Consider the following 56,160-nt stretch of genomic DNA (forward strand, 5'->3'; position numbering starts at 1 on the left):
GGGTCCGTGCATGAATCAGGTCAATCGTCTGGCAAAGGGTGGGCGTATTGATCGTGGTCGTCCACTGACGTTTTCGTTCAACGGTCAGACCTGTCACGGCTACATCGGTGACACGCTGGCTTCCGCCTTGCTCGCCAATGGCGTAGACATCGTCAACCGCAGTTTCAAGTACTCGCGCCCGCGCGGCATTGTCGCCGCCGGCGCCGAAGAGCCCAATGCGATCATGCAATTAGGGGCTACGGAGGCGACTCAGGTTCCCAACGTACGGGCCACCCAGCAGGCTCTGTTCGATGGCCTGTATGCCCGCAGCACCAACCCTCACAACAACTTGCTAAGCACCATCGGGGAACTGTTCAGCCCGATGATCCCTCCCGGTTTCTACTACAAGACATTCATGGCGCCGGCGTCGATGTGGATGACCTATGAAAAGCTGATTCGCAAGGCGGCTGGTCTGGGGCGTAGCCCACGCGAAATAGACCCGGACCATTATGAACACAGCAAGCAACACTGCGACGTGCTGGTGATCGGCGCGGGTCCTGCTGGATTGGCCGCCGCCCTCGCGGCCGGCAGGAGTGGCGCGCGCGTTATTTTGTGCGATGAACAGGAAGAGCTGGGCGGATCCCTGCTCTGTTCGCGGGAAATGCTCGACGGCAAACAGGCCTCTGTATGGGTGGCCGCCGTGGTGGCCGAACTGGCAGGCATGGACAACGTCCTCCTGTTGCCGCGCACCACGGCCAACGGCTTGCACGACCATCAGTTTGTAACACTGTACGAACGCCGCACCGAACACCTGGGCGATCGCGCACCGAAGGTCAACGGCAACCGGCTGGCGCGCGCCTGCATGTATCACGTTCGCGCCGCGCAGATCGTTCTGGCTACAGGCGCTCACGAAAGGCCGCTGGTCTACGCGAAAAACGATGTGCCGGGCAACCTGCTGGCTGGCGCCGTATCCACCTACATCCGCAGATACGGCGTTGTACCAGGCAAGCGCCTCGTTGTCTCGACCTGCCACGACGACGGCTACCGCGCCGCACTCGACTGGGCGGAAGCCGGCCATGAGGTTGTCGCCGTCGTTGATGCCCGGGAACGTGCCGATGGCCACTGGAGTGAAATGGCGCGTGCGCAAGGGCTGCACATCATTATGGGCAGCGCTGTTATTGAGGCGAAAGGCAAAAACCGGGTGACCGGTGCGCGAATTGCCAGTATCGACGTCGCCCGCTTCCAGACGACGGGTGCGGTCAGCGAATTGAGTTGCGACACCATTGCCAGCTCCGGTGGCTACAGCCCAGTGGTGCACCTGTCCTCGCACACCAACGCGCGCCCGGTCTGGCGTGAAGACATTCTTGGTTTCGTGCCGGCAGAACTGCCCGGCCTGACGCCCGTCGGTGGTGCTTGTGGCGTTTACGCGCTCGGCGATGTGCTCAAGGGCGGCGCCGAAGCAGGTGCCGAGGCCGCGATAGGGTGTGGTGACACGTCGGCGGCAATCGACCTGCCCGACGTTGAACGATTGAAGCCCGGCGAGGCTCTGGGTCTTTATCAGGTGCCCCATGAGCAGCCGACGTTGCGTGCGCCCAAGCAGTTCGTCGATCTGCAGAACGACGTGACCGCAGCGGCCATAGAGCTTGCTACCCGTGAAGGGTTCGAAGCCATCGAACACGTCAAACGCTACACCGCGCTGGGGTTCGGCACCGATCAGGGCAAGCTTGGCAACATCAACGGCATGGCAATCGCCGCCCGCTGCCTTAACCAGACCATGGCTGACACCGGCACCACGATATTCCGCCCGAACTACACTCCGGTGGGCTTTGGTGCAATCGCCGGCCGCCATCGGCGCGACCTGTTCGACCCCGAGCGCTACACCGCTTTGCACGAGTGGCACCTTGCGCGTGGCGCAAAGTTTGAAGATGTCGGCCAGTGGAAGCGGCCCTGGTACTTTCCCATTAATAATGAAGAGACGATGCACGATGCGGTCGTGCGCGAGTGTCGTGCTGTGCGCGAGAAGGTCGGCATGCTTGACGCGTCTACCCTGGGCAAGATCGATATTCAGGGCAAGGATGTCCGCGAGTTCCTTGGTCGGATCTACACCAACGGCTGGGAAAAGCTTGCGGTCGGCAAGGCGCGCTACGGCCTGATGTGCAAAGACGACGGCATGGTGATGGACGACGGCGTGACCACCTGCCTTGCCGACAACCACTTCCTGATGACCACAACCACTGGAGGCGCCGCTCGGGTACTGGAGTGGCTTGAGCTGTGGCATCAGACCGAGTGGCCCGAACTCGATGTCAGCTTCACCTCGGTTACTGATCACTGGGCAACCATGGTTATCACCGGGCCAGAAGCACGCCGCCTGCTTGCAGAAGTTACTGACATCGACCTTGATCGCGACAGCTTTAAGTTCATGGACTGGCGCGAGGGTACGGTGGCCGGCGTACCGGCGCGGGTGTATCGGATCTCCTTCACCGGAGAGCTCAGTTATGAGGTCAACGTGCAGGCCCACTATGCCATGCATGTCTGTAAGACCCTGTTCCAGCATGGCGACAAGTACGGCCTGACGCCTTACGGCACCGAAACCATGCACGTGCTGCGGGCGGAAAAGGGGTTCATCATCGTCGGTCAGGAAACCGATGGTTCGGTAACGCCCGAGGACCTCGGAATGCAGTGGTGTGTTGGCTACAACAAGCCGTTCTCATGGATCGGCAAGCGTTCGCTCACACGGCCGGATACCTGCAGGGAGGACCGCAAGCAGATGGTCGGGCTTAAACCCTTGGACAAGACGGTCGTGCTTCAGGAAGGGGCGCAGATTGTTTTCGATCCGCAGCAGTCAATACCCATGACTATGGTCGGACATGTGACATCAAGCTACTTCAGCCCGACGCTGAATCATGGTTTTGCGCTGGCGTTGGTTAAGGGCGGCCAGAAGCGCATCGGCGAGCGGGTCTATTGTCCGATGACCGGTGGCGTTACCCATGTCGCAGAAATTGTCAGTCCGATCTTTTATGACCCAAAGGGGGAGCGCCAGAATGTCTAAGGTCGCCATTTTTGAACAACGTCCAGCTGACCCGATCGCGGCCGAATCGCCACTGCATTATTCGCTTCACCGGCATGCTGTCTCTGCTCAAGGCGCTGACTCTAAGGAAGGCTCTGCCGTGGCAATGGCTGAACGTGCTTTTCTGGGCCACCTGATTGTGCGGGGCAGTGCGGACGTGTTGCGTACGGCGATAAAAGAAGTCGTCGGTATCACCCTGCCCGAAACCGCCTGCGGCCTGAACGTCGAGGGAGGAAAAAGCATCCAGTGGTTGTCACCAGACGAGTGGTTGGTGATTTTGCCACCGGGTGAGGAATTTGCCACCGAGAACGCCTTGCGCCAGACACTGGGGAGTAATGCCTATGCGGTCGTGAACGTCAGCGGTGGCCAGACAGTGCTCACCCTGTCCGGCCCAAGTGCGCACGAGGTGCTGATGAAGTCGACACCCTGTGACGTTCATCCGCACGCGTTCCCCGTTGGCAGAGGCGTGTCGACGGTGTTCGCCAAGACCACAGTGCTGCTTCGCCGCCCTGATGCAGAGCACTGGGAGCTGGTGATCCGGCGCAGTTTCGCCGATTACCTGTATCGCTGGTTGCTGGACGCAAGTGAAGAGTACGGAATCACCACAAAAAACACTTAAAATAAGGATAACAACAATGAGTGACAATCGCGGTGTAGTTTACATTGGTCCGGGCAAGGTTGACGTTCAGTCAATTCCGTTCCCGAAACTGGAGAACCCGCAGGGCCGCAGGATCGGTCACGGTGTATTGCTGAAAGTGATCACGACCAACATCTGTGGGTCGGACCAGCACATGGTCCGCGGCCGCACATCGGCGCTTGCAGGATTGGTGCTGGGTCACGAGATTACCGGCGAAGTGATTGAAATCGGCTCCGATGTCGAGAACTTCAAGGTTGGCGACCTGGCGTCGGTACCGTTCAACGTAGCGTGCGGGCGCTGCCGAACCTGCAAGGAGCAGGACACCGGGGTCTGCCTCACCGTCAACCCGTCGCGCGCTGGCGGCGCTTACGGTTATGTGGATATGGGGGGATGGGTCGGTGGTCAGGCCGACTATGTGATGGTGCCCTATGCCGACTTCAATCTGCTGAAACTGCCGCACCGCGATCTTGCAATGGAAAAGATTCGGGACCTCACCTGTCTCTCCGACATTTTGCCCACAGGCTATCACGGCGCGGTAACAGCAGGCGTCGGTCCGGGTAGTACGGTCTATATCGCCGGTGCAGGACCGGTCGGGCTCGCTGCTGCAGCCTCGTCGCGGTTGCTGGGCGCGGCGGTCGTCATCGTCGGCGACGTCAATCCGACCCGCCTGACCCATGCGAAATCTCAGGGGTTCGAGGTGGTAGACCTGTCGCAGGACGCTTCTTTGGGTGATCAGATCGCTGAACTGCTGGGCATACCCGAGGTGGATTGTGCGGTAGACGCCGTCGGGTTCGAGGCTCGCGGTCATGGGCATGACGGCGTTCAGGAAGAGGCCCCGGCGATTGTGCTCAATTCGCTGATGGAGATCACCCGTGCTGCAGGCAAGCTGGGTATTCCCGGCCTGTATGTCACCGAGGATCCGGGCTCTGCGGATACAGCCGCCCAGAAGGGCAACCTGAGCCTGCGTTTTGGCCTTGGCTGGGCCAAGTCCCATAGCTTCCACACCGGCCAGACACCGGTGATGAAGTACAACCGCCAGTTGATGCAGGCCATCATGTGGGATCGTATCAAGATAGCGGATGTCGTCGGGGTCGAGGTTATCTCGTTGAACGATGCGCCGCTCGGTTACGGTGAGTTTGATGCGGGCGTGCCCAAAAAATTCGTTATCGATCCGCACAACTCGCTCAAGCTGGCATAATCGATAAGACAGACATTAGCGATGTCAAATTGCTAGGATGCAACACGAGGGGTCAGTTTAGCGCGCCACCCTGGGTGCGCCGCGACGGCTGTAAGCCCCGGTATTAGCCAGCATGGAGCAATTGTCTGATGATGAGCACCAATGAGCGCCCGGGTATAGACAAGCTACATGCCTCTGTTCCTGCCCAGGGGCAGATTCAGACGCTGGGTTTTCTCCTGCTGGACAATTTCACCCTTATTTCAATGGCAGCCGCCATCGAACCGTTGCGCATGGCCAACCAGCTGGCCGGCCGCACACTCTATCACTGGGTGACCTTAAGCCTGGACGGAGCACCCGTGCGTGCAAGCGACGGCGTGCTGATCACGCCGGATGCTGCAACGTCCGCAGCGCCGCCGATAGACACGGTCATCGTTTGTGGCGGCGTGGGCGTCGAACGCAGCACCTCCCGCGAACACATCGTCTGGTTGAAGGCTCAGGCACGACTCTCGCGCAGGCTCGGCGCGGTTTGCACGGGCAGCTGGGCGCTGGCCAGGGCTGGGCTGCTGGATGGCTACGAGGCCAGCGTGCATTGGGAATACATGGTCGTAATGAAAGAGACCTTTCAGCGCGTCACCCTGACCGAACGGCTTTTCTGCATTGACCGGGATCGGCCAACGGCGTCTGGAGGCACCGCGCCGCTGGATATGATGCTCAGTCTGATTGCACGCGATCATTCTAAAACGCTCTCTTCCGCTATCTCCGAAATGTTCATTTATGACATGGTACGTAACGAGCAAGACCTGCAGCGGGTGCCGCTGAAACACTGGTTTGGCAGTACCCAACCCAAGCTACTGGAAATCGTTGCCCTGATGGAGGCCAATCTCGAAGAGCCCATTTGTCTGGATGAGCTTGCGGCCTTCGTGTTGATGTCGCGGCGCCAGCTCGAACGGCTGTTTCAAAAGCATCTGCTCTGCTCGCCCTCACGGTACTACATCAAACTGCGCCTGACCCGTGCGCGCCAGCTGCTCAAGCAAAGCTCGCTGTCGATCGTCGAAGTCGCCTCCGCATGCGGCTTCGTCTCCACCTCGCATTTTTCCAGGTGTTACCGTGAGTATTTCGGTATTCCGCCACGCAGTGAGAGAATCAGCTGTGTGTCCGGTCCGTTCAATGCACGGGCCGGAGGCGCGGCAACGGCCTTGATCGATGCTCAGGGCGAGCCGACCTACGGTAGCGTGCAGACCTAACCCTAACGGAAAATGACGTTTTTAGAAGCCAGCCAGTCGTATTCAAGCGGCTCTGGGCCATGACGGCAGCGTATGCTTCATTCTTGTCAGGAATCTAACATCAGGAATCTGCATTCACCTGAGGTGATCCATGTCCATCAGCGTCTTCGACCTGTTCAGAATTGGGATCGGACCCTCCAGCTCGCATACCGTCGGCCCCATGCGTGCCGCCTATGATTTTGTTCAGGCGCTTCGCCGCCAAGGCATGCTGGAGCAGGTAAGGCGTATACAAATTCACTTGTTTGGTTCGCTGTCGGCTACCGGCGCGGGCCACGGCACGGATAGTGCCGCCATCATGGGGCTAATGGGGAAACAACCGCAGACCATTGACCCGGTCGTCATCGGCCCGGCCATGAAGGCGCTTCAAGACACCCAGACCCTGCTACTCGATGCCCAGTTTCCGATTAACTTTAACGTGAACCGCGACATGCAGTGGCATCCGGAAAATCTTTTGCATCATCCGAATGCGATGCGGGTGATCGCCTATACGGATAGCGACGAGCTGTATTGCAACACCTACTACTCAGTCGGCGGCGGCTTCGTGATCGATCAGGCCCAGGCCGAGCAGGGTGAATCCGACACCGACTTGACGCCGCTGCCCTACGAGTTCAATACGGCGGCGGAGCTGCTCGCCCTGTGCAAAACGCACGGCCTGAGTATTTCCGGGGTGATGCTGGAAAACGAAAAAGTGTGGCGCGATGAGGCCACCATCTGTGCCCAACTGATGCGGCTCTGGGAGGCCATGCAGGCCTGCGTGAAAAACGGCTTGCGCAATGAAGGCATGATCCCCGGCGGACTTTTCGTGAGGCGCCGGGCAGCGGCCTGGCATCAGCGCCTGCTGGCCAAGAAAAACAACGGCAGCTTGATTGCCTCCACCTCATCCGCGATGGACTGGCTCAATCTCGTGGCCCTGGCTGTCAACGAAGAGAATGCCGCTGGCGGGCGGATGGTGACGGCGCCGACGAACGGCGCAGCTGGCATCATTCCGGCGGTGTTGCATTACTACATGCAGTTTCAGCCTGACGCGAACGATCGCGATGTGGTCAATTATCTGCTTACCGCCGCTGCCGTCGGTATTCTCTGCAAGAAAAACGCATCCATTTCAGGCGCAGAAGTGGGGTGTCAGGGCGAGGTCGGATCGGCCTGCGCGATGTCCGCCGCGGGGCTTGCAGAGATCCTGGGCGGAACCCCAGCGCAGGTTGAGAATGCGGCGGAAATCGGTCTGGAGCACAACCTTGGTTTGACCTGCGACCCCATCGGCGGCCTGGTCCAGGTGCCATGCATCGAGCGCAATGCCATCGCCTCAGTCAAGGCAGTGAATGCAGCGCACATGGCGCTGGCGGGCGACGGTGAGCACATCGTTTCGCTCGACAAGGTCATTCGAACGATGCGCGACACCGGGCGCGACATGCATGACAAATACAAGGAAACCTCGCGCGGCGGCTTGGCGGTCAATATCGTTGAGTGCTGACGCTTTGCAATCCCATCCATCTAACCATCAACGACCAACACGGTATGCGTTCAGAACGCGCTGCCCCGGAGGACAAAATGCCCCTGAATGACGCGCGTTACATTTTAACCGCCACCGGGCCCAGCGCTCAGGGCCAGGTTGCGGTTATTACTGCCTTCATCAACAACCTGGAAGGTTACGTTGAGGAGTTCAATCAGTTTGACGATGTGGAAGAGGAGAGCTTCTTTGCGCGCGCCTGTTTCCGTATCAAGGCCGCCGCTAATCCCGGCTGTGCTGAGCTGATTGAGGCGTTCACCAAAACCGCTACCCGGTTCTTTATGGAATGGAGTATCACCGACGCCGACCACCGGCCCAGAGTGCTGATATTTGGATCTCGACTGGACCATTGTGTGCGCGACATTCTCTACCGCTGGCGGTCTGGCGAACTCAACATGGAAGTCATGGGCCTCGTCTCGAATCACGAAAACCTGGCGCCGATAGCAGCGGAACACGGTATTCCTTACTTTTTCCTGCCGGTTACGGATGCGTCCCGCAGTCAGCAGGAAGCGCGACTGATGGAAATAGTCTGTGAAACCGAAAGTGAACTCCTGATTCTGGCCAGGTACATGCAGGTGCTGTCAGACTCGTTGTGCGAGCAATTACTGGGACGAGCCATCAATATCCACCACTCTTTTCTGCCTGGTTTCAAGGGCGCGCGGCCGTATCACCAGGCGTACAAACGAGGAGTAAAGGTGATTGGTGCGACGGCCCATTATATTACGACGGACCTGGATGAAGGCCCGATCATCGATCAAGTAGTAGAGCGCGTTGACCACAGCCTAACGCCAGTCAAACTGGAATCCCTCGGGCGCAACTGTGAATGCGTTGCGCTGCACCGTGCGGTAAAGCTGCACATTGAGCGGCGTGTGTTTCTTAACGGGATGCGGACGGTCATATTTGTCTAGGAGGCTGTCGGGCTTAAGGCTGGCCTACTGCGTCGGAGACAAGTGAACTTCGCTGTAAAAACGCAGGATCCGCTCGCTATTGCCTCGTTCCACATACGCTTTATAGTGGGTGTAAGGGTGGCGATGACCCGAGAATCTCATGCACCCTAAACCCGCCACTGACCTCCGGCTCAAACAGCGAACAGCCGATGCGCTTCTGAGCCTCGGTTACATGGCACGCGCAGCACACGATCCAGGCGTAACGATCGAACCCGCTTCGAAAGTAGCGATTGTCTACGGGAGGCTTTTTTATACCGGGATAACCCGGCTGAAGAGGCGTCCGGAAGGGAGCTTTTTTGACGATCATTTGCAGTACCGATGAGCCTGGTCAATACGGTAGCGGCTGGTCTGGATTTGAAAATCTTTGCGGGGCTCAAGTATAGAATTAGCTGGTATAGACTTAAGGCTCAGCGAGCCTTTTTTGCGTCCATTATAGAAAACGGTTTATGGCGGGCAGGAGTCAAAATAAAGTCGTTACCTATCTTTTTTTCATGGATACACCACGGGCACCGTTTGGGCTCAGCCAAATAAAAAGGCCCTACGCTTTCACGTAAAGCCTTGAAAAATATGGTGCGCCCGACAGGATTCGAACCTGTGACCACTGCCTTCGGAGAGCACCGCTACAGTGCGTGTGTAAGAGGGTTTAATCGTCCTAAATCTGGAAAATAAAATACTTAATCCAAATCCAAGTGCAATAAAAAATCCCTATTTATCAGTATTTTGACCGATTAGAATCGATTTTTGGCACAAGACTGATAGGGCTTCGTTGTCCGGAAATAGGACATTTGATCGGTGCCCAAAGTTGTCCTCGGAGCTAGTTGTTAGGATTTTACGCCTTGGAGAGTGGTTGGCAACTGTTAGGCAATGAGTGTCCGGAATTCGGACATCCAAGGATCCGGTGAGTGCAGTATGTGGTTGTGTTGAATTAACAATAACGGGCTGATAGCCTACTATTTTTCGTTGGTCTGTCATTCAAGATATCTGAGGTTAGGTCTCGATAGTTGAGGTTCTTCGGTGGTTTGGATGATATTTATAGGGGAGTGTAATCTCAAGTTTCGAGCGAATCATTACCCAGCCTACATCCTCAAAAACCGGTTCGGATGGTCTGCGAGTGGTGGGTCGGTATTGCTCCGGCGGTGACAGTGGCGCAATGTGCTGGAGATGCAAACGCGGCCGCCAGGTTATCAGGTGCGCAATGTAGTCGGTCGTGCCTGTAATCCACGATTCGCAGTGTCACGCCAGAAACCTTGGGACGATCAATCAGTGCTAACTTCCAAGTCCACTTCACCCAAGAACATCAGGCAGCACACAGCGCGCGCGGCGTGATGTAGACCGGTCTCCTCATCGCAATGATTCCCTGCTGCAGAGCGTTGATGTGGCGCTTGGCTGCTGCGGTGTAGCGCTCACGTAGGCTTGGAACATGGCGCCAGTTCTTTGGGCTGTACTTTTCAGCTCCAACAGTTAGCACCCGGGCCACTTCCGGTTCCATCAGTGGTGGTATCAGGTCCATCATCGGTTTGTGAGCATCGTACTTGACGCCCGTTATGCCTTGCTCTGGCTTGGTTTCGCTCACGCTGCCCCCTGAATTTGAATGAATCCTTTAACTGTCACACGTCTAACTGGATGCAGCTTTCTTTTCTCAAAGGATCACCATTAATGAACGAACTGACTTTTCCGCGGGAAGCCGCAAGGGGACCAACGCAAACCTGCCGATCTTTCTTGTGGGGGGGCGCGCGGCGTTGGCGTATCAGGTTGTCAGTTTTAAGCTGATTTCTATAGCTGGGCTAAACGCAAAGCGCCCACCTGAAAGTGGGCACTTTATTTATTGCTTGGTTTAAATGCTTAGGTAGTTTGAAGGATTAACCTGTAGCGCTTTTTCGATGTCCAGTATTCCCATTCCGTGCTCTTCAGGGTTGTAGCCCGCGAAGCTCTTATCAGCCGTATCGAGCAAGATTTGCAGTACGGCTTTGCTGCTCAAACTTGAGAAATTTGATTTAACAGCGCCCGCTGCGGCTGTAACAAGCGGTGCTGCAAACGATGTGCCGGACACTGTAATAAATGTGTCGTTGTCGGCATAGAAAGCGCTTTTCAGGTTAACGCCTGGCGCAGCAATAAAACGTTGTTGGATTTTCAGGCTTGCTCCAGGTTTGTTTGAAAAACTTGCAAGCTGACCGCTATTGTTTACTGCACTTACAAAGATGAAGTATGGGCGTAAATCGTCGTCGTCGTAGGCCACGAACTCTCTGTTTTCACGGTCATATTTAAGCGCGTAACACCGCTCGAACGCATACCCTGTTGCTGCGTCCATTTCCGCATCGGTGCATGCTGGTGTGTTGCTTGCGTAAATCTCGGAGAGATCCAGTGCCGCGTTTCCCGCTGCGCCAATGATTCCGGTACCTGTGGCCGGGATCAGGTCAAAAATATCTTTATGAACGCCCCCATTGTCGGGCACGTTAAGGTAAGTGCCGGCGCCCTCAATGGACAGGTTCAAAAAGTCGATCGTACCGGACATGGATAGCTCTGATACGGCGAGCATTGCTGCAAGATGATCCGGAACACTTCCAAATGGGTCAAATGACCCGTCATCTACCGAGCCAGAATAAACCACATCCAGCGCTAAAAGATTCCCGCCGGAGGTGATGCCAGACTCTTTACCAAAAATCAGCGAGGCAACGGCTGTACCGTGAGATGTTGCTTGATTACTCCGCGTATCTGAAGCATCCGGGCGATAACCATCGGAATAAACCGGCCGTAACTCATAAGCTAAGTCGCCATTGGTATCGGTGACCAGTTCCGAAGCGAAGGATGCACTGCGCCCATCGATTCCGGTTTCATAAAACTCACTATGCTCAGAATTGACACCCGAATCCGCAACGGCAATAACAATATTTCGGGCACTCAGGTTCTTTGGCGCCTTAATGAGCAGCTTGGCACCCTCATTTATAACGGGTGCTGGCGTGCTTGTTCCTGGTGACTGTTGAACGCTACCACCACCGCTACCACCGCTACCACCGCCGCCACCGCCGCCGCATCCGACCAGCGACAAAGAGCAAATCAGAGTGATAAGCGTTAAAGTTTTCATTTTCATGGTTTGGCATCCTGTTGTGTGCAAAAGCTATTAGGTTGCTACCCATTGTAGCTATCGGGAGATTTTGTACAACAGCCGCTCTTGTGTCCGGATAATGCCCTGCAGGTGGAGTAAGTCGCGCTGTTCGCGCCAAATTCCACTGTCTGCATAACCACCGTCCAGAAATTCGTGGCAGGCGCTGCAGGCGTAAGCCGCTTGCCAGTCGGGGCTTTTCATACCGACGCCGGCGCCGTTCAGATGAGCCAGCACCACGGTCGCGGAATTGCCGTTGCATACACCTAGTACACGCACAAGGCACTGCTCATCTTTAGCGCTAAGTCTGATTTTACTTTGCTTAGGTGCCTTGGATTTGAGCGTTGAACGCCCGGAGCTGGCGCGCTTCATCGGTGATCTGGCCTTGAGCTGTGCCTTGCTGCGCAACCGAGTCTTTCGTGTGAGCACAATCAATCTCCGTGGTATCGCTGACCACCCGGGCCATAGCACCGGCCGTTGTCTTGTTTGGCCCGCTCTAGCAGCTGGCGGCGCAGTTCGTGGTTTTCTTCTCTCAATCGGCGTATTTCTAATCGCAACTGCAACTGCAACTGCAACTGCAACTGCAACTGCAACTGCAACTGCAGCTTGGCTTCGGCATCGGGAAGAGCTTCGCCGGTTTCCTTGTCGACCAGACCGGCTGTGCCGCAGTCGTAGCAATCCATTTCATGGAAAATACCTTTGATCGTGTTGGCAGAATGGCGTATTCGGCGTTTCGCCGGATCACCGCCGCCGCTGCGAACTTGTCAGCACTGGCCATCCATGGGCGAAATACCGGCTGTGAAGCGTGGCAAGAAATGGTTTGTGGACATCGAGGCGGAAGCGCAACAAACCGGAAACCCACTTGTAGACGGAATCCTGAATGGCACCGCGAAAGCGTCTTAGGCGTAACCATGGGCTAGAACCGAATCTGTACGCAAGCGAGTTGCGCGGCGTGACTTATTTCAGCTACCGGCATCCGCAGACAGCAAAGCGCCATGGCATGGGTTCGAATCGGCAGAAAGCCAATGCTGCGGCCCGGGTGCTGAACTCCCGGCTAATGGCGGTTGGTGACTTGGTTGGGGAGGTGATGGGGCACAGCAGGCCATAACGTAGCAGCGCTGATTAAAGCGTATCGCACCGACGTGATCGAGGCGCAGCAGCCGGCGCCGGCCACGCTGCAGAATAAGGAATACCGGTTAAAGCGTTTTGAAAAGGATCTGGGCCGTTTAGCTGTGCTAGATATCGATGTGCGTACGGTGGCTGAATACCTGAGCGACAATTTTAAGCGCGATAGCTATGTGAAGCACCGCGGGGCCGTGGCTGACTTGTTCCGGTTTGCGAAGACTAAAGGCTGGTACCCGTCAGAGCGCGACAACCCGGCTGAAGTCACTTATTCAAAAACCGATCAGGGTAAAGACCGCCAGCGCATGAACCTGGATCAATACCGGGTCATTCACGCGATCGCTCCGCACTGGATGCAGATTGCCATGGAGCTGGCGATTGTTGCACTGCAGGGGCGGCACGAGGTTATCCATCTGAAATATGCGGATGAGACAGACGGCGCGCTTTACATTACTCGGCAGAAGACCAGGAAAAACGAATGGGCGCATTTGCGGATCCCAGTCACGCCGGAGATCCGCGACATCATAAGAAGGTCGCGTGACGTGGTGGCTAGCCCGTTCGTTGTGCATCGGGCGCCGATGCGCAAAGTGAGGGCAGGGGGTCGCGAGCACTGGACCCAGCTCATGGACAACAACTTCACCGAACAGTTCCGCACGCTAAGAGATCAGACGGGGTTGTTTGACGACAAGCCAAAAGAGCAGCGTCCAACGTTTCACGAGATCCGTTCTTTGGGCTCATGGCTCTACGAAAAAGCAGGGTACAGTCAGGGGTATGTACAAGCGCTGATGGCTCACAGTGACGAGAAGATGACGGCGTATTACCAAGCTGGGCATGAACAAAAATGGATGACGGTGGCTGCGGAATTGAGCCTGAAATCGATACTGTATAAGTGAAACGTTTTACAACAGTATTACTAAAATTTTACAACGAGGTTTTGCGAGGTCGTGCAAGTCATTGATAGTAATGGTGGGACTAGGCAGATTTGAACTGCCGACCTCTGCCATGTCAAAAATGCCACTTAGATTCCGTATGTGCGTGTATGTGTTGGAAAAGTTGCCTAATCTGAAAGTGTTTAGCGAACACCGCGAACTTATCGCTTTTCAACGACTTAACTACTGTATATTGAGAATCAGATTTCTATTGGTTACCGTTCTAGAGTAGCCTGTAAAGTCGATTAGTTTGGCGCAAGATTACTAGCTAGCCATTGTTATCATTGCGATATTTTGGATGAAATACATACAACTCCAGCTTGGTTTCAAACAGGTAGTCATCGGCGTGCTGAAAAGGTGCCGGGATGGGGAGAAGGCTCAATCAGTATCAAGTGCAGGCGCGGCGCCGCCTTTTTGTATTGGGCCTTTGGCCCGATTCCACGGGCGACCTGCTGGCAGCGTTGATATCCAAAGTTTCGGAATTGAAAAATATCGCGCGCCCGACAGGATTTGAACCTGTGACCACTGCCTTCGGAGAGCACCGCTACTTTTGGGCACAAGGCTGATAGGTCTTCGTTGTCCGGAAATAGGACATTTGACCGGTGCCCAAGGTTGTCCTTGGAGCTAGTTGTTAGGATTTTACGCCTTGGAGAGTGGCTCGCAACTGTTAGGTAATGAGTGTCCGGAATTCGGACATCCAAGGATTCGGTGAGTGCAGTATGTGGTTGTGTTGAATTAACAATAACGGGCTAATAGCCCATCCAGGAGCCTGCTGGACACAGGCATTGCTTCCCTAAGTAAGCCTCGCATCGGCAGTGACATGTGTCATCTGGACTGCAGGTCGCGGCTGGAACTCCCCGAAAAGAATGCCCAGCGGGCGCCTGGATGTGAGATCAGGAATTAGCTGGCAAAATTACCGACTGCCGACCAGCACATCGTTGAAGTGGACGGTGGAAGCGAAAAAATTTAAATTACTTATCCATCGGTTGTGGAAGATACAGACGAATACATTCGATCGCAGCTGCTCATTGAGCTCGGTGGTCGAAACGTTAATGATGCCATGTCGCCCTCTGCTCGAACGCATTTATAAGCTCTAACCGATAGCTCTCTGGACTGCCACATAATGCGTGACTTCGTCGCCATCCATTACCGGCGAGATTTTCCATTCAATGATAAAAGAGGAGCCGTCCTTGCGGTAATTAATGGTGTCGCCGTGAAAGGTCCGATTATTCTTCAGATCGTCAGACAAGCGCTCTTTTACTCCTCTCTCGGTTTTCGGTCCCTGAAGCAATCCTGGTGTTTTTCCGATTACTTCATCCGCAGAATAGCCGGTCAGATTGCTGAAGGCCTGATTTACATAGATGATTACAGAGTTAGTATGATCGGAAGAAGCTTTTGTCACCATGATTGATTCAAAAGCCAAGCCAGCGACGGTTTGAAACAGTGGGGATTGAAGCACGTCTTCAGAATTGTTCATACATGTCCCTTTGCGTTAAAAATGATTTCTGTTTGATAACATACCACTACTTTACGAACCGCGCTTCTCACTTTATCAGTTCGGGAGCAAACCAAACCTGACCAACTACGCTGACACATAGGGACGGCGCTATCTTGTCTGCGCCACCGGTGTAAACGTGAATTCGTGGCTGGACTTTTCCGGCTTCGGCCTTGATGGGGCTCTTTAAAGCTTCGTGATAGCTCACTACAGCGTCCGGGTCCACGCTCAGCCGGGCCATGTTCAGCGGTAATCCCCCCTAAAAACGGAGGTGTTGTCGTGACCGGTCGAATGCACTCCCTCTAAAAATGGGGGAATTACCGTTGCATCCCTGGGAAGAAAAAATTGGTGTTACACCCAATAGTTGGGGCGTAAAGAATATGAAAACCAAGCGGGGCAGCTTCAATGCGCAAGCAAAGCGTATTTGGTTGAACCTGGAGTTCGCTAAAAAGCCGCTAGAATGCCTTGAATACAGACTGGTACATGAGTTGATTCACTTACTGGAGCGCAGGCATAACGAGCGGTTTAAGGCCTACATGGATAAGCATTTGCCAGACTGGCGAGAGCGCCGGAGCCTGCTAAATAAGATGCCGCTGGCTCACAATGATTTGATTTATTGATTTTTAAAGAGTGCTCATCTGGCGTTTAGTTTCGACTGTTAGCATGAGTATCTACGGGGAATACTGTGTCCAATCCGCAGTGTGTCCGCATCAGCGCAAAGGTCAAAATCCCCGCGCGAAGAAAAGTTGATTTAAAATCATGGACACAATTCGGGCACAGCCAAATAAAAAGGCCCTACGCTTTCACGTAAGGCCTTGAAAAATATGGCGCGCCCGACAGGATTCGAACCTGTGACCACTGCCTTCGGAGGGCAGTACTCTATCCAGCTGAGCTACGGGCGCTTACGAGCTTAACGGCTGCGCGCTAATTTCGAGTGCGTAATCTTACGTTTGCAGCGGGCGACTGTCCAGCCCTTGCCGGGCAGCGGCGCTTAATTTTCGGGTTTGGTCCTGAATAAGAAGCCAACTTGGCTCCGCTAGGCGAACCGCTCGGGCGTTAGGGCTACAAGCCCGTGCTCATTACTGAAGGTCACTTCGCCGTCCTGAATGGTTACCTGAAGGCTCATGGCACGCTGTGCCAGGCCTGCCAGTTGTTCGGTGGCTTCCGGGTCCAGATTCACGCAAGTCAGGTTGTTAAAACGTGCCAGTTTTGCTTTATTTTTGTCCCACCATATGGGCACGCCGCGGCCGCCGTAGGTGTATAGAATCACCTGTTTTGAGCGGTTGCAGGCTTTGCGCAGGCGGCTTTCATCGGGCAGGCCCAGTTCAATCCAAAGTTCAATTTCGTTGCTCAGGCTTTTTTGCCACAGTTCTGGCTCGTCGTCTGTGCTCAGGCCTTTTGAGAACTCCAGTTGGTCACTGGCGTTCAGTGCAAACGCCAGCAGCCGCACCATCATGCGTTCGTCGTTTTCTGAAGGGTGGCGGGCCAGGGTCAGCTGGTGGTCGGCATAGTAATGGCGATCCATATCGGCAATATTCAGCGTGGCTTTAAAAATGGTAGCTTTGAGCGCCATGGGATTCCTGTGGTAATCGCGGGGCAGTTTGCGCCCTTTCGGTGCGTGGGTGACAATGCGCGCGACGAGTGTAATTCATTTAAGGAATAGCTGGGCGCCGCCTATGTCGATATTACGGGGTTTTCTGATTCTGGTGCTGTTTTTCCTGCTAGGGGAAGCACTGCGACTGGTTTTTTTAGTGCCGATTAGCGGCGGTATTCTGGGGCTGATGATGCTCACGCTGTATTTTATGGCGACCGGTGGCGTGGGCAATGCTGTGGCCAGTGCCAGCCAGGCTCTGATCTCGGTGCTTATTTTGCTGATTATGCCCGGCCTAACAGAGATATTTTTCATCTCCGGCAAGTTCACCGGTCAGTGGCTGGCGGTGAGTGTGTCTTTGCTGGTGGGCACTTTTTTGAGTGTAGTCACCACCTTGGTTCTATTAAATGTGCTGGCGCGCAAACTGCCCTCTGGATCAAACAATCATGAATAGCCCGTTGACGATTTGGGAGCGTTTACTAACGCTGTCTCACGTGCTGGCAGGCACGCCGATGCTCGCCATCGCGATGACTATACTGGCATTTTTTGCAGCGAACAGTGTGTACATTGCTATTGGCCGCCCGGTGTGGCTGCCACCGGTTGTGCCCGCAGCCACTATTCTGGCCGGCATGATTGCGCTGCTAGGCTTAGATCCAGACAGTTATCGCGACGGTGCGAACTGGCTGATGTTGCTGCTGGGCCCGGCTACAGTGGCGCTGGGCGTGCCGCTGTATCAAAACATTCATCATATTCGTGCCATGTTCTGGCCTATCGTTCTGACCTTGCCTATAGCCGCCTCACTGGCGGTGCTGTACACGCTGGTCATTGCCTGGGCGCTGGGTGCGTCGCCAACGGTTATGGCGTCGCTAGCACCAAAATCGGTTACAGCAGCCATCGCGCTGGGTATTGGTGACATCATTGGCAGCTCGGTTCCGATGTTGATGGCGGCTCTATTGATTACGGGCGTATTTACCACCTTTTGCGTCGAGGTCGCCACCCGCCTGTTGAAAATTACGGATGAGCGGGTGATCGGTTTTGCACTCGGCTTGAATGGCCACGCCATTGGCACCGTGCGGGCGTTTGAAATCAGCAGTACCGCAGGTGCTTTTTCTTCATTGGGCATGAGCCTGACAGGGCTGTTTACCGCGTTGCTGCTGCCGGTTCTTTTCAACTGGTGACAGGCTTTTTACGCCAACCCATGGGTCCATTCAAACGCCTGTATGCATCTTGCGTATAGGGGTATGTCGCAATTTCAATTGCCGTTTTGCTGTGTGTTGACTAGGTTACTACAAGGTATCTGGTGCCTTTGGGCGCCGATTCGTCCGTAAAATTCTTAAAACAGCAACGGAAAACGCGATGAGAAAGCTATTAACCGCATTTGTTGGCTCTATGGCTTTGGCCGCGGCGCCCTTAGCGCTGTCTGCTGAAGCGACGAAAGAACTCAAAATGGCCTACGACGCCGATCCCGTCACCCTGGACATCCATGAACAGTTGTCTGGCGGTATGCTGCAACTGTCCCACATGACCTTTGACCCGCTGATACGCTGGAACAAAGACCTGGGTTTTGATGCCCGCCTGGCAGAAAGTTGGGAGCGCATAGATGACAAAACCATGCGTTTCAAGCTGCGCGAAGGCGTTAAATTCCATTCCGGTAATGAACTAACCACCAAAGATGTCGTGTTTACCTACGATCGTTTGAAGCAAAGCTCTGATTTTAAAGCGATCTTCGCGCCTTTCAACGGCATCAATGTGATTGATGACTACACCTTTGAACTGGTTACCGCCGAGCCATACCCGCTGTTGCTGAACACCGCGACTTACATTTTTCCGATGGACAGCAAGTTCTACTCCGGCGAGACCGAAAATGGCCAGAGCAAAGCGGCCATTACCAAACATGGCAGTTCCTTTGCGTCTGGCAACCTGTCCGGCACTGGCCCGTACATTGTTACGTCGCGTCAGCAGGGCGTGCGTATGGAGTTTGAACGCTTTGCCGATTATTGGGATGAAGCATCACCCGGCAACGTGAAGAAAATCGTGCTGACGCCCATCAAAGAAAACAACACCCGCGTATCGGCGTTGTTGTCTGGTGGTGTGGATTTCATCGCTCCGGTACCGCCAACCGATCTGGAACGCATCAAGCGCGACGAAGACACAGATCTGGTGGCCATGAGCGGTACCCGCATCATCATGTTCCACATGAACCAGGATCGTGTTGAGGCCTTCAAGAACCCCAAAGTGCGTCAGGCGGTGGCTTACGCCATTAACCAGGAAGGCATTGCGGCTAAAATCATGAAAGGCTTTGCAACTCCTGCGGCGCAGATGTCACCGGCTGGCTATTCTGGTCATAACGAATCGTTGAAGCCTCGTTATGATGTGAAAAAGGCGCAGGAACTGATGAAGGAAGCCGGCTACGAAGACGGCTTTACCATTACCATGATGTCGCCCAACAACCGCTACGTGAATGACGACAAGATTGCCCAGGCGGCTGCGGCCATGCTGGCGCGCATTAACATCACGGTGGATTTGAAAACCCTGCCCAAGGCTCAGTACTGGCCTGAATTTGATGCTCGTTCAGGTGACATGATGCTGATTGGCTGGCACGCCGATACCGAAGACTCTGCGAACTTCTTCGAGTTCCTGACCTTCTGCCCGAACGCCGATACCGGCGCTGGCCAGTACAACGCGGGTAACTACTGCAATCCGGAAATTGACGCGCTGGTCGCAAAAGCCAATGTGGAAACCGATCGTGAAAAACGCGCTGCGATGCTGCAAGACGTAGAAAAGCAACTGTATGACGATGCTGCGTTCATCCCCCTGCACTGGCAGGATCTGGCTTGGGCTTCAAAGAAGAACGTAAAACTTGAACCCATACTGAACGTGATGAACTTCCCGTACCTGGGAGACCTAGTGGTCGAGTAACCGCCTCTAATCACACGTGATCAACCTGTAAAACCCGGTCGGTTGCGGGCACCCACTCTCCCAAGGGCGCCTGTAACCGGCTTTTTTATTGACGCCTAATCCGGACATTTTTCATGCTAGCGTTTTTGGTTCAACGGATTTCCCAGGCATTTCTGGTCATGTTCGTGATCAGCGTGATCGCGTTTGCCATTCAGGACGGCCTGGGTGACCCGCTGCAGGAACTTGTGGGCATGTCGGTGTCGCTGGAAGAGCGCGATGCCATACGTGAAGACATGGGTTTGAATGACCCCATTTACGTGCAGTATGCGCGCTTTGCCGGTAATGCTCTGCAGGGAGATCTGGGCATTTCGTACTTCTACGGCAAGCCTACGTTGCAGGTTATTGCTGAACACCTTCCGGCTACCCTGGAATTGGTGATTGGTGCCAGCTTGATCATTTTGGTGTTTTCGGTGCCTATTGGTGTTTACGCAGCCATTCGCCCACAAGCATTTTTGTCGAAATTTTTTATGGGCATCAGCACTGTGGGTATTTCAATTCCGGTGTTCTTGACCGCCATCGTGTTGATCCAGCTGTTTTCGATTGGGGTCACGATTGAAATGTTTCCAACGGATACCGGTTGGGGCACCTGGCTCAATGGCGCCCTGTCTACCGATGGCGGTTTGCCGTCTTACGGCCGCGGCGACGAGCTTACCCATTTTTTCGGTACCTGGAATTCAGGATTTTTTTCCTGGGACGGCCTTTTGCACCTGGTGCTGCCCTGTGTGTCTTTGGCGTCTATTATGCTGCCGCTGTTTATCCGGCTGATTCGTGCGGAAATGATGGAAGTGCTGCAAAGCGACTACATTCGCTACGCGCGTGCCAAGGGGCTGTCTTCCGGCCGCATCAACTTTTTGCACGCCTTGAAAAACACCATGCTGCCGGTGATTACGGTCGGCGGTGTGCAGCTCGGCATCATGGTCGCTTACACCATTCTTACTGAAACCGTATTCCAGTGGCCGGGCATGGGCCTGATGTTTCTGGAAGCCATTACCCGCAGCGACATTCCGCTGATTGTGGCCTACCTGATGGTGGTGGGGCTGGTTTTTGTGATTACCAACACGATTGTGGACCTGATCTACGGCCTGGTGAACCCCACTGTAAAACTGACAGGTAAAAAAGCATGATGACCGCGACTGTCTCCCGTTGGGCTCGCGTCCGCGACTCTTTCCTCTGGTACAGCTTTAAGCGTGACAAAGTAGCCATTGCTAGCTTTATCGTATTGTTGGCGATGGTTCTGTCGGCGATTTTTGCACCCTTGTTAGCACCGACTGATCCCTACGATCTGGCGCTGATCGACATTATGAACTCAGAGTTGCCGCCGATTGGCATGAGCGGCGCCGACGGGGCCTTCCCGTTGGGCACCGACGCTCAGGGCCGGGATATGCTGTCGACCATTCTGTACGGCACCCGGGTGTCGTTGATGATTGGTTTTGGTGCGGTCATTCTGCAAGCCGCTTTGGGTATTATGTTCGGCCTGCTGGCGGGCTACTTGGGTGGTCGGGTAGACGCTATTCTGATGCGCATCGCCGACGTGCAGCTGTCGTTTTCTACCTTGATGGTGGCTATTATTGTGGGCGCCGTGTTCAAGGCCAGCTTTGGAAGCCTGATGTTTGGTGAAATCGCCATTTATATGCTGATTTTTATCATCGGAGTGGCCGAGTGGCCGCAAATTGCCCGTACCGTGCGTGCTTCGGTGCTGGCAGAGAAGAAAAAGGAATATGTAGACGCGGCCAAGGTGATGGGTTTTCGCACCAACCGTATTATGTTCCGCCACATTCTGCCCAATACTCTTTCGCCGATTTTCGTGATCGGTACGGTGCAAATTGCCAACGCCATTATTTCTGAAGCGGCGCTGTCTTTTCTTGGCCTGGGTATGCCTGAGACCCAGCCTTCACTGGGTTCGCTGATCAAATCCGGCTTCGACTACATTCAGAGCGGTTCCTGGTGGATCACCCTGCTGCCCGGCCTGGTGCTGGTGGTGTTGGTGCTGGTGATCAACCTTCTGGGCGACTGGCTGCGCGATGTAATGAACCCACGGCTGTACAAGGGATAATTCGATGGCATTGCTGGAAGTAAAAAATCTGGATGTTCGCTTTGCCGTGCGCGGTGGCGATTTGACAGCCCTGCGGGGCATCAGCTTTTCGCTGGACAAAGGCGAACGGCTGGGCCTGGTGGGCGAATCTGGCGCGGGTAAATCCGTGGCGGCATTTTCCATTCTCAATCTAATCGCGCAGCCGGGCTACATTGCCGGCGGGCAGATTCTGTTTGAAGGCAAAGACCTGGCGGCCATGAGTGAGCGTGAACTGCGGAAAATCCGCGGCAATCGCATCGCCATGATTTTTCAGGACCCGATGATGACCCTGAATCCGGTACTGACCATTGGTACCCAGATGGTGGAAGCCATAAAGGCTCACCGCCGGATCAGCACCAAAGACGCGCGGGCCATTGCCGTAGACAAGCTGCGTAAGGTGCAGATTCCGTCCCCCGAGAAGCGCCTGGACCAATATCCCCATGAGCTGTCTGGCGGTATGCGCCAGCGGGTGATTATTGCCATCGCCTTGCTGCTAGACCCTGAAATTATTATTGCCGACGAACCCACCACCGCTCTGGATGTGACCATTCAAGCGGAAATTATGGCTCTGCTGCTGGATCTGTGCGAACAGGAAAACGTTGCGCTGATGCTGATTACCCATGACTTGGGCGTGGTGTCCCAGGTGTCCCAGCGCATGCTGGTGATGTACTCCGGCCGTATCATCGAGCAGGGGCCGACCCGCGAAATTATTAACGATGCCCAGCATCCTTACACTCAGGGGCTGATAAACGCACTGCCGCAAATGGGCGAGCCCGGTGCGAGGCTGTTTCAGATTCCCGGTGCCATGCCGTCGTTGAAGAATGTACCCAGCGGGTGCCCGTTCAACCCGCGCTGCTCATTCGCGACCGATGAGTGCCGCAGCACCATGCCCGAGTATGTGCGGGCCGGTAATGTAGATGTGGCCTGCTATGAGGTGGAACGTTTGATTGCACAAGAACAGCAAGCCCGGGAGGTGACCCCATGAGTGCCTCGCCGTTGGTTGATATTCGCGGACTGGAAAAGAAATTCGACCTGTCAGGTAGCTTTCTGGAGCAGGTCAGCTTCAAAAACGGACGCTTTCAGCGCAAACAGGAAGCGGTGCACGCCATCAACGGCGTGAACCTGCAGGTGTTCAAAGGCGAAGCCCTGTGCGTTGTAGGCGAGTCTGGCTGCGGCAAGTCTACGGTTGCTCGCACTATTATGGGCTTGCTGTCGCCCACCGCTGGTGAAGTGCACTATGAAGGCAAGCGCATCGATACGCTGGAAGGCAAAGCGCTGCTGCCGTACCGCCGTAAAATGCAGATGATTTTCCAGAACCCTTACGCCTCGCTGAACCCGCGGATGACCATTCAGCAAACTCTGGAAGAACCCATTCACTTCCATCATCCCGAGTGGAGCAAAGCCGACGTGCTTAATAAAGTACAGGAGGTAATGCAATCGGTGGGTATTGATCCGGATTGGGGCAGCCGCTTCGGCCACGAGTTCTCCGGCGGCCAGCGCCAGCGGATTGCCATAGCCCGCGCCTTGGCGGTAGACCCGGAGTTTATTGTGGCGGACGAGCCCATTTCGGCGCTGGATGTGTCTATTCAGGCGCAAGTGCTGAATCTGATGATGGACGCTCAGGAATCGCGCAATCTGACCTATCTGTTCATCACCCACGATTTGGCGGTGGTGGAGCACTTTGGCACCCGTGTGGCGGTGATGTATCTGGGCCGGGTGTGTGAACTGGCGCCTACCAGAGCGTTGTTTGCCGCCCCGCGGCACCCTTACACCCAGGCATTGCTGTCTGCGATACCGCGGCTGGAAGACGGCCGGCCCAATTACATTCGCCTGCAGGGCGAAGTGCCTACGCCGGTCAATTTGCCGTCGGGCTGCGTATTCCATGGCCGTTGCCCCTACGCTAATGATCGCTGCCGCCAGGAAATCCCGGAATTGTTTGCCACAGATGACGGTGGTCAAGTGGCCTGCCACGGGGTCGAAGAAGGCCGTTTGTGAAAACCCAGTAGCCGATGCGTTATCATGGCGTCTTTGATCCAAAGCCAATGGTCCGCGAAGCCGTGGGGGGGTAATGGAAGTACGCTGGATGGAAGATTTTATGGCGCTGGCCCGCACCCGCCATTTTTCCCGTGCGGCTGAGCTTCAACACGTCAGCCAGCCTACCTTCAGCCGGCGTATTCGCCTGCTGGAAGACGCCATGGGTGCAACCTTGGTCAACCGCCAGACGTTGCCACTGTCGCTGACTCCTGCGGGTGAGGTTTTTGCCGAGCTGTGCGCGCGGGTTACCCGCGACGTTCGCGACACCCACGAGCGGGTAAAACACCTTGAATCCGATGCCAGTGCCCGCATCAGTGTGGGTTCTACCCAGGGCCTGTTCTCCCACTTTTACCAGACCTGGGCGCAACAGGCCGGGGTAGCCGAGCGACTGCAACTGAATCTGAAGGCCACCAACTGGATAGGCGAGCAATTTCTGGATGCGCTCGACAACGGCGACTGCGATCTGGTGCTGTGTTACTGGCATGAAGACCTGCCCTGGCGTGAGCGGCTCAACAGCAGCGCCTACCGCTCCCTGACCCTGTCAAAGGAGGCGCTGATACCGTTGAGCGTTGGCGACGAACAGGGCGTCCCGCGTTTTGCTCTGCCGGGCAGCGCTGCGCAGCCGGTGCCGCTGATTGCTTACCACCCTCGGGGTTTTTTACAGCCCGCCATTACCACCCATCTGGCGCGGCAGAAGACCACTGCCAATCTATTACCGCTGAATGAAAACGCCCAGTCGGCCAGCGTGAAAGCCTTGGTAGAGAAGGGCTTTGGCATGGGCTGGCTGCCCCAGCGCATGGCACAAAAAAGCGAAGAATCTGGCAGCCTGGTGCGCGCCGGCGATGAGCGCTGGGACGTAACACTGGAAATTCGATTGCTGCGCCTAAGCCAACCCCGTAGCCAGGAATTCAATACACTCTGGAACACATTGGAAACTCAATATGACCGATAACCAAGTTCTGGCCTTGCAACCTGACCACATTGCCGAGTTGCAGCAGCGCTATCAGCGAGCGCTGGCGAACCATGGCTACAGCGCTCTGTTGATCAGCGCCGGCGCAACACCCGTGCGCTACGGCGACGATCAGGGCGCGCCTTTCCAGGGCTTTGGCCCGTTCCTGCACTGGACCGGCCTGACCGGTTACGAGCACGCTTGGCTGCTGATTCAGGCAGATACAACGCCGGTGCTGTGGCTGTATCAGCCGGTGGATTTCTGGCACGCGACTTTACAGCTGCCAAGCGAACCCTGGCAGCAGGCTATGGACATTCGCTACACTGCCAACCGGGCTCTGCCGCCATTGCCGGCCGAGACTGGTCAGGGTGAAGGGCTGGCCGTTTTGGGTGATCCAGCCCTGCTTGCGGGCGTGCCGGGTGATCATAATCCGGTGGCGTTGACGGTGGCTCTGGATGAAACCCGCATGCACAAAACCGACTATGAAGTGGCCTGCTTGACCCGTGCCAATAATATTGCTCTGGCAGGTCACCAGGCTGCCGCCGCTGCGTTCGCCGATGGCGACAGTGAATTTAAGATCAACCTGGCGTATCAGCAGGCGACCTTGCAGCGTGAAACAGAGGCGCCTTATCACAGTATTATCGGCTTGAACGAACACGCCGGTACTCTTCATTACCAGTATTACGACACCACGGCACCGGCGCAGTCCCGCAGCCTGTTGATGGATGCAGGTGTGCGCTACCGCGGTTATTGCTCAGATATTACGCGTACCTACGCGGCCGCGGGCGAAGGCCGGTTCGCAGCACTGGTAAAAGGTATGGACCTGTTGCGCGAACACTTGTGCAACATGGTTGCACCGGGTGTTGAGTACCTGGCCATTCACCGCAAGGCTCACTCCGGTGTCGCTGCGCTGCTCAGTGCCAGTGGGCTGGTCAGCGATATCAGCGATGAAGCCATGGTAGAGCAGGGTATCACCCGGGTGTTTTTCCCCCACGGAATCGGCCATTTTCTGGGCATACAGGTGCACGATGTGGCCGGGAAACCTGAACCGTCGCCAGCGGAAGCGCCGTTTTTACGCCTGACACGAACGTTGGAAGCCGGCATGGTACTGACCATCGAACCAGGTCTGTATTTTATCCCTTCGCTGCTGGAACCCTTGCTAAAAGGACCATTGGCGCAGTATATCAATACCGCGATACTGGGCGAGCTGAAGGGCTGCGGGGGTGTGCGGCTGGAAGACAACGTGCTGGTTACCGAGACGGGTGCGCGAAACTTGAGCAGATTGACTGAAAATTAATATCCAAAGGGCTTGAACTTTAAGATCGGAATGTTAATAATTATCACTAACATTTAATTGCGTAAGTGAGAGCCCTATGTATGTCTGCCTTTGCCACGGCGTAACCGATCGTGATATCCGTGCCGCAGCGGACAACGGTGTAACGTCCATGCGCCAGTTGGGTGAAGAGCTGGGCGTGGGCACGCAGTGCGGCCGCTGTGCACCAACCGCCCGCGAAATCCTCCGCGATTACAGCTCTCCGAGTTATATGGCTCTGGCGGGTATGCTGGCCCACCCGGTTTGATTGCCCGGCCAGGTTTGTCATTCCAGCGATTTTAACTTTTGCCATAACGCGCTATTCTTACCTAACGTGATTAAAATCTTTAGGGGAAGCGCTATGAAAGGCGATAAACAGGTTATTCAGTTTTTAAACAAAGTGTTGGGCAACGAGCTGACGGCCATCAATCAGTATTTTTTGCACTCACGCATGTACAAAGACTGGGGTATCGCCAAGCTTGCCGCTAAAGAGTACGAAGAGTCTATTGACGAAATGAAACACGCCGATCAGCTGATCGAGCGCATCCTGTTTCTGGACGGCCTGCCGAACCTGCAAGATCTGAACAAGCTGATGATTGGTGAACACGTTCAGGAAATGATCGAAAGCGATCTGAAAATAGAACATCTTGCCCATAAAGATCTGAAAGATGCCATCGTTCACAGCGAGTCTGTTCAGGACTACACCAGCCGCGAGTTGTTCCGCAGCATTCTGGACAGTGAAGAAGAGCACATCGACTGGCTGGAAACCCAGCTGGAAATGATCAGTCAGATGGGCATTCAAAACTACATCCAGTTACAGTCTGCCGCAGCGGAGTAAATGTCGACAATGGATCTGTCCTGCTTTAAAGCGTATGACCTTCGTGGCCGTGTTCCAGACCAGCTGAACCCTAAGCTGGCGGAGCTTATTGGCCGTGCCTATGTGGAAGTAACCGGTGCGAAAAAAATCATTGTCGGCTATGACATTCGCTTGTCCAGCCGCGAGATCAGCGAGGCATTGTGCTCGGGTTTAATGGCCGCGGGTGCAGACGTGTACGACATTGGCCTGTGCGGTACCGAAATGGTGTACTTTGCCACCAGCCATTACGACATGGATGGCGGCATTATGGTAACCGCCAGCCATAACCCCCGTGACCACAATGGCATGAAAATGGTGGGGCCAGAATCGCGGCCGATCAGTTCAGACAATGGCCTGAACGACATCCGCGACCGCGTTTTGGAACCGTTTGCGGATGCCCACGATCAGGGCCGTTACCAAACCCTGGAAACCATGAGCGCCTATATCGATCACCTTCTGGGCTATATCAACGGTGCAGATCTGAAACCGCTGAAATTGGTCGTCAATGCTGGTAACGGCGGTGCCGGGCTGGTGATTGATGAGCTTGAGGCGCACCTGCCGTTCGAGTTTTTGAAAGTACACCACAACCCAGACGGCCACTTTCCCAACGGTGTTCCCAACCCCATACTGGAAGAAAATCGCGCAGCCACCGCAGATGCGGTAAAAGCCAGTGGCGCTGCTATGGGCATCGCCTGGGACGGTGATTACGATCGCTGTTTTTTCTTTGATGAAAATGGCCGCTTTATTGAAGGCTATTACATTGTTGGCCTGCTGGCCGATCAGTTTCTGCGCAAGACCGGCCCGGGTAAGGTGATTCACGACCCGCGTCTGATCTGGAACACGTTGGATCTGGTTGCCGCTGCTGGCGGAGTTGCCGTCGAAAGCAAAACTGGCCATGCCTTCATCAAGCAGCGTATGCGCGATGAAGATGCGGTGTACGGCGGTGAAATGAGTGCCCACCATTATTTCCGGGATTTTGCTTATTGCGACAGCGGGATGATTCCATGGCTGCTCGTGGCCGAGCGTTTGTGCCAGGCTGGTTGTACGCTGTCATCGTTGATCGATGCCCGTATTGAAGCCTACCCGGCCAGCGGCGAGATTAACCGCACGATCGCAGACCCCGCTACCGTCATTGCTGCCATCGAAGCAAAATACGGCGCTGATGCAAAAAGCGTGAGCCACGTCGACGGCGTGAGTGTGGAATACGATGATTGGCGCTTTAACCTGCGGATGTCCAACACCGAACCGGTGGTAAGGCTGAATGTGGAGTCCCGTGGCGATATACCGTTGATGCGAGAGAAAACCGACGAACTGCTGGTGGAAATGGAGCGTTTGAACGCTCTGTAAACGTGATGGTGACTTGTTCTTTGTAATCAGTGCAAGGCCCTGCCAGACGATCAAATCTGGAGGGCTTTTTGCTTCTTTAGGCTTCCAGCCTTGGCGCTGCGCTAACGATTAAAGCCAGTCGTTCAGCATAATTCCCACGCCGACCCTCTGAATGCGCTCGTTGTAGTCAATTAGGCTCTCACCGTAACCGTTGTAATAATGCACGAAGCCTTTGATGGCCTCGCCGATGGGGAAGCTATAGCCAAACTCCACCGAGGTTCTGTTGTCTGAGATGCGCAGGTTGTTCAGCAGCTTCAATGAGAAGGTGCGGTCTTCCGTCAGCTTGTAAACTGCGTGGTAACTGCCATGGCCCAGATAGCTTTCAATATCGTTGTTGTCGTCGGTGCTGCCCTCTGGCAAGCGTATCCAAGGTTTCACCATGAACAGCCAGCGCTTGTAAGTGTAAGTTCCCATGCCAACAATGCGGTTCCAACTGCGCGAGCGCGGCTCGGCCTGACCGTTTGACTGGTGGTTAATGCCCACATACAACGTATCCAGGCGGCCTGGCCCAATGTTCCAATCGGGTTGGTAGCGCAGGAATAGTTCAGGCTCGTAGTTGGTTTCACGAAACGGCGCGGACTCATCCTGATTGTAAAGCTGCCAGAAAGACTTCTGGGTGTAGCCGAACCAAAGGGTAGTGCGTTTATCCATAAGGCCGGTGAATAGCGGAACTTTGAAGCTGATCTGGTACTTGGCTTCTTCCTGCTTAAGGTCGTAATCGTAGCCGGTCACGCCCAGGCGCGGACTTGTAGGTGCCTGATTTGGGTGGTCGGACCAGGTGACTGGCAAAATGTAATTTGGGCGGTGGCGAATAAAACTGCCAGAGAACGAAAACAGGGCCTCTTCTGCTTCCAGGTAGCGGTCCAGAATCGACGACATCACGGCGGTTTCGTCGTCTGCCCCGGGGCTATTCAGTCCTCCTTTTATGTTCCGCTTGATTGGCGGCAGTGCTTCGGTAGCGCTTTCTATCCGCTGCCGTTGCTCGGTGCTGGCGTTGTCGCGGGCTAGATCAGGCTGGTAAACCTCATCGAAACAGGCCAGGCGCTGCAACCCATCGCGAATCAGTGCGCAGTCTTGGGCGGACAGAGGCTGACCCGCTATGGGCTCAGCGTCGGTTTGGGCACCGGCCGCAGGCGCCCAGGCCAAAGTGTACAATGCGGCGGATATTGCCGTTGCCAACACGTGGCGTCGCTGCCGGATAATTGTTAACGCAGAAGTGAATAGCATGTTGGTAATGTCTCTTTGACCCTTAACGGAAGAAAAGCGGCGTGTAAATGGTGAGGTTTTACGGGGCGTTCAGGCTGATCCAAGTATTTGCTATACCGTATAACCACACGCTGGACATGGTCAATGCCATTAATGCGAAAATCAGTTTATGGCGATTTTGCCGCTCTGCGCCGGCGGCAACTACCCAACGTAGGTACATCAAGCCAATAAAACTGGTGAAAACCAGCAGGCTGGCCACAGCCGGTATCAGCAACCAGGCGGGCGCCAGAACTTCCCCCGGCGGCGTACTGGAACCAAACCAGATCATAGAACCCAGTAGTGTAGCTAGCGCAGTAAACTCTAGAATTAAGAGCGGCTTGCGTAAGCGGTTGGAAGAGTGACCGGGATCTTTCATGGCGAATTCCTGAGCGATAAACGGGCCGAGAGCGTATGGTAACCATAACGGTGCGACAGGTCTTGTGATTTGCCAAATGGCAACAAATGATGCTGAAATTGATGTATCAGTCTGCGTGTTGGTTTTTTTGCCAAGGTACAGCCGCTATAATGCGGCGACTTATTATTATAACGCTTGAATGCGAGGTGCATTGTGAAGATGAAGAGAATTCTGGTCGCTGTTCTGCTTGGTTTTGGTCTAACAGCCGGCGCCGCTATGGCAAATTTTGAGGACGAAATTCTGTCCCGTATCCAGCCGGTAGGCAGTATCTGCTTGCAGGGCGACGATTGTGGCGCAGCCGCAGCTCCAACGGTTGCAGTCAGTGCTGGCCCTCGCTCTGGCTCTGAGGTTTATGGTGCCGTTTGTCTGGCATGCCACACCACGGGTGCAGCCGGTGCGCCGGTGATTGGTGATGCCAGTTCCTGGGCGCCGCGTGTCGAGCAGGGCTTAGATACGCTGATCTCCCACGCTATCAATGGCTATAACGCCATGCCAGCTAAAGGTGGCTGTGCCAGCTGCCCGGATGAAGAAATTGCAGCCGCTGTTGAATATCTAGTGGCAGAGAGCAAGTAACACTGCGCAAAACTGGGTTGTTCGCCAATGCGGACTGCCCAGTGTCAGGCGCCCAAGTCTCCTAGCAGGGCGTTGAGCGTTGCTCTTCCTTTCTTTTGATTTACTTCTACGTCTGCTTCCCCCAAACCCAACCAGCGCACATCATCCTCGGGCAGTTCGTCTAGAAAACGGCTTGGAATGGTCTCCATTTTTTCGCCGTATTGCCGGCGAGACGCGGCATAGGTTAGGGTCAGCGTTTCCCGCGCTCGGGTAATACCCACGTACATCAGCCGCCGTTCTTCCTCGATGTTTTCTTCTTCAATGCTCATCCGGTGCGGCAAAATTTCTTCTTCCAGGCCGATGATGAACACATGGGGAAACTCCAGGCCTTTGGAGGCGTGCAGAGTTAGCAGCTGAACTTTGTCGCTGTCGTCTTCTTCTTCGCGCTGTTCCATCATGTCCCGCAGGATCAGCTTGGTAACGGCGTCTTCCACGCCAATTTCGTCTGCGGTGCCTTTGCCATCGTCAAGCATGCGCTGGATGGAATCTACCAGATACCAGATATTCTCCATGCGCCGCTGCGCCTGTTTGGGAGAGCTCGAATGCTGGAGCAGCCATTCCTCGTACTCTATATCGGTAAACAGCTGCTTGATGACCTGCACAGGGTCATCGCTGTGTAACCTTTTGCAGGTAGCATCTACCCAGTGGGCGAAGCGACGCAGGCGCTCCAAACCCTTGTCTGTCACGTGGCTTTGCGCACCCATATCGCCCAGCGCCTTGAACAGGCTGACGTTGCGAGCGCGAGCGTAGTGGCTCAACTGCTCGAGTGTGCGTGGGCCAATCTCACGGCGGGGCACGTTAACCACCCGTAAAAACGCGGCGTCGTCAGTGGGATTGATCAGCAAGCGCAAATACGCCATGGCGTCTTTGATTTCACTTTTGGCAAAAAACGATTGGCCGCCGGAGATGCGATAAGGAATTTGATAGGCCTGTAGCTTCACTTCCAGCAGTCGGGCCTGATGGTTGCCCCGGTAAAGCACCGCAAAATCTTTGAATCCCAGGCCCTGCTTCAGCTTCTGATCGAGTATTTCGGTGGCTACACGCTCGGTTTCTGCTTCTTCATTGCGGCAACGGATAATGCGGATTTCTTCGCCAATGGCGTGATCGCTCCACAGCACTTTTTCAAAGGCGTGTGGGTTATTGGCAATCACCGTGTTGGCGGCACGCAGTATGCGGCTTGTTGAGCGGTAATTCTGCTCCAGCTTAACCACTTTCAGGCTGGGGAAATCCTGTTCCAGCTGTGCCAGGTTCTCCGGTCGCGCTCCGCGCCAGGCGTAAATGGACTGGTCATCATCACCCACTACGGTAAAAGCGGCGCGCCCTGCCACTAAAAGCTTAACAAGCTCGTATTGGCACACATTGGTGTCTTGGTACTCATCCACCAGCATGTAACGAATTTTACGCTGCCATTTCGCCAGCACGTCCGGGTGCTGGCGAAACAGCATCACTGGCAGCAAAATCAGGTCATCGAAGTCAACGGCGTTGTATGCTTTCAGGTACTCATTATAGTAACCATAAATGATAGCGATTCTCTGCTCACGCTCGTCTGCAGCCTTGCTCAGTACCTCGGCAGGTGTCTGCATGGCGTTTTTCCACGAAGAGATGGTCATCTGTACCGGGTTCAGTTCATCACCAGCGTCGGTGCTGCCATGAGTCAGCATTAAATCCTGTATCAGGGCTTTGGCGTCTTCGGCATCAAAAATGGAAAACCCGGGGTGATAACCCAGGTGGTCATGTTCTTCGCGGATTATGTTCAGGCCCAGGTTATGAAAGGTGGAAACGGTTAATCCACGGGTTAGCTTTCGATCGATGATGCGGCCAACACGCTCTTTCATCTCTCGTGCGGCTTTGTTGGTGAAGGTCACGGCCGCAATGTGCCGGCCAGGAATGCCCAGCTGTTCAATCAGAAACGCAATTTTGCGGGTAATGACGCTGGTTTTACCGCTGCCGGCACCAGCCAGTACCAGCATGGGGCCGTCTGCATAGCGCACGGCTTCGCTTTGTCTTTTATTGAGTTTCGTCACGGCGTCACAGCAGCCTGGTTGCAAAGTGCATTAATATTGTGATTATTCTACAGCACCTAGGTAATCGGCACCCTACCGGAAAGTCAGCTATTGTTAGTGAAGTGTATGGCTTGAATGACTGCGCATTGGTGTAGAGAATCTTACAAACGCATGGATCCGTAGATGGTATCGCCTATCGCTTTTTTTGATCAGCCTCGCATTCGCTTGTTGGTGCTAACTCCGGATTATCGCGATTTCCTGTGGTTAAATAGCCTGCTAGTGGCCAGCGATGACTTGGCTATGAGTACTGCCTGGTGTGCAGACACTGCAAGCTTCGAGCGTGCTATGGCCGACAACCCGTTTAACGTGCTGCTATGGGACTGTCAGCTGCACAACGGTGACATGAATGCCTGGTTAATTCATCTTGTTCAGGCTTGCGGCGATAAGCCCTTAGTCGTTATGGGCGCTGACCTGCCGGCAAACCAGAGTGCAACTATGACTGCGGCGGGAGCCGCAGATTATTTATGCCGCCAACAGCTGGACGGTTGGCAATTGCGGCGCGCGGTAAAAGCGGCGTTAGTGCGATCCGAGATGTCCTTTGAGGCCGAGAGTACAGGTGTTGATTCCGGCGGACAGATCAACCGAAAATTGTTTTTTTCAAACTTGAGCCTGGCGTTGCAGCACGCAGAAAGCCTGGGCCAGCGTCTGGCACTGTTGCACCTGAACATCGATAAATTCCGCAGCATTAATGAAAACTTTGGTTATCATCAGGGCGATGAGCTCATGCTAAAGCTGGTTGCGGGCATTCGCCAGGTTCTGCAGTGCTCAGATTCCATACTGCGTATTGGCGGCGACGAGTTGGCCATTATCATCGAGCACGTGGAAGATCTTGCGGACATCAGCCGTGTGGTTCGCAAGATTGATTTAGTGATGGAAGACGTCATTGTTCTGGACGGGTGCCCGGTCAACGTCAACGCAAGCATTGGTGTGGCCACCTATCCTGAAGCAGGTAACGATGCGGAGAATTTGCTGCGCCAAGCCAACCGGGCCATGTTTGAGGCTAAGCAGGACGACGGCACCAGCTTCCGCTTTTACGATCAGCAGCTTCACATTTCAGCTGGCAAGCAACTGGAGATGGAAGCGGATTTACGCACGGCTCTGCGCGCTGGTGATCTGGAACTTTACTACCAGCCCAGGGTAGAGCTGGCCACCGGCGACGTTCGCGGCGTGGAGTGTCTGCTGCGCTGGAACCACCCGCGCCTTGGCATGGTTATGCCGGATGAATTTATTCCGTTGGCTGAGCGCAGCGGGCTGATCGTTCCTATCGGCTACTGGGTGATTGATCAGGCCTGCCAGCGGCTGCGTGAATTGGCCGATCTAGGTTTTGCGGAGCTAGTGCTGGCGGTGAATCTGTCATTTCGCCAGTTTCACGACCGCAAGATGACCGAGACTATTTTTCGAATTATTTATAACGCGAATATCGATACCAGCTTGCTCGAATTGGAGCTTACCGAAAGCGCGATGATGCACGACCCAGAATACGCCCGGCAATGCCTGCGGGAGTTAAACGAACTGGGGGTCAGCTTCGCTCTGGATGACTTTGGCACCGGCTTTTCATCGCTCAGTAATCTTCAACATTTCCCCATTGCCCTGGTAAAAATCGACAAATCTTTTGTCCAAGGGTTGGGCGAATCTGTGGATTCCGAACACATTATTCGAGCTATTATCAGCTTGGCCCATAGCCTTGATATGAACGTAGTAGCAGAGGGCGTGGAAACCTACGCACAGATGGAGTTTTTACGGCAACTGAACTGCGACCACGTACAGGGTTACTATTTTGCCCGGCCGATGCCTTGGGGCAAGTTGGTACCGTTCCTTCGTAATCAGAGACAGTCTGCTTGCCTGTAATCCTGTGCCGCTGTACCTTTGCCACCTTGTTTGTCAGCGAACGTGATTAGTAGAGGTAGCATGAACAGTATTTCCCGACGCATTGCGAATGAGCTTGGTGTACGTGAAGAGCAGGTTAACGCCACTGTTGAGCTGTTAAACGGCGGTGCGACCGTGCCTTTTATTGCCCGCTATCGCAAAGAGCTGACCGGCGCGCTTGACGACATCCAGTTGCGAGCCCTGGAAGAGCGCCTGCGCTATCTGCGCGAACTGGAAGACCGCCGCGCCACCATTTTTGCCAGTATTGACGAACAGGGCAAATTGACCGATCTGTTGAAAGCCAGCATTAACGGTGCAGACACCAAGAACCGTCTGGAAGATCTCTACCTGCCTTACAAACCCAAACGCCGTACCAAAGCCCAGATTGCCCGTGAGGCAGGTCTTGAACCACTGGCCGATGGCCTTTATAACGACCCAACGCACGTGCCAGAGGTTTTGGCAACGCAATTCGTGAGCGCCGATGTGGCTGACAGCAAGTTAGCCTTGGAAGGCGCCCGTGCCATCCTGATGGAGCGTTTTGCAGAAGACGCTGAGCTTCTGGGCCAGCTGCGCGGTTTCATCTGGCAGCAAGGCCAGCTGAAAGTCACCGTTATTGCTGGTAAAGAGGACGAAGGTGCCAAATTCCGTGATTACTTTGACTACAGCGAAGCGTTAAAAAAAGTGCCGTCGCACCGCGCTCTGGCTATTCTACGTGGCCGCAACGAGGGCATTCTGAGCTACACCATTGCCGTTGGAGAAAACAGCGACGATCGTCGCCAGCCGCACCCGGCGGAATCTTACATTGCCGCCCACTGGAATGTCCGCGACCAGAGCCGGGCGGCCGACAAGTGGCTGGCCGAAGTGGTGCGCTGGACTTGGCGGGTAAAGCTGTCTGGCCAGCTCGAAACTGACCTGATAGGCCAGATCCGAGAGGCCGCTGAAACTGAGGCTATCCAGGTATTTGCGGATAACCTCAAAGATTTGTTGTTGCTTGCTCCGGCCGGGCCCCGAGCCACCCTGGGCCTGGATCCCGGCCTGCGTAGCGGCGTGAAAGTGGCCGTAATTGACGGCATAGGGCAGGTGGTGGACCACGGGGCTATATTTCCCCACGCCCCACGAAACCAATGGGAAGCGTCGATAGAGCAATTGCGCAAATGGTGTCGCCAGTACAACATCGAGTTGGTGGCTATTGGCAATGGCACTGCCTCGCGGGAAACCGATAAACTGGTGGCCGATCTGTGCAAGCGCTACCCGGAACTGAAATTGGCGCGCATTGTGGTCAGCGAATCGGGTGCGTCTATTTATTCAGCGTCGGAATTCGCCTCGCGGGAGTTGCCGGACCTGGACGTCACCATTCGCGGTGCGGTATCCATTGCTCGGCGTTTGCAGGACCCGTTGGCGGAATTGGTTAAAATTGAGCCAAAATCTATTGGTGTGGGCCAATATCAGCACGACGTATCGCAGGTACAGCTATCGCGCAGCCTGAATGCAGTCGTAGAAGACTGTGTAAACGGCGTAGGAGTCGATCTGAACACCGCGTCGGTGCCGCTGTTAACCCGTGTATCTGGCTTAAACCCCACCATTGCCCAGAATATCGTGGATTATCGCAGCCAGAACGGCCAATTCCGTAACCGCAAGCAGCTGATGAAAGTGCCGCGTTTGGGGGCTCGCAGCTTCGAACAGGCGGCGGGCTTTTTGCGCATCAGCGATGGTGACAATCCGCTAGATCGTTCTTCGGTGCACCCGGAAGCTTATCGCGTGGTGGAAACCATCGCCGCTAAAAATCACCGGGATATGAATAACCTGGTGGGTGATGCGGCATTTTTGCGCAGCCTGAACCCGCAGGATTATGTGACCGAGCAGTTTGGCTTGCCCACGGTCAAAGACATCTTTGCCGAGTTGGAAAAGCCGGGGCGCGACCCACGGCCGGAATTCCGCTTCGCCAGCTTTGAAGAAGGCGTAGAAACCCTGAAAGATCTGGAGCCGGGAATGGTGCTGGAAGGGTCGGTCACCAACGTCACCAATTTTGGCGCTTTCGTGGATATTGGCGTGCACCAAGACGGTCTGGTCCATATATCGGCGTTGGCAGACCGTTTTATAAAAGATCCGCGGGAAGTGGTGAAAGCTGGCGACATCGTAAAAGTGAAGGTGATGGAGGTGGATATTCCGCGTAAGCGCATCGCTTTGACCATGCGCATGAGTGATCAGCCTGGCCAGCAGCCGGCTGAACGGCCCCGTGGTGACAAAAACCCAAGCCCAAATCGCAACAATGCGGCTAGCGCGCAAAAACCGGCGCCGGCTGCGAGTCAGAATCAGGGTCAGGGTCAAGGCGCCATGGCAGGAGCTCTGGCTCAGGCCATGGCGTCGGCCAACAAGCGCGACCGTTAATTTACTTGGCAACTTTACTTGGCAACCACAGCGGTTGCAGCAGGAGTTTTTCATGGCTCAATCACGCCATCACATATTTAAGCAGTTTGCCGCCAGCGAATGGCAGGGCTTTCGTAAAGGTGTTGAAAAAGAAGGTTTGCGTGCCGATGCCAGCGGCTTCATCGCACAAACCCCGCACCCGCACGCTCTGGGTTCGGCGTTGACCCACCCGCGCATTACCACCGATTATTCGGAATCTCTGCTGGAGCTGATTACGCCGGTGTATGACACCACCGCCGGCATGCTTGAAGCGCTGGGCCACACCCATCAATTTGTGCAGCAGAACTTGGGCGACGAAGTATTCTGGGCCGCCAGTATGCCCTGTGGTCTGGATGGCGACAGCAGTATTCCCATCGCCAACTACGGCAGCTCCAATGTGGGTAAGATGAAACACGTGTATCGCCAAGGCTTGGCGGTGCGCTACGGGCGAATGATGCAAAGTATCGCCGGTACCCATTACAACGTGTCGTTACCCGAAGGGTTTTGGCAGCAGTGGCAACAGGCTGTGGGCGGCAGCGAGCTGAGCCTGCAAGATTTCAAATCTGAGCAGTACTTCTGGTTGATTCGTAATTTCCGCCGCCGTAGCTGGTTGTTAATGCTGCTGTTTGGCGCTTCACCAGCGCTGGACCAGAGTTTTGTTGCCAACGTAAGGCACAACCTCAGCAGCTTTAATGCAAATACTTTTTTTGGTGAGCAGGCCAGCTCGCTGCGCATGGGCGATTTGGGTTACCACAACAATGCCCAGGCGTCTTTGAACATCTGTTTTAACGAGCTAAAAACCTATACCCGCACTTTGGAACGAGCCATTCACACGCCCTGGCCGCCCTACGAAAAAATGGGCATAAATCGCGACGGTGAATATATTCAGCTTAATACCAGCGTGCTGCAGATTGAAAACGAGTATTACAGTGCCTTACGGCCGAAGCGCACCGTTGCCAGTGGTGAAAAGCCCATCCATGCGTTGATGAGCCGCGGGGTGGAATACATCGAGGTGCGGTGTCTGGATCTAGACCCGTTTGCCGCCGTGGGTATTACCGCGCCGCAAGTGGATTTCCTCGACCTGTTCTTGTTGGACTGCCTGTTACAGGACAGCCCGCGGATTGGTGACGATGAGTGTGCCCTGTTGGATAACAATTTCAAGGATGTTGTAGCGCGCGGACGCGGACGCGACTTGGCGTTGCAGCTGGGCAATCGCAGTGTTAACGCCGGAGAGACGGCGCTTGAACTTCTGGATTCGTTGCAGCCACTGGCGGAACAGCTCGACGGTTGGAATGGCGACGCCACCTACGTGCGGGCTCTGGCGGAGCAGCGGCACAAGTTGGAGGGCAGCTGGTGTTTGCCATCGCAGCAGGTCTTGGATGCAATGGCCAGTAGTGGCTTGGGCCACCGCGACTGGGCGCTGGAAATGTCCCTTCAGCATAAGCACAGCTTGCTCGCGCAGCCACTGTCAGATGCCGTACAGCAGCAATATACAGCGTTTACCCTTGAGTCCTTGCAGCAGCAGCAGCAGATTGAAGCCGCGGATACCCTAAGCTTTGCCGACTACCTGAACCAGTATCAGCAAAGCTGAGCACCTGAGTAATGGTCACTTTTGCACCACAAACTCGGTAAACAGCACGCCGCTAACGGCTTCACCGGTGTGCTGGCTTTCCAAGACCTGATTGATGCGGGAGTTGGCTTCTGTTGCCAGTGTTTGCTGAGTGCCTGGCAGGGTAAGCGCATCAACATCGTTTTGCTCGCCAAACAGCAGTACCAGCTCATGGCGTATGCGGGGCATGTGGGCTTCTACGGCGGGGCGAGCGGTGCTGGCGTTGGCGCGCAAGCTAACACTGGCTTTCAGATAGGAAAGCTTGCTGCCTGGCGGTCCTATGTGGGTCACAAACGCGGGCTCCAGTGATATATAATCGGTAACGGTCGGTTCTGCTGGTTCGTCGGGCTCTTCACCGTAGGCGACAACTGCGAGCGCCATCAGAAAAAGGGCGATGAAGATTTTTGGCATCATTTTTTTCAATACAGTCATAACCCTGACAACTCTGATAACCGCGATAGTTTCACAACAATTATTACAATAACAGGCTGGTAGCACAGATGCAGTCCCATTCCTATTTCCGAGGTGATCTTTTGACCAGCAGAATCCTGTTTGCCGTTATTTTTTTGGTGTGTGCCGCACTGCTTGCGGTGGCATTTTATATGGAACATGTGATGGGGCTGGAGCCTTGTCCTTTGTGCTGGTTACAGCGGTTTGCCTTCATGGCAGCCGGGTTGGTCAGCCTGTTGGCGTGGCTACATGGCCCGGGGGCGATCGCCACACGGATATACGGTCTTTTTCTGGCGCTAGCTGCGGGCACGGGGTTGGGCTTGGCCAGTCGCCAGCTCTGGCTACAAAGCTTGCCTGCGGACCAAGTGCCGGCTTGCGGCCCATCGGTGGATTACATGCTGGAGGTGCTGCCTTGGTCGGAAGTACTGGCGACCGCAGTTCGCGGGACCGGTGACTGTGCGGCGGTGGTCTGGCGTTTTCTGGGCCTGAGTATTCCGGGGTGGAGCGCGCTGTTTTTTGTTTGCGTGGCGCTGGTCGGTCTTTATCTGTGTTTGCGCCCCGCGCCAAAGCGGCCCTGGTAAGATCGCAGCCACAAACGGTTGCGGCTGGTCACTGCCATAGGGTAACTTGCATAGACTTATCTGCACGTTCAGAAGGTATTAGCCAGATAGAACACCAAGTGGAGTACAGGCGTTATGTTGGAGCATTGTCGAAATGCCCGTGAACGGTGGGGCGGGGTCAGTGATCTGATCGACCGTTGGCTTAAGGAGCGTCAAGATGTCTTGGTGCGCTATTGTGAGCTGTCTGCCGAAAACGACTATTCCCAGACCGAGAGCCTAAGACCAAAATTGGTTTTGCTGTGTGAAATGTTAATGGATTACGTTTCCGCCGGCCACTTTGAAATCTACGAGCAACTGGTGCGTGAGGCGCGAGAATTTAACGACGACGAGGGCTTGGAACTGGTCGCAAAGGTGTATCCGCGTATTACCGAAACCACCCAAGTAATTCTTGACTTCAATGACAAGATAGATGGTCGCGAACTCTCCGAGTCGGAAATGCAGGCGTTGTTTACGGAGTTATCGCGAGTGGGTGAAACCCTGGCCAGTCGTTTTGAGCTGGAAGATCTTCTGATCGCTCATCTCCACACCGCCAACGCAGACAAAGTAGAGCCAGCCTGAGAGCTGTTGGTAAACTTGGGCGGCATGCTTTTGGCGCCGCCCAGATGTTAATGGTTAACTGCAAAAAGCCGTTACTGGGCACTGTCCGGGTTAACCGCTATCAGTTCCACGTCAAAAACCAATGTTTCATTGGGACCAATCGCGCGATTGCCGCCCGGGCCATATGCCAGGTCTGATGGAATATAGAGTTTGTAACGCGCGCCTTCGTTCATCAGCTGCAAGCCCTCTGTCCAGCCGGGAATGACCTGGTCTAGACGAAATGAAACAGGTTCACCGCGCTCGCGGGAGCTGTCAAACACCTCGCCATTCAACAACTCGCCCGTGTAGTGGACTGTTACCGTTTCGCCGGCGCTTGGTTGTGGGCCATTGCCGGTTTCAAGCACTTCGTACTGCAAGCCGGAATCGGTGGTTGCTACGCCCTCGCGCTTGGCATTTTCAGCCAGAAAAGCGTTTCCCGCATCCACATTTTTCTGCGCCATTTCCCCCATTTGCTTGGACTGATCTTCCTGCAGTTTCTGCTGGTAAGCCATTAGCGCTTCTTGAATTTCTTCCTGGGTCATCCGGCGCTGTGCCTGATCGCTGCTGTTGCCGTGCTGAATGCCCTGCAGAAACTGTTCCATCTGCAGGTCTGGCAGGTCGTTACCCATGCGCTCACCCATTACCAGGCCCATGCCATAACTGACTTTTTCGCTGTTGGATTCCAGCGTGGGGTCTTTAGGTGCTTCTTGAGCGGAAGAGCAGCCCGCAACAAGGCCGGCAATCGTCAGTGCAAACAGCGTTTTCTTCATGAATCCATCCTTTATATTAATAAATAAATCGCAACGGCCAGGCTTGGCCGGCGCTGGCTGATTGAGGGTATCCGATATAATGCTGGCGAGAAGGTACCTATAACATCGGCTTTACGCCACTGAACATCTGTTAATGGCCAAACGGCCACTCACTTAATTGCCCGAAGCACCGACTAACGTCATGAGGCACCTACTAACTTCCTGAAGCGCCCACGCCCATGTTGAATGGCGCTTTATACGGTGCCTGCCAGTCGACTTCAGACTCTGCGCTGCCAGCCTTGCCACGGAGTGGGTTCGGCCGTTCTATAGCCAAGGTGTTCCAAGGCCCCCGGGGCGGTGGCTGGTCAGCATAATGCCAGTTGCCATTGGTATCTCGCCACTTGAAAATAATGTCGGGTGAATCTATCACCACTGACTCTGGAACCAGGGTTTCGAAGGCGGGAATTTCTGTCGATTTTTTTTCTTGAGCCAATGGCCGTGTCACTTGTTCGGGCGTTCCCAAACCAAAAATAATCAGCAATAACAATACGCCCAAAGCAGGAAAGGCTAGCCGTACCAGCCATTTAATCATCATGTTGATTGCGCTCCGGGGCGCGAAAAAGTCAAAACAGACGCCAGTTGATGAATATCTGAGGCAGCTGCTCGTGCGCTGTCTGCACAAGGCGCCGCTGCTGTCAGATTGCCGATGATCAAAATGTTGCGATCTTGCATCGCCGGCTCTTCTGTTTGAGTGTTCAGCGTTTGCCACGCCAGAGCGAGTTCGACACGCTCGGCTTCAAGTTCCAGGCGGGCCACGTCTGCGCGCAAGTTATAACAACTTCCCGAGTCTTTCGGCAGTGCTCTTTTTATGTCACGCAGTGCCACGGTTACACGGTTGCGCCACTCTGTTACCGTAACAGCTTCTAGCCCGGTGTAAGTTCTGTGCTGATTCGCCTGCCAGGCCGCACATAGAATGCGGGTCACACTCCAGCCTTGTTGTTGCAATGACAGGCAGGCAGACGCAACGCCCGGTTTTTGCCAGCATGATAAGGCAAAAGACCAAAGCTCTGTGTCGGTCTGCAAAACTGCCGGCAGTGCCAGGCTGGCTGCGGTTTGCGGTATGACCGTAATATCGTCCGGTGCAGTTTCCAAGGCTTCCCTGAAATTATTAAAGTGCCAGAATTAAAACATGTTAACAATTAGTGATCTTAGTTTACAACGAGGCGGTGCGTGGTTGCTAGAAGGCGTCAGCTTGACCGTGCAACCGGGCCAACGCATGGCCATTGTGGGCGCCAATGGTGCCGGCAAGTCCAGTTTGTTTCAGCTTTTATTGGGTGATTTGGCTCCAGAGCACGGCAATTTTTCTCTGCCCGGAGGCTGTCGCATTGCTCACATGGCTCAGGAAGTTGAGGCGACCGGGCGTAGCGCGCGAGACTTTGTATTGGACGGCGATTTCGATTTGCGCCGCCTGGAACACGAACTGGCAAGAGCGGAAGCTGCGCAGGACGACCTGGCCCAAGCCCGTATCCATGGCGAGCTAGACCTGCACGAGGCGTGGTCTGCATCGCGCCGCGCCGAGTCGCTGCTACGCGGGTTGGGCTTCAGTGATGGCGATGCTGATCACCCGGTTTCGAGTTTCTCGGGAGGCTGGCGGATTCGTCTGAATTTGGCCCAGGCGCTGATGCGCCCGTCCGATTTGATGCTGCTGGACGAGCCGACCAACCACCTGGATCTGGACGCCTGTCTTTGGCTGGAAAACTGGCTACGACGCTATTCTGGAACCCTGCTGTTCATCTCCCACGACCGGGATTTCATGGACAGAGTCGCGACACATGTCGTGCACTTTGATCGGCGCGATCTGGCACTGTATAGCGGTAATTACTCAGCCTTTGAAGTCCAGCGCAGCGAGCGCCTGGCCCAACAGCAGGCCGGATTCGAGCGTCAGCAAGCGCGCATTGCTGAGATTCAGCGTTTTATTGACCGATTCAAGGCTCAAGCCACCAAGGCTCGTCAGGCCCAGAGCCGAGTGAAATCTCTGGAGCGCATGGAAAAAATTGCGCCTGCACACATTGATTCACCGTTCAATTTTCAATTTCCTTTAGCCGAAAAAGTGTCAAACCCGCTGCTGAGCATACGGCAGGGCCAAGCCGGTCACGGCGACGTGACGATTCTGCGCAACCTGAACCTGAGCTTGTTACCGGGCAGTCGCATTGGTTTGCTTGGTCCTAATGGTGCGGGTAAATCCACTCTTATGGACAGTCTGCGGGGTGAGGCCACGCTAATTAACGGTGAGCGTACCTGCGGCGAGCATCTGGCTATTGGCTATTTTGCCCAGCATCAGCTCGAATCCCTTGATTTGGACGCCAGCCCCTTTTTGCACCTGCAGCGCTTGAGCCCGCGGGCGTCGGATCAGAGTATTCGTAATTTTCTCGGCGGTTTTGACTTTCATGGCAATGCGGCCCTGTCACCGATACGGTCCTTCTCCGGCGGCGAAAAAGCTCGGGTGGCGCTGGCAGTGATCGCCTGGCAGCGGCCCAATCTGCTGCTGCTGGATGAGCCTACCAACCATCTTGATCTGGAAATGCGCCAGGCGCTCACCATGGCCCTGCAGAACTTTGATGGCGCAATTGTGGTGGTGTCGCACGATCGCCACTTGCTGCGCAACACCGTCGATGAGTTCTGGCTGGTGAACGATGGCCGCGTCGTTGAGTACCAGGGCGACCTTGAGGATTATGAGCGCTGGCTGGCTGATCGCCGCAAAGACGACACCGAGGCGCCAAAGCGACAGTCTGTTGCCGCAGAGGGTGGCCAGGACGCGGTAGTCAATGGTGAAAGTGCCGATGACCGCAAGGTCCGCAAGCGCGCCGAGGCGGCTGTGCGCCAGAAAATCAGCCCGTTCCGCAAACAGCAGGCCACACTGGAAAAACAGATGGATAGCATGCAGGCTGCGCTGGCGGAGATGGACGCCGAGCTGACCAATCCGGCGCTGTACAGTGACAGCGGCAAACAACAGTTAAAAGCGCTGTTGGGCCGGCAGGCCGAGGCGCGCCAAAAAATGGCAGCTGTAGAGACTCAGTGGCTGGACGTCAGCGAAACGGTCGAAGCTCTGGAAGCGGAGCTGGAAAGTTAAGGTTGCTTTACCACTTTGCAGCAGAAACTGGCACTTCCGGCGCCAGTTTCTTACTCGGTGATTTTTTATTCAGTGATAATGTCCAGACTGAAGTCTTGACGTAGTAGGTAGTCCCGTTCATTTTTTAGGTCTGCCAAGGTTAGAGGGCGTTGTTCCAGCCAGCCCTTAGGGAAGCGAATGCTGAGCTTGTTCGCTGACGCTTTCAACGTCAGCTCTGGAGGTTCTTCCAGATTGCGGGCGTGCTGCAGCAGCACACCCAGGCGCACCAGTATGCATAGGTAGCGCAAGCGCGGGATGTCTTCAGCTAAGGTTCCGGCCCAAATGGCTGCGGTAAACTTGCGCCGGTGCCCGCGCACCAAGGCCGCCAGATCCCACTGGAACTGTTGGGTAAAACCGGGCAAGTCCGAATATTGCAAAAGATAAGCACCGTGCTTGTGGTATTGGCTGTGTGAGATGGTCAAGCCGATTTCATGCAGCTTGCAGGCCCAGCGCAGGGTATCTTCGTCGCTGAAGCTGTTCACCTTCCAGGTTTCCGCAACCTGCGCCCAGGCCGCCACCGCGCTGGCTTCTACGGCGGCGCCGTGTTGCTGGTCAACGTGGTAGCGTTCTTGTAGTGCGGAAATGGTTCGTTCCCGTACATCTTCATGGCGTATTCGCCCGACAATTCCGTACAGTAGGCCTTCGCGCAGCGCGCCATCGGCAAAGCTCATGGTTTCAATTCCCAGTGACTGAAACGCGCCCATTAGAATGGCGAAGCCGCCAGGGAAAATACTTTGCCGGTCTGGGCGTACACCAATTTCGCTTAAACGCTCAACGTGGCCCATGCTAACCAGCCGTTTACGCAATTCCTGCATGGCTTCCAGGGTGATGGTGCCATCGGTAATCTTGAGCGTGGCCAGAGCCTGGCCGATGGCTTTTACCGACCCTGAAGAACCCACGGCGCTTTGCCAGCCCATCGCCCGATACTGGCGGCGAATACTCTGCAGTTCTTGCTCGGCATGAGTGATGGCACTGTCCAAACTGCGGCGACTGATTTTTCCGTCCTGAAAGTAGCGATTACGAAACGACACGCAGCCCATGTGCATGCTTTCCAGGGCTTCCGGCTCAAAGCGTTGGCCAATCACAAATTCGGTGCTACCACCGCCTATGTCGATCACCAGCCGGCGGCCGGTGTCGTCAGAAAGAGTGTGGGCAACACCTAAGTAAATCAGTCGCGCTTCCTCACGCCCGGCAATCACTTCTACCGAGTAGCCCAGCACTTCCTCAGCGCGGCTGAGAAACTCGTTGGCGTTGCGAGCAATGCGCAGGGCGTTAGTGCCAACAATTTGTACAGCTTCCGGAGGCATGCCCTGCAGGCGCTGGGCAAAGCGGCTCAGGCAGGCCAGAGCCCGTTCCTGAACCTCGTCGGTCAGGCGGTTCTGGGCGTCAAGCCCGGCTCCGAGCTGAACTTTTTCGCCCATTTTTTCCATGGTACGAATCTCACCGTGCACCAGGCGCGCAACCACCATGTGAAAGCTGTTTGAGCCCATATCGATAGCGGCAAGCATATCAGGAGGCGCGGAAACGTTTTCGGCGTTGGGTTCTGCCGTCACTGGGTTATGAATCCTTGTGGGATGAACGTAGGGCGTACTATAGCGATAACCCGAGGGCCTGTCAGCCAGCCTGACTGCCGGTGGTTTATCAAGCGTGGAATGCCCCGCCTGTCAGCGAAGGCTTCACAACAGCTGGAGCAATGGCGTAAAGTATTGGCCACTGGAAGCATGGTCCATGTAAAGCGTGAGTTGTCGTGCAGTTTTCAAAATGATATCGATAGTCAATACAGTTAACTGCATCTGTTACCGGGCAGATGCCAGAAACAGGAAATCAGAATGAGCGAAAATATTATTAACGTAACCGATGCCTCCTTTGAACAGGACGTACTGCAGTCTGATGTGCCGGTACTAGTGGATTACTGGGCTGAGTGGTGTGGCCCGTGTAAAATGATCGCGCCGGTGCTGGAAGAAATTGCCGAGGAATATGCCGGCAAGCTGAAAGTCTGTAAGCTCAACATTGATGAGAACGAGCAAACGCCACCCAAGTTCAACATCCGTGGTATTCCTACGTTGATGCTGTTCAAAAATGGCAATGTGGACGCGACCAAAGTAGGTGCTTTGTCTAAGTCCCAGCTGGCAGCGTTTCTGGACAGCAATCTTTGATTGCATAACCCGACTGAAGAACCGACTGAACAGCCCGACTGAAAAGCCAGGCTAAAAAACCGCCCCGGAGCTCTGCTCTAGGGCGGTTTTTTATGGTGCCAGTCGCGCCCCTGACGCCTGTAATGACATTAGCGAAAATGCTGATCACGGTCATAATGCAAACACTGGCGACAATGAACTCGACGGTGACAGGTAAAACGGCCATAAAAAAACGTGATGAACACTGACCCCCCAGTCCCCAAGCACCCTTGCCGGTTGTTGGCCTGCTGCTGGCAGGAGGTGCAGGCACGCGTATGGATGGAAAAGACAAAGGCATGTTGCACTGGCGCGGCAGGCCTATGGCAGCCTGGGTTGCAGAGGCTTTACGATCCGCAACCGGTTCGCCGCTGATCAGCGCCAACCGTTCCATCGAGGAATACAGCCGCTTGGGAGAAGTGTTTACTGACGCTCCTGAGTTTGCTGGGCAGGGGCCACTGGCGGGCCTGTTAGCAGGTTTGCAGGAGGCCGGAGACCGCGGATACGGGGCGGCGCTGGTGTGCCCCTGCGACACGCCCGGCGTTACCCCTGCGCTACTGCGGCAGCTGTTGCAGGCCTGGCGCAGCGCTCCCGATCGGCCGGTGATAGCCCGGTGCGACGGGCGTGACCATCCGTTACACGGGGTTTATCCGGTGGCTATGGCGGCGGCGCTTGAGCAGCAGCTGTGTGACGATAACCGTCGGGTTATGATGTTTGCCCGCGGCCAGCAGGCCCAATTTTTAGAATGTCCTGGGCTGTCCGAGCTGTTCACTAACCGCAATCGGCCGCAAGATCTAAAGGATTGACGGTCCTGCTACCAATCTTCTGAGCGCGCAACGTCTGATGCTTTCTGCTCGACCCAATGTTCACCTGCGTCTGTCAGTTCTTTCTTCCAGAACGGCGCCGATGTTTTTAGCGCGTCCATAATAAATTCGCAGGCGGCAAAGGCGTCGCGCCGGTGGGCACTGCATACCCCTACAAATACAATTTGTGACTTTAGGGGTAAGCGGCCTATGCGATGTATCACTCGCGCTTTGCGCACATCCCAGCGCTGGCCAGCCTGTGCGATCAAATCACTAATGACCTGTTCAGTCATGCCTGGGTAGTGTTCCAGAAACAGCCCGGTTACGCCTTGGCGATCACCGCTGTCGCGCACCAGTCCGGTGAATGTGGCGATAGCGCCCGTGCCCGCGCCGCTGTCGCGAAGTTGCGAGTACTCCTGCGCTGCATCAAAATCCGCGTTTTGGATACTGACGCTGGGTACAGTCTGTGAACAGGCAGAAGACTTTTGCGGCATTCGCTAACCTCCTGTCACGGGTGGGAAAAACGCTACTTCATCACCTGGTTTAACGGGCGATTGCGGTTTTGCCATGGCCTGGTTGATGGCAATCATCACCGGTTGGCCGGTGTTTAGCTGGCCCCAGGGCCCACCTCGGCTGGCCAGGGTGGCCAGCAAATCTGCGGCCGTCTGGCCTGCGGGTGCCGGCATGGTTAAATGTTCGGTGCCCAGTTCTTCGCGTAAGCGGGCAAAAAAACGGACGCTAAGGGTCTGCTCAGGCATGGTCAGCTCACCAATTCAGAAAATGGAAAGTAAGTGATGATGTCGCCAGGGCTTAGGGTGCTGTGTTCCGGCACTAATGCTAAGCCGTCAGCCCAACAGGCTGAACTGAGAACCCCAGAACTCTGGTTGGGGAACGCTTTGGCCACTGTGTTGCCCTGGTCCTGCTCCAGTCGCGCGCGCGTATATTCCCGCCGTACGGAGGCAGAGCCAACGCTGAACCCGGCCGCGACTTGCTGGCCTAACGGGTGGATGTGCAGGCGCCCCTGGCGCTGGCGAATGTACGGCATGCCCACCACTAAAAATGCGACCAGCACCGCCGCCGGATTGCCGGGCAAACCCAGTACCGGGGTACCGCCGATATCACCAAACGCCAGCGGTTTACCGGGCTTGATCGCCATGCGCCACAGTGAGAGTTGACCAGATTCGTCCAATACTGCACGCACATGGTCTTCCTCACCCACAGACACGCCGCCACTGGTAATTACCAGGTCGGCGGCCTTTGCTGCGCGCTGAAGAGTAGTTCGGGTACCCTCGCGGGTGTCTGCCAAGCTCTCACACAGCACCACCTCACAGCCAGCTTGGTCCAACAGGCCCAACAACGTGTAGCGGTTGGTGTTGTAAATCTGACCGACTTCGAGCGGTGTGCCTGGATCGACCAGCTCATCGCCGGTGGTTAGTATCGCCACTTTCAGCTTTTCGAACACTTCAACCTCGGCAATGCCCATGCTGGCCAGTAGGCCCATTTCCTGGGGGCGAATCAGGGTCCCTTGGGCCAGAGCCAAGTCGCCCGCGGCCAGGTCTTGGCCCCGACGGCGGATATTCTGATCGAGTTTTACGTCGCCGTCGATTAGCACGCCATCGGCATCAACCTTTGTACGCTCCTGCATCACAACGGTATTGGCACCTGATGGTATTTCGGAGCCAGTAAAAATCCGCGCGGCGGTGCCGGCAACCAACGCCCCCGGTGCCTGGCCGGCGGGAATTCGCGCCGAAACCAAAAGCGGCTTTCCGGGTCGGAAATCCTCTGCGCGCAAAGCATAGCCGTCTACCGCGCTGTTATCGGCTGGCGGCACATCAGCGAGCACGGTGTAATCTCGAGCTAACACCCGGCCCAGAGTGCTGTGAACCTGGACAAGTTCAATCGCCGCTGGCGGTGCGGCAAGGGTCAGTAAATGCTTTATAGCATCTTCAACGGGGGTTAGATCGACGGCGGCCATGGTATCTGCTTTCCTTGTTAGGGGTAGTTAGGCGTGAAAACGAGATGACTGATGGGCTGTTAGCGCACAGCGTTTTTACCGATAACTTGGCTCAGGCGTGCTATTGCTCGATCTGGCTTGCGCCCGACCAGTGCCGAAAAGTTGCAAGGGCTGTGGCGGCTGTCTAGCTGGGTGGACAGAATGCCGTTCCAGCCGGTGCGACAGGCGCCGGTAGAACCAGGCAGACAGAATATGACTGTGTGATTGGCCAGTCCGCCAAACGCTCGGGACTGGATGGTCGAGGTGCCAATTTCTGCGGCTGATAGCCGGCGAAATTCTTCGCCGAAACCTTCGATGCTTTTGTCCAGCAAAGGCCCAAGGGCCTCTGGCGTGCTGTCGCGCTCATGAAAGCCGGTGCCGCCGGTAATCACAACGGCATGAACCTGTGGGTCGGCTATCCAGCTGCTGATCAGCGCACGCATCAAATAAACATCGTCTGGCAAGATGCGCCGCGCAATCAGAGTGTGGCCGGCCTCGACCACGCTGTCTTCCAGAAACTGGCCGGAGCTGTCCTGGTCTTCGCCGCGGGTGTCCGACACTGTCAATATGGCTATATTCATAGGAATCAGTTCGTGGCTTGGCTTGCTGCTCATGGGCGGCTCCTGTTTTTAGCGATAAAAAGTGTGAAAGAACTCAGCCTTTAGTATCCGCATCGTGGGGCGTCAATGGAAGGGGAATACCTCTTTGTAGGGAACCGCCCAAGACCCATAGGAAGCGCCCAAGGCAAGCCTCTGAACGTAAGCGATGCCTGGATAAAACGGCCTGAATGCGCAATCCTTTGCGAAATTAATGGTTTTTTCGGCTCTGGCCTTGACATTCGGAGCCGAGGTAGCAGATTATCAATCTCGCCTTGCGAACGATTGTTCCCACTCGCTGGCTTCGGTACTCATTTTCTTGACTTTATTATCTCCCGGTTGCTCCATCTGGCCAGCATCCCGATCTTTAGACTGTACTTATCAATCCGTTCCGGGGCACCCCTTCACCCTAACGTTCGCTTTCTTCCATTCCTGAAAATTCAATAAACTATGAATCTTACTGAACTCAAACAGAATTCCATGCCCGAGTTGCTCGAAATTGCGCAAGAAATGGGCCTCGATAATCTTGCACGCTCGCGCAAGCAAGACGTTATCTTCACCATACTCAAGCGCCACGCCAAAGGCGGAGAAGACATCTACGGCGATGGCGTACTGGAAATTCTGCAGGACGGTTTTGGTTTCCTCCGTTCTGCCGATGCTTCCTACCTGGCGGGTCCTGACGACATTTATGTGTCACCCAGCCAGATTCGTCGTTTTAATCTGCGCACTGGCGACACCATTTCAGGGAAAATTCGCCCGCCCAAAGACGGCGAGCGCTATTTTGCGCTGTTGAAGGTCAGCGAGATCAACTTCGACAAGCCTGATAACGCTCGTAACAAGATCTTGTTTGAGAACCTGACCCCGTTATTCCCAGACGAGCGCATGCATCTGGAAGCCGGTAACGGCAGCACGGAGGACTTGTCTTCTCGGGTATTGGATCTGGTCGCGCCTATTGGTAAGGGTCAGCGTGGTTTGATTGTGTCGCCGCCCAAGGCCGGTAAAACCCTGCTGATGCAGAGTATTGCCCAGTCGATCACCCGTAACCATCCGGAATGTCACATTATTGTGCTGCTGATTGATGAGCGCCCGGAAGAAGTAACGGAGATGCAGCGCACCGTGCGCGGCGAAGTGATTGCTTCAACCTTTGACGAGCCGCCAGCCCGCCACGTACAAGTGGCAGAAATGGTTATCGAAAAAGCTAAACGCTTGGTCGAGCACAAAAAAGACGTGGTCATCCTGTTGGATTCCATCACCCGTCTGGCTCGGGCCTACAACACCGTGATCCCGTCCTCTGGCAAAGTACTGACCGGTGGTGTTGACGCCCACGCCTTGGAAAAGCCCAAGCGCTTTTTCGGCGCTGCGCGTAATGTTGAAGAAGGCGGCAGCCTGACCATTGTCGCCACCGCTTTGGTGAACACCGGTTCCAAAATGGACGAAGTGATTTACGAAGAATTCAAAGGTACCGGCAACATGGAGATCCACCTGGATCGCAAGATTGCCGAAAAGCGTACCTATCCGGCTATCAACATCCGCAGCTCCGGCACCCGCCGCGAAGACCTGCTGATGAGCGAAGCCGACATCCAGAAAGTGTGGATACTGCGCAAGCTGCTGCACTCTATGGACGACGATACTGCAGCCATCGAGTTTTTGTTGGATAAGCTCAAAGACACCAAGACGAACGACGAGTTCTTCCAGTCTATGAAGCGCCGCTAAGATTCCTGGCGCATTTTTTGGGGTGTTGCGCCGTGCCGGAGGAAAGTTTCCCCCGGTAGGGCTCCCAGAATGCGGTCTCTCATCCTGCTAGAGCTCCGAGTTACATTGTCTGAACGATTAACCAGAACCAATCTCCCAGAACTCACGTACATGACCGGAACTAACCGGAGCAACGCATGAAGTACAACGACCTGCGAGATTTTATTAGCCAGCTGGAAAAGTTGGGCGAACTCAAACGCATTTCAGTCGAAGTAGACCCCCACCTGGAAATAACTGAAATCTGCGACCGCACACTGCGTGCTGGCGGACCGGCCTTGCTGTTTGAGAATCCTAAAGGGTATGACATGCCGGTGCTGGCCAACCTGTTTGGCACCACTAGGCGAGTTGCTTTGGGTATGGGGCAAGAGAACGTTACCGCGCTGCGCGACATTGGCAAACTACTGGCGTTTTTGAAAGAGCCTGATCCCCCCAAGGGTTTTAGAGACGCCATCGAAAAACTGCCGCTGTTCCGCCAGGTTATGCGCATGAGCCCTAAAGTTTTGCGCTCTGCACCCTGCCAGGATGTGGTGATCGAGAAAGACAAAGTCGACCTCTACCAGATACCCGTGCAGCACTGCTGGCCGGGGGATGCTGGCCCGCTGGTTACCTGGCCGCTGGTGATTACCCGTGGTCCCCATAAAGAACGCCAGAATCTGGGTATTTATCGGCAGCAGGTGATCGGACGCAATCGCTTGATTATGCGCTGGCTTAGCCACCGTGGTGGTGCGTTGGATTTTCGCGACTGGCAGAAAGCGAATCCCGGCCAGCCGTATCCGGTGGCTGTCGCTCTTGGTGCGGACCCCGCAACGATTCTGGGAGCAGTGACGCCGGTTCCGGACTCGCTGTCCGAATACGCCTTTGCAGGTTTGCTTCGTGGCAGCCGTACCGAGTTGGTGAAGGCCGGGTTAAGCGATCTGCAGGTGCCAGCAAGCGCTGAAATTGTGTTGGAAGGGTTTATTTACCCCGACGATATGGCGCCGGAAGGCCCGTTTGGTGACCATACCGGTTATTACAACGAGGTTGGCCGGTTTCCGGTGTTCACCGTCGAGCGTATGACCCATCGTAAAGACCCGATTTACCACAGTACCTACACCGGCCGGCCGCCCGATGAGCCGGCGATTCTGGGTGTGGCACTGAACGAAGTGTTCATCCCGATTCTGCAAAAGCAATTTCCCGAAATTGTTGATTTCTATCTGCCTCCAGAGGGCTGTTCATACCGCCTGGCAATCGTGACGATGAAAAAGCAATACCCGGGACACGCTAAACGGGTGATGATGGGTGTATGGTCGTTTCTGCGTCAGTTTATGTACACAAAGTTTGTTATCGTGACTGACGACGACATCAATGCCCGCAACTGGGAAGACGTTATCTGGGCCATGACCACCCGTATGGACCCGGCACGCGACACCATGATGGTGGAAAACACCCCCATCGACTATTTGGACTTTGCCTCACCGGTATCGGGTTTGGGCTCGAAAATGGGCATGGATGCGACTAATAAGTGGCCTGGTGAAACCGACCGCGAGTGGGGTGAGCCCATTGCCATGACTTCCGAGGTGAAACAGCGGGTGGACGAACTGTGGGATAGCTTGGGAATTACCTTGCCGGCGAATTCCGGGGTTAAAACCGTGTCCGGCCGCCCCGACTGATATGGCGGACAGTTACCGGGTTCGGTTACAGCCTTGTGGGTTGGAGTATTGGGTCAGTGCCGGTGACGATCTGCTGAGCGCCGCAGCTGCTGCAGGTATTGCAGTGCCTATGGCTTGCTGCAACGGTGTGTGCGAGATTTGTGAAGCGCGCATGCTGGCCGGCACGGCTGTAAACACGAGAAATCAAAATACACTAGCTGTTGCCAGCCGCCTGATGCTGTGTCGTACTCGGGCCCTGGCTGATTTGGAACTGGAGATAACGTCTGTGATCGCTGCTGGAAAAAATCCGCCGCGGAAAGTCCTTGCTAAAGTGCTGGACGCCCGCCCACTCAATCACGATATTTTTCGGATTGAACTGCAACTACCGCGGCGCCGCGAGCTGTCGTTCCATGCTGGCCAGTACTTGGCAATTCATCTGGATAACGCCGGCCCTGCGTATTTTTCCATTGCCAGCAGTCCGCAGCAGGCCAATATAGAATTGAACATTCAGGCTTCGCCGGGTTGGGCGTCGGGGCAGATTATTGTAAACGCACTGCAAGTGGGCGCCGAGGTGATGGTGGAATTGCCCCATGGTAAAGCCTGTTTGGCGGTGATACCCAAAAAGCCACTGCTATTAATCGCAGCAGGCACCGGGTTTGCGCAAATGAAAAGCCTGATAGAGTACTTGCGCAGCACCGATTACAACCAGCCGGTGGTGTTGTTCTGGGGCGTGCGTCAACGACAGGACTTGTATTTACAAAGCCTGGCCGAGCAATGGGCCAAAGACTGGCCGCTATTCCGCTTTGTGCCGGTTGTGGGTGATAACGAAGACAACGAATGGTCTGGGCACCATGGCCAACTGGCACATGCTGTGTTGAGCGCAGACATCGATTTGAGCAATGTGGAAGTACATGCCAGTGGCTCACCCACCATGGTGTACACCCTGATGGACGCCTTGAAAGATGCCGGATTGCCAGCGGACGTGTTCTTTTCAGATGTGTTGGAATACGCGCCGCGGCCATAGCCGCAGCGCGCACTCAGCCCCAGCCGTCAGGCTTTTGGCATAGGCAGGTGGGGCAAGCCGTTATCATTTTCCAGACTCTGCATCAGTAGATTTATGCTGGCGGTGTCGTGTCCCATGTGAGCGTTCAAGCGGCTCAGCTCGGCCAAGGTTTCACGCTTGCGCTGCAGTTTCAGGCTGGTTTCAAAGTATTCTCGTGCCTTCCCCCACAGCTCATTGCGCAAGCTTAACCGACCCAAAGCCAACATCAGTTCGGCGTTATTGGGTCGGTCTTTCAGCCATTGCTCAGCCAGTAGTAGCTGCTCGTCAGGCGCCTGGCTTTCTACTCGGCCGTAAAGATTAATCAGTTCGTCGCTCCAGTGATTGCGCAGCACTTTGCGCAGCAGTGTCTCGGCCTGCGCTTCATCCCCCAGACCAGCCAGAAGGCTGGTGTAATTGAAGATTGTGCGTTCGTCACGGCGCATAGAACTGGGTAACTGATCCCACAGATCAGTGAGTGGATCCAGGCTGGCGGCGGGACTATTGGCTTGCTCCTTACGGCACTTGCTGGCGGCTTGTTCCAACAGGTTGTGCCAGGTCTGGCGCTCAAGATTGTCCAATTCAGCTGGAACAAGAATGTTGTACTTGCGCAATTCCGCTAGCAATTTGGAAAGCTCACGCCAGTCTTCCAAACGCAAATAAGCGGTTTTCAGCAGTTTGAGTACAAACGGATGATGAGGCGACTGCTTGCGCAGGCGCAACAATGTGGCCAAGGCCTGTTCCACCCGATTGCCCGCCAGCTGCAGCTGGGCCTGGGTAATGCCAACGGCCATATCAGACCCCGGCGTGCTCTCAAACGCTTTGCGCAGCAGTTTGTCTACGGCTTCATTGTCACCGCATTCAAACGAGGCCTGTGCCGCTGCCAGATAGTTGATCAGCGGCGTGTCAGCATTGCTTGCCGATGAGGTCAGCATCTTTTTTGCTCGCGGCCAGTTGCCTTCGGCTAGCGCTAAAAGCCCTTGAGTGGTGCGGCGGCGCGCACGCCGCTCTTTGCCACGGGCTATCCAACCCGACATCACGCTGGTGCCGTTGCGTAAACGCCGCACCAAGCCAATCAGCATAACTGTCAGTACCACTATTACCACCAGCAGTGCCAGACCTACCCAGAAGTTGGTTTCGACCAGATAATTGCCAAAGCTGACTCTAATGTAGCCCAAGTCATATTGCAGGCCGAACGCCAGCCCGGTTCCCAGCAGCAGTGCCAGCACAATAATGGCCAGAAAACTTATCATGTGTTGCCTCCGTTGCCGGCGGCCCCATTGACTGGCGCATCGCCATCTTGGTCATCGCTGTTTGCAGGGGCATCCTGATCGCCGTTATTGTTAACGCCGCGGCCGGAAACACGTTGTTTTAGCAGTCCCAAAGAGCGACTGATATCGGGTAGTTCAGGGTCTACATTATGGCTGGCGAGCTCACCCAAAGTGTCTGCCATAGCGCCAACACGGGCGTTATCGGCGTTATACCACTCCTGCACCGTGGCACGGGCTTTTTCCAGGGATTTCTGGTACAGCGCCTGGTTGCCGCGCAGCACCGCCAGTTCGGCTTCTTCCAGCATCAGCTGCAGATTGAGACGAGCGTAGGCGGATTGATCTGGCGACAACAAGGGCTTTACTTGCTCGTCCAGCCGCCTTACAACAACAACCTGTTTGAGTGTGCGGGTAAATGACTGCCAGGCGCGAGCCGCCACGCTGGGCTTGCCCGCGTCGACGTCGGAGGCATCGGCCGAAAGCATGAAGCCAGGCGCGTTTTCATAAATCAGCGCTTGGTTGGTAAGCTGATGAATACTGTCTATAACGGCTTCCAATTGTAGGTAAAGGCCGGTTCTATCCACCGCGACGATGCTCTTTAATGCCAGCATTTCTCGAGCTAATTGTTGGCGCACCGGATACACGCCGATATCATCCGACTCGGCCAATACGTCATCTGCAGCCTGCAGCGCAGAAGCCGCCCCTTTTATGTCTTTCTCCATCAGCAAGC

Annotated in this window: 56 protein-coding genes and 1 tRNA gene (2 of these 57 cut by a window edge); 35 read left to right on the plus strand and 22 right to left on the minus strand. The window is 55.2% G+C overall.

Annotation, left to right across the window (positions count from 1 at the left end; all coding sequences use genetic code 11):
* The 7 genes from MRBBS_RS01970 to MRBBS_RS02000 form a co-directional block, all read left to right on the plus strand.
* Window positions 1-14: the 3' end of a sarcosine oxidase subunit delta gene (locus tag MRBBS_RS01970; RefSeq protein WP_014869753.1), read on the plus strand. The gene continues 334 nt to the left of window position 1, outside the view; the window shows 14 of its 348 coding nt (coding positions 335-348); its start codon lies beyond the left edge, outside the window; its stop codon occupies window positions 12-14.
* Window positions 11-3,028, plus strand: coding sequence for a sarcosine oxidase subunit alpha family protein (locus MRBBS_RS01975; protein ID WP_014869754.1), 3,018 nt, complete (start codon window positions 11-13; stop codon window positions 3,026-3,028). The genes MRBBS_RS01970 and MRBBS_RS01975 overlap by 4 nt, the downstream gene beginning before the upstream one ends.
* Complete coding sequence (locus MRBBS_RS01980) at window positions 3,021-3,665, plus strand: sarcosine oxidase subunit gamma (protein ID WP_041635029.1); 645 nt, start codon at window positions 3,021-3,023, stop codon at window positions 3,663-3,665. Before MRBBS_RS01975 ends, MRBBS_RS01980 begins: the two co-directional genes overlap by 8 nt.
* A 16-nt stretch (window positions 3,666-3,681) precedes the next feature.
* Window positions 3,682-4,881, plus strand: coding sequence for a formaldehyde dehydrogenase, glutathione-independent (gene fdhA, locus MRBBS_RS01985; RefSeq protein ID WP_014869757.1), 1,200 nt, complete (start codon window positions 3,682-3,684; stop codon window positions 4,879-4,881).
* Window positions 4,882-5,009: 128 nt separating this feature from the next.
* The gene (locus MRBBS_RS01990; protein WP_014869758.1) at window positions 5,010-6,104 is read left to right on the plus strand and encodes a GlxA family transcriptional regulator; all 1,095 of its coding nucleotides are present in this window, start codon (window positions 5,010-5,012) and stop codon (window positions 6,102-6,104) included.
* Window positions 6,105-6,234: 130 nt separating this feature from the next.
* Window positions 6,235-7,614, plus strand: a complete 1,380-nt coding sequence (locus tag MRBBS_RS01995; RefSeq protein ID WP_041635030.1) for an L-serine ammonia-lyase — start codon at window positions 6,235-6,237, stop codon at window positions 7,612-7,614.
* A gap of 77 nt (window positions 7,615-7,691) precedes the next feature.
* The gene (locus tag MRBBS_RS02000) at window positions 7,692-8,558 is read left to right on the plus strand and encodes a formyltetrahydrofolate deformylase (RefSeq protein WP_014869760.1); all 867 of its coding nucleotides are present in this window, start codon (window positions 7,692-7,694) and stop codon (window positions 8,556-8,558) included.
* Between the two features lie 1,336 nt (window positions 8,559-9,894).
* Here the strand turns inward: MRBBS_RS02000 and MRBBS_RS02015 are convergent.
* From MRBBS_RS02015 to MRBBS_RS02030, 4 genes are all read right to left on the minus strand, one after another.
* The gene (locus MRBBS_RS02015) at window positions 9,895-10,170 is read right to left on the minus strand and encodes a dATP/dGTP diphosphohydrolase domain-containing protein (RefSeq protein ID WP_014869761.1); all 276 of its coding nucleotides are present in this window, start codon (window positions 10,168-10,170) and stop codon (window positions 9,895-9,897) included.
* A 261-nt stretch (window positions 10,171-10,431) separates the two neighbouring features.
* Window positions 10,432-11,685: a S8 family serine peptidase gene (locus tag MRBBS_RS02020; protein WP_014869763.1), complete on the minus strand. Its 1,254-nt coding sequence runs from the start codon at window positions 11,683-11,685 to the stop codon at window positions 10,432-10,434.
* A 51-nt stretch (window positions 11,686-11,736) separates the two neighbouring features.
* Window positions 11,737-12,126 (minus strand): nuclease domain-containing protein, encoded by a 390-nt coding sequence (locus tag MRBBS_RS02025; protein ID WP_201764332.1) that lies wholly within the window; start codon window positions 12,124-12,126, stop codon window positions 11,737-11,739.
* 2 nt (window positions 12,127-12,128) lie between these two features.
* The gene (locus MRBBS_RS02030; protein WP_014869766.1) at window positions 12,129-12,380 is read right to left on the minus strand and encodes a hypothetical protein; all 252 of its coding nucleotides are present in this window, start codon (window positions 12,378-12,380) and stop codon (window positions 12,129-12,131) included.
* A gap of 22 nt (window positions 12,381-12,402) precedes the next feature.
* Here MRBBS_RS02030 and MRBBS_RS02035 point away from each other — a divergent pair, with 22 nt between their 5' ends.
* From MRBBS_RS02035 to MRBBS_RS19850, 3 genes are read left to right on the plus strand one after another with little or no spacing between them, the layout of a single operon-like run.
* Window positions 12,403-12,600, plus strand: coding sequence for a DNA-binding protein (locus MRBBS_RS02035; RefSeq protein ID WP_413540182.1), 198 nt, complete (start codon window positions 12,403-12,405; stop codon window positions 12,598-12,600).
* Window positions 12,578-12,805, plus strand: coding sequence for a phage integrase Arm DNA-binding domain-containing protein (locus MRBBS_RS18600; RefSeq protein WP_050996569.1), 228 nt, complete (start codon window positions 12,578-12,580; stop codon window positions 12,803-12,805). Before MRBBS_RS02035 ends, MRBBS_RS18600 begins: the two co-directional genes overlap by 23 nt.
* A 34-nt stretch (window positions 12,806-12,839) precedes the next feature.
* Window positions 12,840-13,712 carry a tyrosine-type recombinase/integrase gene (locus tag MRBBS_RS19850; RefSeq protein ID WP_014869769.1) on the plus strand — a complete coding sequence of 291 codons (873 nt, stop codon included), beginning with the start codon at window positions 12,840-12,842 and terminating at the stop codon, window positions 13,710-13,712.
* Between the two features lie 1,129 nt (window positions 13,713-14,841).
* On the opposite strand, the gene MRBBS_RS02050 is transcribed toward MRBBS_RS19850, so the two are convergent.
* Together MRBBS_RS02050 and MRBBS_RS02055 are read right to left on the minus strand one after the other, a co-directional pair.
* On the minus strand, window positions 14,842-15,225 hold the full coding sequence (locus tag MRBBS_RS02050; RefSeq protein ID WP_014869772.1) for a PAS domain-containing protein: 384 nt from the start codon (window positions 15,223-15,225) through the stop codon (window positions 14,842-14,844).
* 67 nt (window positions 15,226-15,292) lie between these two features.
* Window positions 15,293-15,484, minus strand: a complete 192-nt coding sequence (locus tag MRBBS_RS02055; RefSeq protein ID WP_014869773.1) for a hypothetical protein — start codon at window positions 15,482-15,484, stop codon at window positions 15,293-15,295.
* A 67-nt stretch (window positions 15,485-15,551) separates the two neighbouring features.
* Between MRBBS_RS02055 and MRBBS_RS02060 the strand changes: the two genes are divergently transcribed.
* Window positions 15,552-15,863: a M48 family metallopeptidase gene (locus MRBBS_RS02060; protein WP_083846980.1), complete on the plus strand. Its 312-nt coding sequence runs from the start codon at window positions 15,552-15,554 to the stop codon at window positions 15,861-15,863.
* 205 nt (window positions 15,864-16,068) lie between these two features.
* On the opposite strand, the gene MRBBS_RS02065 is transcribed toward MRBBS_RS02060, so the two are convergent.
* Window positions 16,069-16,145: transfer RNA gene (locus MRBBS_RS02065), tRNA-Arg, on the minus strand.
* 134 nt (window positions 16,146-16,279) lie between these two features.
* A complete protein-coding gene (locus MRBBS_RS02070; protein WP_014869775.1) occupies window positions 16,280-16,816 on the minus strand; it encodes a YaeQ family protein in 537 nt (178 codons plus the stop codon).
* A gap of 103 nt (window positions 16,817-16,919) precedes the next feature.
* On the opposite strand from MRBBS_RS02070, the gene MRBBS_RS02075 reads away from it, so the two are divergent.
* The 12 genes from MRBBS_RS02075 (at window position 16,920) to MRBBS_RS02130 (ending at window position 28,361) form a co-directional block, all read left to right on the plus strand.
* Window positions 16,920-17,288, plus strand: a complete 369-nt coding sequence (locus MRBBS_RS02075; RefSeq protein WP_014869776.1) for a CidA/LrgA family protein — start codon at window positions 16,920-16,922, stop codon at window positions 17,286-17,288.
* Window positions 17,281-18,012, plus strand: a complete 732-nt coding sequence (locus MRBBS_RS02080) for an LrgB family protein (protein ID WP_014869777.1) — start codon at window positions 17,281-17,283, stop codon at window positions 18,010-18,012. The genes MRBBS_RS02075 and MRBBS_RS02080 overlap by 8 nt, the downstream gene beginning before the upstream one ends.
* 178 nt (window positions 18,013-18,190) lie before the next feature.
* Window positions 18,191-19,753, plus strand: a complete 1,563-nt coding sequence (locus tag MRBBS_RS02085; RefSeq protein WP_014869778.1) for an ABC transporter substrate-binding protein — start codon at window positions 18,191-18,193, stop codon at window positions 19,751-19,753.
* A gap of 113 nt (window positions 19,754-19,866) precedes the next feature.
* Window positions 19,867-20,916 (plus strand): ABC transporter permease, encoded by a 1,050-nt coding sequence (locus MRBBS_RS02090; RefSeq protein WP_014869779.1) that lies wholly within the window; start codon window positions 19,867-19,869, stop codon window positions 20,914-20,916.
* Complete coding sequence (locus MRBBS_RS02095; protein ID WP_014869780.1) at window positions 20,913-21,845, plus strand: ABC transporter permease; 933 nt, start codon at window positions 20,913-20,915, stop codon at window positions 21,843-21,845. The genes MRBBS_RS02090 and MRBBS_RS02095 overlap by 4 nt, the downstream gene beginning before the upstream one ends.
* 4 nt (window positions 21,846-21,849) lie before the next feature.
* Window positions 21,850-22,848 carry an ABC transporter ATP-binding protein gene (locus MRBBS_RS02100; RefSeq protein ID WP_014869781.1) on the plus strand — a complete coding sequence of 333 codons (999 nt, stop codon included), beginning with the start codon at window positions 21,850-21,852 and terminating at the stop codon, window positions 22,846-22,848.
* Window positions 22,845-23,858: an ABC transporter ATP-binding protein gene (locus MRBBS_RS02105; protein ID WP_014869782.1), complete on the plus strand. Its 1,014-nt coding sequence runs from the start codon at window positions 22,845-22,847 to the stop codon at window positions 23,856-23,858. Before MRBBS_RS02100 ends, MRBBS_RS02105 begins: the two co-directional genes overlap by 4 nt.
* Window positions 23,859-23,931: 73 nt before the next feature.
* Complete coding sequence (locus tag MRBBS_RS02110; protein WP_187290768.1) at window positions 23,932-24,849, plus strand: LysR family transcriptional regulator; 918 nt, start codon at window positions 23,932-23,934, stop codon at window positions 24,847-24,849.
* Entirely contained in the window at window positions 24,839-26,143 is a 1,305-nt protein-coding gene (gene pepQ, locus MRBBS_RS02115; RefSeq protein WP_014869784.1) for a Xaa-Pro dipeptidase, read from the plus strand. The genes MRBBS_RS02110 and pepQ overlap by 11 nt, the downstream gene beginning before the upstream one ends.
* A gap of 76 nt (window positions 26,144-26,219) precedes the next feature.
* Window positions 26,220-26,426 (plus strand): bacterioferritin-associated ferredoxin, encoded by a 207-nt coding sequence (locus MRBBS_RS02120; RefSeq protein WP_014869785.1) that lies wholly within the window; start codon window positions 26,220-26,222, stop codon window positions 26,424-26,426.
* A gap of 93 nt (window positions 26,427-26,519) precedes the next feature.
* A complete protein-coding gene (gene bfr / locus MRBBS_RS02125) occupies window positions 26,520-26,996 on the plus strand; it encodes a bacterioferritin (RefSeq protein WP_014869786.1) in 477 nt (158 codons plus the stop codon).
* A 9-nt stretch (window positions 26,997-27,005) separates the two neighbouring features.
* Complete coding sequence (locus tag MRBBS_RS02130) at window positions 27,006-28,361, plus strand: phosphomannomutase/phosphoglucomutase (protein ID WP_014869787.1); 1,356 nt, start codon at window positions 27,006-27,008, stop codon at window positions 28,359-28,361.
* 108 nt (window positions 28,362-28,469) lie between these two features.
* Here the strand turns inward: MRBBS_RS02130 and MRBBS_RS02135 are convergent, their stop codons facing one another.
* Window positions 28,470-29,627, minus strand: a complete 1,158-nt coding sequence (locus MRBBS_RS02135) for a phospholipase A (RefSeq protein ID WP_014869788.1) — start codon at window positions 29,625-29,627, stop codon at window positions 28,470-28,472.
* Window positions 29,628-29,685: 58 nt separating this feature from the next.
* A complete protein-coding gene (locus tag MRBBS_RS02140) occupies window positions 29,686-30,021 on the minus strand; it encodes a hypothetical protein (protein WP_041635033.1) in 336 nt (111 codons plus the stop codon).
* A gap of 198 nt (window positions 30,022-30,219) precedes the next feature.
* Between MRBBS_RS02140 and MRBBS_RS02145 the strand changes: the two genes are divergently transcribed.
* On the plus strand, window positions 30,220-30,633 hold the full coding sequence (locus MRBBS_RS02145; protein ID WP_014869791.1) for a c-type cytochrome: 414 nt from the start codon (window positions 30,220-30,222) through the stop codon (window positions 30,631-30,633).
* A 44-nt stretch (window positions 30,634-30,677) separates the two neighbouring features.
* Here MRBBS_RS02145 and rep read toward each other — a convergent pair whose 3' ends face one another.
* Window positions 30,678-32,696 carry a DNA helicase Rep gene (rep, locus tag MRBBS_RS02150; RefSeq protein WP_014869792.1) on the minus strand — a complete coding sequence of 673 codons (2,019 nt, stop codon included), beginning with the start codon at window positions 32,694-32,696 and terminating at the stop codon, window positions 30,678-30,680.
* Between the two features lie 162 nt (window positions 32,697-32,858).
* Between rep and MRBBS_RS02155 the strand changes: the two genes are divergently transcribed.
* The 3 genes from MRBBS_RS02155 to gshA are packed head-to-tail and all read left to right on the plus strand — an operon-like array spanning window position 32,859 to window position 38,598.
* Entirely contained in the window at window positions 32,859-34,583 is a 1,725-nt protein-coding gene (locus MRBBS_RS02155) for a putative bifunctional diguanylate cyclase/phosphodiesterase (RefSeq protein WP_014869793.1), read from the plus strand.
* A 60-nt stretch (window positions 34,584-34,643) separates the two neighbouring features.
* Window positions 34,644-36,989: a Tex family protein gene (locus MRBBS_RS02160; RefSeq protein WP_014869794.1), complete on the plus strand. Its 2,346-nt coding sequence runs from the start codon at window positions 34,644-34,646 to the stop codon at window positions 36,987-36,989.
* Between the two features lie 52 nt (window positions 36,990-37,041).
* Complete coding sequence (gshA, locus tag MRBBS_RS02165) at window positions 37,042-38,598, plus strand: glutamate--cysteine ligase (protein WP_014869795.1); 1,557 nt, start codon at window positions 37,042-37,044, stop codon at window positions 38,596-38,598.
* 15 nt (window positions 38,599-38,613) lie between these two features.
* Here the strand turns inward: gshA and MRBBS_RS02170 are convergent, their stop codons facing one another.
* Window positions 38,614-39,048, minus strand: a complete 435-nt coding sequence (locus MRBBS_RS02170; protein ID WP_014869796.1) for a flagellar basal body-associated FliL family protein — start codon at window positions 39,046-39,048, stop codon at window positions 38,614-38,616.
* A gap of 68 nt (window positions 39,049-39,116) precedes the next feature.
* On the opposite strand from MRBBS_RS02170, the gene MRBBS_RS02175 reads away from it, so the two are divergent.
* Together MRBBS_RS02175 and rsd are read left to right on the plus strand one after the other, a co-directional pair.
* Complete coding sequence (locus tag MRBBS_RS02175) at window positions 39,117-39,647, plus strand: disulfide bond formation protein B (protein ID WP_014869797.1); 531 nt, start codon at window positions 39,117-39,119, stop codon at window positions 39,645-39,647.
* 114 nt (window positions 39,648-39,761) lie between these two features.
* Window positions 39,762-40,244 (plus strand): sigma D regulator, encoded by a 483-nt coding sequence (rsd, locus tag MRBBS_RS02180; protein WP_014869798.1) that lies wholly within the window; start codon window positions 39,762-39,764, stop codon window positions 40,242-40,244.
* Window positions 40,245-40,315: 71 nt separating this feature from the next.
* Here the strand turns inward: rsd and MRBBS_RS02185 are convergent, their stop codons facing one another.
* The 3 genes from MRBBS_RS02185 to MRBBS_RS02195 all read right to left on the minus strand — a co-directional run bounded on the left by MRBBS_RS02185 (window position 40,316) and on the right by MRBBS_RS02195 (window position 42,163).
* Window positions 40,316-41,032 (minus strand): FKBP-type peptidyl-prolyl cis-trans isomerase, encoded by a 717-nt coding sequence (locus tag MRBBS_RS02185; protein ID WP_014869799.1) that lies wholly within the window; start codon window positions 41,030-41,032, stop codon window positions 40,316-40,318.
* Window positions 41,033-41,225: 193 nt separating this feature from the next.
* Complete coding sequence (locus MRBBS_RS02190) at window positions 41,226-41,606, minus strand: DUF4124 domain-containing protein (protein WP_014869801.1); 381 nt, start codon at window positions 41,604-41,606, stop codon at window positions 41,226-41,228.
* Window positions 41,603-42,163 (minus strand): TIGR02444 family protein, encoded by a 561-nt coding sequence (locus MRBBS_RS02195; RefSeq protein ID WP_014869802.1) that lies wholly within the window; start codon window positions 42,161-42,163, stop codon window positions 41,603-41,605. The genes MRBBS_RS02190 and MRBBS_RS02195 overlap by 4 nt, the downstream gene beginning before the upstream one ends.
* 37 nt (window positions 42,164-42,200) lie before the next feature.
* On the opposite strand from MRBBS_RS02195, the gene MRBBS_RS02200 reads away from it, so the two are divergent.
* A complete protein-coding gene (locus tag MRBBS_RS02200) occupies window positions 42,201-44,141 on the plus strand; it encodes an ATP-binding cassette domain-containing protein (protein ID WP_187290769.1) in 1,941 nt (646 codons plus the stop codon).
* Between the two features lie 65 nt (window positions 44,142-44,206).
* Here MRBBS_RS02200 and ppx read toward each other — a convergent pair whose 3' ends face one another.
* The gene (ppx, locus tag MRBBS_RS02205; protein ID WP_014869804.1) at window positions 44,207-45,733 is read right to left on the minus strand and encodes an exopolyphosphatase; all 1,527 of its coding nucleotides are present in this window, start codon (window positions 45,731-45,733) and stop codon (window positions 44,207-44,209) included.
* A 276-nt stretch (window positions 45,734-46,009) separates the two neighbouring features.
* Between ppx and trxA the strand changes: the two genes are divergently transcribed.
* A complete protein-coding gene (gene trxA / locus MRBBS_RS02210) occupies window positions 46,010-46,336 on the plus strand; it encodes a thioredoxin TrxA (protein WP_014869806.1) in 327 nt (108 codons plus the stop codon).
* 293 nt (window positions 46,337-46,629) lie between these two features.
* On the plus strand, window positions 46,630-47,157 hold the full coding sequence (locus MRBBS_RS02215; RefSeq protein ID WP_413540180.1) for a molybdenum cofactor guanylyltransferase: 528 nt from the start codon (window positions 46,630-46,632) through the stop codon (window positions 47,155-47,157).
* 8 nt (window positions 47,158-47,165) lie between these two features.
* On the opposite strand, the gene MRBBS_RS02220 is transcribed toward MRBBS_RS02215, so the two are convergent.
* From MRBBS_RS02220 to moaB, 4 genes are read right to left on the minus strand one after another with little or no spacing between them, the layout of a single operon-like run.
* Window positions 47,166-47,648 carry a molybdenum cofactor biosynthesis protein MoaE gene (locus MRBBS_RS02220; protein ID WP_014869808.1) on the minus strand — a complete coding sequence of 161 codons (483 nt, stop codon included), beginning with the start codon at window positions 47,646-47,648 and terminating at the stop codon, window positions 47,166-47,168.
* 3 nt (window positions 47,649-47,651) lie between these two features.
* On the minus strand, window positions 47,652-47,912 hold the full coding sequence (gene moaD / locus MRBBS_RS02225; protein ID WP_014869809.1) for a molybdopterin converting factor subunit 1: 261 nt from the start codon (window positions 47,910-47,912) through the stop codon (window positions 47,652-47,654).
* Window positions 47,913-47,914: 2 nt separating this feature from the next.
* Complete coding sequence (gene glp, locus MRBBS_RS02230; protein WP_014869810.1) at window positions 47,915-49,129, minus strand: gephyrin-like molybdotransferase Glp; 1,215 nt, start codon at window positions 49,127-49,129, stop codon at window positions 47,915-47,917.
* A gap of 59 nt (window positions 49,130-49,188) precedes the next feature.
* On the minus strand, window positions 49,189-49,761 hold the full coding sequence (gene moaB, locus MRBBS_RS02235) for a molybdenum cofactor biosynthesis protein B (RefSeq protein WP_014869811.1): 573 nt from the start codon (window positions 49,759-49,761) through the stop codon (window positions 49,189-49,191).
* Window positions 49,762-50,193: 432 nt separating this feature from the next.
* On the opposite strand from moaB, the gene rho reads away from it, so the two are divergent.
* The 3 genes from rho (at window position 50,194) to MRBBS_RS02250 (ending at window position 54,147) form a co-directional block, all read left to right on the plus strand.
* Entirely contained in the window at window positions 50,194-51,456 is a 1,263-nt protein-coding gene (rho, locus tag MRBBS_RS02240) for a transcription termination factor Rho (RefSeq protein WP_014869812.1), read from the plus strand.
* A gap of 176 nt (window positions 51,457-51,632) precedes the next feature.
* The gene (ubiD, locus tag MRBBS_RS02245) at window positions 51,633-53,144 is read left to right on the plus strand and encodes a 4-hydroxy-3-polyprenylbenzoate decarboxylase (protein WP_014869813.1); all 1,512 of its coding nucleotides are present in this window, start codon (window positions 51,633-51,635) and stop codon (window positions 53,142-53,144) included.
* 1 nt (window position 53,145) lies between these two features.
* Window positions 53,146-54,147 carry a 2Fe-2S iron-sulfur cluster-binding protein gene (locus tag MRBBS_RS02250; protein WP_014869814.1) on the plus strand — a complete coding sequence of 334 codons (1,002 nt, stop codon included), beginning with the start codon at window positions 53,146-53,148 and terminating at the stop codon, window positions 54,145-54,147.
* A 26-nt stretch (window positions 54,148-54,173) separates the two neighbouring features.
* Here MRBBS_RS02250 and MRBBS_RS02255 read toward each other — a convergent pair whose 3' ends face one another.
* Both MRBBS_RS02255 and MRBBS_RS02260 read right to left on the minus strand, forming a co-directional pair.
* A complete protein-coding gene (locus MRBBS_RS02255) occupies window positions 54,174-55,415 on the minus strand; it encodes a heme biosynthesis HemY N-terminal domain-containing protein (RefSeq protein ID WP_014869815.1) in 1,242 nt (413 codons plus the stop codon).
* Window positions 55,412-56,160: the 3' portion of a uroporphyrinogen-III C-methyltransferase gene (locus MRBBS_RS02260; RefSeq protein ID WP_041635034.1), read on the minus strand. Its footprint extends 415 nt past the window's final position; only the last 749 of its 1,164 coding nucleotides appear in the window; its start codon lies beyond the right edge, outside the window — the gene reads right to left on this strand; its stop codon occupies window positions 55,412-55,414. Before MRBBS_RS02260 ends, MRBBS_RS02255 begins: the two co-directional genes overlap by 4 nt.

The sequence above is a fragment of the Marinobacter sp. BSs20148 genome, from assembly GCF_000283275.1.
GTDB classification, from domain to species: Bacteria; Pseudomonadota; Gammaproteobacteria; order Pseudomonadales; family Oleiphilaceae; genus Marinobacter; species Marinobacter psychrophilus.

Coding starts and splice junctions, on each gene's coding strand:
- MRBBS_RS01975 (WP_014869754.1), top strand. CDS start 11: ATGAATCAGGTCAATCGTCTGGCAAAGGGTGGGCGTATTGATCGTGGT.
- MRBBS_RS01980 (WP_041635029.1), top strand. CDS start 3,021: ATGTCTAAGGTCGCCATTTTTGAACAACGTCCAGCTGACCCGATCGCG.
- fdhA (WP_014869757.1), top strand. CDS start 3,682: ATGAGTGACAATCGCGGTGTAGTTTACATTGGTCCGGGCAAGGTTGAC.
- MRBBS_RS01990 (WP_014869758.1), top strand. CDS start 5,010: ATGATGAGCACCAATGAGCGCCCGGGTATAGACAAGCTACATGCCTCT.
- MRBBS_RS01995 (WP_041635030.1), top strand. CDS start 6,235: ATGTCCATCAGCGTCTTCGACCTGTTCAGAATTGGGATCGGACCCTCC.
- MRBBS_RS02000 (WP_014869760.1), top strand. CDS start 7,692: ATGCCCCTGAATGACGCGCGTTACATTTTAACCGCCACCGGGCCCAGC.
- MRBBS_RS02020 (WP_014869763.1), bottom strand. CDS start 11,685: ATGAAAATGAAAACTTTAACGCTTATCACTCTGATTTGCTCTTTGTCG.
- MRBBS_RS02030 (WP_014869766.1), bottom strand. CDS start 12,380: ATGGATTGCTACGACTGCGGCACAGCCGGTCTGGTCGACAAGGAAACC.
- MRBBS_RS18600 (WP_050996569.1), top strand. CDS start 12,578: ATGGCACCGCGAAAGCGTCTTAGGCGTAACCATGGGCTAGAACCGAAT.
- MRBBS_RS02050 (WP_014869772.1), bottom strand. CDS start 15,225: ATGAACAATTCTGAAGACGTGCTTCAATCCCCACTGTTTCAAACCGTC.
- MRBBS_RS02055 (WP_014869773.1), bottom strand. CDS start 15,484: ATGGCCCGGCTGAGCGTGGACCCGGACGCTGTAGTGAGCTATCACGAA.
- MRBBS_RS02060 (WP_083846980.1), top strand. CDS start 15,552: ATGGGGGAATTACCGTTGCATCCCTGGGAAGAAAAAATTGGTGTTACA.
- MRBBS_RS02070 (WP_014869775.1), bottom strand. CDS start 16,816: ATGGCGCTCAAAGCTACCATTTTTAAAGCCACGCTGAATATTGCCGAT.
- MRBBS_RS02075 (WP_014869776.1), top strand. CDS start 16,920: ATGTCGATATTACGGGGTTTTCTGATTCTGGTGCTGTTTTTCCTGCTA.
- MRBBS_RS02080 (WP_014869777.1), top strand. CDS start 17,281: ATGAATAGCCCGTTGACGATTTGGGAGCGTTTACTAACGCTGTCTCAC.
- MRBBS_RS02085 (WP_014869778.1), top strand. CDS start 18,191: ATGAGAAAGCTATTAACCGCATTTGTTGGCTCTATGGCTTTGGCCGCG.
- MRBBS_RS02090 (WP_014869779.1), top strand. CDS start 19,867: ATGCTAGCGTTTTTGGTTCAACGGATTTCCCAGGCATTTCTGGTCATG.
- MRBBS_RS02095 (WP_014869780.1), top strand. CDS start 20,913: ATGATGACCGCGACTGTCTCCCGTTGGGCTCGCGTCCGCGACTCTTTC.
- MRBBS_RS02100 (WP_014869781.1), top strand. CDS start 21,850: ATGGCATTGCTGGAAGTAAAAAATCTGGATGTTCGCTTTGCCGTGCGC.
- MRBBS_RS02105 (WP_014869782.1), top strand. CDS start 22,845: ATGAGTGCCTCGCCGTTGGTTGATATTCGCGGACTGGAAAAGAAATTC.
- MRBBS_RS02110 (WP_187290768.1), top strand. CDS start 23,932: ATGGAAGTACGCTGGATGGAAGATTTTATGGCGCTGGCCCGCACCCGC.
- pepQ (WP_014869784.1), top strand. CDS start 24,839: ATGACCGATAACCAAGTTCTGGCCTTGCAACCTGACCACATTGCCGAG.
- MRBBS_RS02120 (WP_014869785.1), top strand. CDS start 26,220: ATGTATGTCTGCCTTTGCCACGGCGTAACCGATCGTGATATCCGTGCC.
- bfr (WP_014869786.1), top strand. CDS start 26,520: ATGAAAGGCGATAAACAGGTTATTCAGTTTTTAAACAAAGTGTTGGGC.
- MRBBS_RS02130 (WP_014869787.1), top strand. CDS start 27,006: ATGGATCTGTCCTGCTTTAAAGCGTATGACCTTCGTGGCCGTGTTCCA.
- MRBBS_RS02135 (WP_014869788.1), bottom strand. CDS start 29,627: ATGCTATTCACTTCTGCGTTAACAATTATCCGGCAGCGACGCCACGTG.
- MRBBS_RS02140 (WP_041635033.1), bottom strand. CDS start 30,021: ATGAAAGATCCCGGTCACTCTTCCAACCGCTTACGCAAGCCGCTCTTA.
- MRBBS_RS02145 (WP_014869791.1), top strand. CDS start 30,220: ATGAAGAGAATTCTGGTCGCTGTTCTGCTTGGTTTTGGTCTAACAGCC.
- MRBBS_RS02155 (WP_014869793.1), top strand. CDS start 32,859: ATGGTATCGCCTATCGCTTTTTTTGATCAGCCTCGCATTCGCTTGTTG.
- MRBBS_RS02160 (WP_014869794.1), top strand. CDS start 34,644: ATGAACAGTATTTCCCGACGCATTGCGAATGAGCTTGGTGTACGTGAA.
- gshA (WP_014869795.1), top strand. CDS start 37,042: ATGGCTCAATCACGCCATCACATATTTAAGCAGTTTGCCGCCAGCGAA.
- MRBBS_RS02170 (WP_014869796.1), bottom strand. CDS start 39,048: ATGACTGTATTGAAAAAAATGATGCCAAAAATCTTCATCGCCCTTTTT.
- MRBBS_RS02175 (WP_014869797.1), top strand. CDS start 39,117: ATGCAGTCCCATTCCTATTTCCGAGGTGATCTTTTGACCAGCAGAATC.
- rsd (WP_014869798.1), top strand. CDS start 39,762: ATGTTGGAGCATTGTCGAAATGCCCGTGAACGGTGGGGCGGGGTCAGT.
- MRBBS_RS02185 (WP_014869799.1), bottom strand. CDS start 41,032: ATGAAGAAAACGCTGTTTGCACTGACGATTGCCGGCCTTGTTGCGGGC.
- MRBBS_RS02190 (WP_014869801.1), bottom strand. CDS start 41,606: ATGATGATTAAATGGCTGGTACGGCTAGCCTTTCCTGCTTTGGGCGTA.
- MRBBS_RS02200 (WP_187290769.1), top strand. CDS start 42,201: ATGTTAACAATTAGTGATCTTAGTTTACAACGAGGCGGTGCGTGGTTG.
- trxA (WP_014869806.1), top strand. CDS start 46,010: ATGAGCGAAAATATTATTAACGTAACCGATGCCTCCTTTGAACAGGAC.
- MRBBS_RS02215 (WP_413540180.1), top strand. CDS start 46,630: ATGGATGGAAAAGACAAAGGCATGTTGCACTGGCGCGGCAGGCCTATG.
- MRBBS_RS02220 (WP_014869808.1), bottom strand. CDS start 47,648: ATGCCGCAAAAGTCTTCTGCCTGTTCACAGACTGTACCCAGCGTCAGT.
- moaD (WP_014869809.1), bottom strand. CDS start 47,912: ATGCCTGAGCAGACCCTTAGCGTCCGTTTTTTTGCCCGCTTACGCGAA.
- glp (WP_014869810.1), bottom strand. CDS start 49,129: ATGGCCGCCGTCGATCTAACCCCCGTTGAAGATGCTATAAAGCATTTA.
- moaB (WP_014869811.1), bottom strand. CDS start 49,761: ATGAGCAGCAAGCCAAGCCACGAACTGATTCCTATGAATATAGCCATA.
- rho (WP_014869812.1), top strand. CDS start 50,194: ATGAATCTTACTGAACTCAAACAGAATTCCATGCCCGAGTTGCTCGAA.
- ubiD (WP_014869813.1), top strand. CDS start 51,633: ATGAAGTACAACGACCTGCGAGATTTTATTAGCCAGCTGGAAAAGTTG.
- MRBBS_RS02250 (WP_014869814.1), top strand. CDS start 53,146: ATGGCGGACAGTTACCGGGTTCGGTTACAGCCTTGTGGGTTGGAGTAT.
- MRBBS_RS02255 (WP_014869815.1), bottom strand. CDS start 55,415: ATGATAAGTTTTCTGGCCATTATTGTGCTGGCACTGCTGCTGGGAACC.